Origin of the sequence: Petrimonas sulfuriphila (assembly GCA_038561985.1) — a bacterium.
GTDB classification, from domain to species: Bacteria; Bacteroidota; Bacteroidia; order Bacteroidales; family Dysgonomonadaceae; genus Petrimonas; species Petrimonas sulfuriphila.
In genome coordinates this window covers 865,072-922,742 of record CP073276.1, presented here as the reverse complement: position 1 = coordinate 922,742, position 57,671 = coordinate 865,072, and the positions used below count along the sequence as shown (strand labels likewise).

Genomic DNA, 57,671 nt, shown 5'->3' with positions numbered 1-57,671 from the left:
TAACATGCATGCAGGAAATATTTGCGGGCAATTTCCTGAAAATCAATATATACGTTTGGCTGTTAATAAATCGGGAGAGGTTCTTCTGCTGGGGGACAGAACAAGCGCCGTATACCGGGGCAACAACAAGCTGTCGGACATTAAACTACCCGAAGACCGTTTTATTGATTTGCAGGTAGAGGCAGGCAAGTTTTACCTGTTATCTCCGACATCCGTTTATCGTTTGGACAACTGCCAATGGAGCAGGATCCACCGGGGAGAAGGTATAACCGCCATGGCCCTTGCCGGAGACAGAATCGTTATAGGAACGGTTGACGGATATTACGAAACCGATGAAAAAGGTACTGTGATATCGGAAAAGAACAACCGCTTACCCGTGCCGGAGATCAGAAAGTTGCTGTCGGCTAACGGCCGTCACTGGTTTGCAACAGACTTTGGCGCATATTACAAGGACAGGGAAGGTATCCGTTACTTTACCGAGGAACGTTGGCTGGACCAGAACAACGTGATCGACATGACACTGGATCGATCGGGCAATGCCTACTTGCTTACTCCCACCGGGTTAAACAAAATCCATTTCAAAGAGGAAACATTGGCCGGAAAAGCAACCTATCTGCAGGACAACCTCCGGAAATACCATTTGAGATTCGGTTTTTCTGCTGAAGCCCGGCTGTTGGATCCGGAAGACCCCACATCGATTCGGTTGGAAGACAACGACAACGATGGTCTTTGGACCTCTTTTTATCTGGGGAGCCAGGCTTTCCGGTATGCTGTAACCAAAGAGAAAGCAGCTAAGCAGTATGTCTGGGAATCGTTCGAGCCCTACGAACGCCTGCTCGTTATTCATCCCATCACGGGATTCTCAGGCAGGACCTTTGAGCGAACAGGATATATTGCGGGGGATACTATCCCTTGGCGGCCCGCCATTGATCCAGATTGGTGGTGGAAGGGAACGACCAGCACCGACGAGTTTGTAGGATATATTTTCGTAGCATCCGTTATCGATCAGTTTATTGCGGAAACCCCGGAGGAGAAGCAAAGGGTAGCCGATTATATCGATGCGATCATGACGCATATTGTATCGAACGATTATTACTTCATTGATTATGATGGCCAGCCCACCTTGTGGGGAAGATGGAATCCAGCGTATGTAAACTCTTTTGCTGAAACGCAGTTCGATAGAAGATTAAACAGTACGCTGACGATCGCGGGGCTACAATTGGCGTACAGGCTGACCGGCAAAGAGATCTATAAAACAGAGGCGTACCGCATGATGGAGGACCACGGTTATCTGGAGAACATGAAAATTCCGATGAAAAACATCCGGTTTACGTCCGGATTTCAACACCAGGGAATAACCATGGGACAAGACTGGAACCACTCCGATGATGAGATGGCGTTTCTTACCTATTGGGTATTGTATCATTACGCATTTGACGATACCCTCAGGGATGAATATAAAAAAATGATCAACGATCATTGGGAAATAGAAAAACCGGAACGAAATGCGTTATGGAATTTATTGACTTACGGGACCTCGGGTGAAATTGACCAGAAGTCTGTAATCTGGTATTTACGTGAATTTCCTGCGGATACCCGAAGATACGCGGTGCAAAATTCCCACCGGAAAGATGTAGAGTTCTTGCCTAAAGACTCCATCGGAAATTTCAGGGAACAATCCTCCCGGGAGTTGCTTCCCAAGGGAGAACGTCCGATGAACCGACACAACGCCAACGAATTCCAGCTGGATAGCGACCGGGGAAGCAACAGGATTTTAGCCGGGGATGAGTATCTTCTACCCTACTGGATGGCCCGTTACTTACGAGTCTTGGAGTAATGAAATCGAATTTTAATTAATAAACAACGAACAAATGAAAAAAATATTTTCTGTAATCTTTATACTGTTCATGTCGTCAGTGGGTTTCGCTCAACTGAATGTAACCCCTGAAACGGCATTGATGCATTACCTGAATAACAACGATAATACAAACGCCTGGGAAGTACGTGAGACGTATCCGGTAGATAAGGCTCAGGCTTATTCGGTTTTATTTATCTCGCAAAAATGGCAGCAAATCCTGTGGAAACACGAGATAATTATTTTTGTACCACAAACCATAGCGTACGATGGCGCACTTTTGTTCATTACCGGCGGATCTGTAAAGGACGGATTTCCCAATGTGTCGGGAAAAAACGATGAAACAACGTCATTTATGGCCGATTTAGCGCATAAGAACAAGGCGATAACCGTTTTGCTCCGCCAGGTGCCTAACCAGCCCCTGTACGACGGATTAACGGAAGATGCCCTGATATCCTATACACTGAACGAGTTTAAAAAAGATGAGGATTACTCCTGGCCGCTGCTTTTCCCCATGACAAAAAGTGCCATTAAAGCAATGGATGTGGTACAGGCATTCTCGGCTGAACACCTGGGGCGGGAACTTAACCGGTTTGTCGTATCAGGAGCTTCAAAACGAGGATGGACCACGTGGCTGTCAGCTGCGACGGAAGACAAACGGATCGTTGCCATTGCCCCCATGGTCATTGACATGTTGAACATGCCGGCGACACTGGATTATCAAAAGGAGATGTATGGAGAATACAGTGAAGAAATTCAGGATTATGTGGATCTCGAGATACCGCAGTCGATAAACAGTGACTTTGGAAGTGCTGTTGTAAAGATGATAGACCCCTACTCATACAAGGATAAGCTTCTATTGCCAAAAATGATTATTCTGGGTACCAATGACCCTTACTGGACTGTTGATGCAGTAAAGCACTACATCAACGAGATCCCCGGGCATAACTTACTGCATTATGTGGCTAATGCCGGCCACAACCTGGGAGATAAGAAGCAGGCCCTGGCCGCCTTGAGTGCCTTTTTTGCCCTGAACCTGACAAATAGGCCTATACCGGCCTGTTCATGGACCCTTAACGAAAAGGGGCGAAATATTGATCTGGAGGTTAAAGCAAGTTCCGGGGAATTGATAGGTGCCAGGTTGTGGTCCTCCTCTTCAGATAGCCGCGACTTTCGCCAATCTACCTGGACAAGCCGGGAAATAAAACCGGATCCAAAAGATGGGTCCACTGTAAAGGCCCGCTTGAAATATCCAAAAGATTCCTATACTGCATTCTACATCGATTTGATTTATCCCGACCCCAATGGAGGTGAATATTCGGTAAGTTCACGTACCTTCGTTGCAGACAAAAAACAGGTATTCGTAAAATAGGACATCCACCGTTTATTATTGGAGAAATATGAAAAAAACAGCTTTTTTTTTACTGATTCTAATTTATTCTTGCATGAACTTGTACAGTCAAACCCTGGCTGAGAAATTGGGATTTACACGAAACGACAAAATCCTGATCATCAACAATGACGATGCCGGCATGTGCCATGCGGCCAACAAAGCTACGGTGGAGGGAATGGAAAACGGACTGATCAGTTCGGCGACCATAATGACGTCCTGTCCCTGGTACAATGAGATTGCCTCATACGCAGCAGCTAATCCCTGTAAAGGTTTTGGGGTACATTTGACACTGACCTCGGAATGGAAAAACTATCGATGGGGAACCGTGGCTCCCCGCAACGAAGTGCCCGGACTGTATGACGGGCAAGGGTATATGTGGAAAGAAGTTATGGAGGTATATGCCTCTTCAGGTCCGGAGGAGGCGTTGATTGAAGGACGCGCCCAACTTAAAAAAGCGTTGGATAGTGGTATACCTGTGACCCATATTGATTCGCACATGGGTACTTACCAATATTCGCCGGACTATATGAAGGTGTACATTCAGTTGGCAAAAGAGTTTAATCTCCCACTACGCATGCCTTCTCAAACGACCCTTAACAACCTGGGTGCTCCCGATTACAGGGAGATTTGCCGCAGGGAAGGCATTTTACACCCCGACTACTTCATACACGAAGAGTTTGAAGGGTATTCTACGGAAAATGTAGCCGGGTTTTGGACAAACTATATCAAAAACCTGAAGCCCGGAGTTACGGAAATTTACGTTCACGCATCTGCTGAAGGAGAAGAAATCCGCACCATCACCAATTCGGCAGCGAAACGCATTAAAGAGCTGGAGTTTTTCACCAGCAATGAGTTAAAAGAGCTGATTGAGAAGGAAGGGATTATAGTTATCAGCTACCGTCCCTTGTTGGAACTTCAGAGAAAGAAATGAAAGTAATAAAAACTATCGGGATCTCACTTCTGGTTGTAATAACCCTGATCTGTGTCTACGGTTACATCAATATGCGTGACCGCCACCCGGGATATCGCACCGACCTGATAATAGAAAACAGGAAACCCGGTGTGATGCGCGCCGGCTTTGCCGCAGTTTCCATTACGCCGGAGTATATGGAGCCTTGGAACGATACGGATAACAATGCACGTTATGAACCCGAGAAAGGAGATACGTATGAAGACCTGAACGGAAACGGGAAGTTTGATACACACTGGATTGCTGGTTTTGGGAATAAAGTCGCCGCGCGGGGTGTTCACGACGATCTGTGGGCGCGGACAATGGTGTTGGATGACGGCACTACCCGCCTTGCTCTGGTTGCAATGGATGTGATCGGCATGTTCCATCCGATGGTAATCGATATCCGGAAGATGGTACCGGAAGAAGCAGGCATTACCTATCTGGTGATCGCATCAACCCATACCCACGAGGGGCCCGACCTGTTGGGCCTTTGGGGCGAATCACCTTTCAGGAGCGGGGTCAACAAGGAGTGGAAAGAGTACGTGAAGAGACAGGTGGTCCAATCTGTATTGAAAGCTGTTGAAGCAATGCGTCCGGCCTATTTTCGTTTCTCACAAAACCTCACGGAAGGGAGGGTAACCATAAAAGATACCCGCGAACCTTATGTCTTTGACGAAGGCCTCCGGATGATGCAGGTGACCGATGCCGAGACTTCAGAAACGTTGGGGACACTGATTCAATGGGGCAATCATCCCGAAACATTGTGGAGCAGGAACCTGCTTATCTCTTCTGATTTTCCCCACTACCTGAGAGAAGTTGTCGAGAAGGGGGTCTATCATGGAGACAACATCATCAGAAAGGGCGTCGGAGGAATTGCTCTCTATGTGAACGGCGCTGTAGGCGGGTTGATGACTACCCATGCCTCCATGGAAGTGGTTGACCCGTTCCGCGATACGGTGTATGTAGAGCCGTCATTCGATAAGATCCGTGCACAGGGAGACACCCTCGGATTGATCATACTCCGCACGATGGAGGAAAAGGCTGTAGAGATAAGGGAGGCCGGCATCAATTTACGTGCAAAGACGTTCGACCTTCCTCTGAGGAATCGTCTGTTTCGGCTCGCTGCGGCAATTGGGATTATGGATGCAGATATGACCGGATGGATGAAAAAACGTACCGAAGCGGCTGTGTGGAGCATCGGCCCGGCCAGTTTCATTACCTTTCCGGGAGAGCTCTATCCCGAAATAGTGAATGGAGGTGTGGTAGCACTGCCCGGCCGGGATTTTCCGGTCGATCCGCAGGAAGCACCTCCCCTGCGCGATATGATGCAGGGGACGTTCCGTTTTGGTATCGGGCTGGCCAATGATGAGATCGGTTATATCATCCCAAAGAGCCAGTGGGATGTTAAGAAGCCGTATGTATACCGGGACAGGCCTTATTACGGTGAACAGAACTCGCTCGGCCCGGAAACAGCTCCTCTTTTGTATGAAGAGTTGCGTCAGCTGTTGAAGGAGCTACCCGGTAAGCCGTATTGAATATTTTTTCACTGCAAACTCTTTTCATGCGATGGCAAAAAAAAATATGCTGATTCCTCTTTTCATTTTTTATAGCCTGTTTGTGGCTCCAGTGTCTGGTGAAAATCATGACTTCACCAACGCATCCCTGATTGTTTCTGAAAACATTGTTCCTGACTTCAGGGAAACTATTGTCGACATTCTTCGGGAGGAAACCTACAGGCTTTCCCATATCCATTTACCCCAGGGCGGGGAATGGACAGGTACCAACATTGCTCTTTCTCTGGCCGCTGACGCATCACTTTACGGAGAGCCTTTTCCGTCGGGTATCGAACTTCCAACAGAAGATGAATCGTATACCGTAGCGTTGGACAGTGATAACGAGAGAAAAACGCTCTGGTTGATAGGAAAAGATGAACGAGGCCTGTTGTTCGCTGTAGGCCACCTGCTGCGAACGATGTTCTTCGAGTCCCAGACGATCACTTTCAATTCCGGTAATGCCATCTGTTCTGCCCCAGCATACCCGGTACGCGGTCATCAACTGGGTTACCGGAACACAGCGAATTCATACGACGGGTGGAGTCCCGCGCAATACGACCGATACATTCGTGAATTAGCCCTCTTTGGTGCAAACAGTATAGAAAATATTCCTTTCGACACTTCGGATAGTCCTCACATGAAAACATCGCCTCAGGAGATGAATATCCTCATCAGTCAAATGTGTGAAAAGTATCGCATGGATTACTGGGTGTGGATTCCAGTTGAAAAACTATCCAACGATGCTGTTTTTAAAACAGAACATCAAAAGCATGCCGATTTTTACAAAAGTTGTCCTAAACTGGACCATGTGTTTATCCCGGGAGGTGACCCCGGTGATAATCACCCGCGGGAATTACTGCCCTTCCTGGAAACCGTTTCGAAAGATTTGCAAAAATACCATCCCGGTGCCGGAATCTGGTTATCGTTACAGGGATTCAACGACGAACAAACCGATTATTTTTTCAAGTACCTGACCGAAAAATCGCCCGATTGGCTGAAAGGGGTTGTTAGCGGCCCCGGAAGCCCTTCTCTGGCGATAACCCGCTATCGCCTGCCGGACAAATACATGCACCGCCATTACCCCGATGTGACACATACCGTCAGGTGTCAATACCCCACACTTAACTGGGATCAGGCTTTTGCGCTGACTTTGGGGCGTGAGCCCGTTAATCCGCAGCCGTTTTATTACGCTAAGGTACACAATGAATATGCCCCGCATACCGACGGATTCATTACCTATTCAGACGGAATAAACGACGACGTAAATAAGTTCATCTGGACACGGAAGGGGTGGAACCCGGATGAAGACGTCACGGAAATTATGAATCAATACGTACGTTTCTTTTTCGGAATGGATAATCCTGAATCTGCTACGAACGCGATTATAGGTTTAGAGAAGAACTGGGACGGGCCCATTAACGAGAATGCCGGAATTGAACTGACGTTGAGCGAATGGAACAGGTTGGAACACGAATATCCGCATCTCAGCCGAAATTGGCGATGGCAAATGTGTCTCTACCGGGCTAATTACGATGCTTACATACGCAGGCGGAACCTTTATGAGAAAAACCTGGAGAAAGAAGCAAACCACATACTCTCCTGCGCAGGCTCAATAGGGATTGAGCAAGCTATGAAACAAGCGCTGGATAAAGTTAATGAAGCCGATACAATCAATGTTGCTCCTGGATTGAAGCAGAAGATTTACGGTTATGCCGACTCCCTGTTTTTGTCTGTTTCCCTGCAATCCAGCGTCGAACGATATAGGGCAAGCGGGCCGGAAAGGGGTTGTACGTTGGATTTTCTGGACTATCCGTTGAATAACCGCTGGTGGTTGGCGGATGAATTTCAAAAAATAAAACAAATGCCCACAGATGGAGAGAAGCTGGAACGTATAGAAGTCCTAAGTGAATGGGAAAATCCGGGTAAAGGGAGTTACTACGACAATGTTTCAAACATTGCCAAAAGCCCACATGTTTTAACAACAGTGTATGATGCTACCGATTTTGCCTGGTGGGATAACGGTATTTCCCGTAAACGCCTGTCAACACAGTTGTTTCAGAACTATCCGGAGTTGGAGTACACGGACCTGGATCCTGATGGGCGTTACCTGATTCGTGTTGCGGGATACGGAGATGCTTTGCTCAGAGTGGATGGGGAAAGGATAACCCCTGTCCTGTACAACAAAGAATTGGAAACATTCAAGGAGTTTCTGATAGACCCCCGTTATACGCGAGACGGCAGCATCACGGTAACTTTCGATGAACCGGAAGAATCGCACCTGAACTGGCGGCAACATTCTAAAATCTGTGATATCTGGCTGTTAAAACGGAATTAAAAAAGAATATACATACACGAACATTAAACGATAAAAAGGTATGAAATCATTTTCCATTGTAACTTTATTATTAGTAACGGCGCTATCCTGTAGCAGCTATCCAAGTGAGAAACACAATACGGAGCCAACGTCAGGCATCAAACACGGCATTGTCTACTACCAGGAAAACAAGTATGGCGGTTGGCCTGCGAACAACGGTATATGGATCTGGGACAATGAGATATTAGTGGGATTTGTCGAGGCAGACTATAAACCGGCAGACGGCTTACATACGTATAACCAATCATCAGCACACCATAAATACGCCCGCAGTACCGACGGAGGAGAAACCTGGACGATAGAGGACGCTTACGAACAGGGGCAAACGGCTTGGGGGAATGATCACAGCATCGCTGTAGACAAGGCGGAAACGCCGGTAGCTTTAAAAACACCGGTGGAAGACTTTACCGATCCCGGCTTTATCATTACATTTGTCCGCCATAACAATAACAACGGGCCTACCCATTTTTATTATTCCATGAACAAAGGGGGTGTGTGGTCGGGCCCCTATTCCTTTCCGGATTTAGGTACGGCAGGAATAGCAAACCGTACCGATTACATAGTGGAAAGCGATCAGGAACTCAGCGTGTTTCTTACTACGGCAAAAACAAACAAAAAAGAAGGGCGTGTTGCTTTTGCGAAAACAACCGATGGGGGTATAAACTGGGAGTTTGTCTCGTGGATTACCGATGAGCAGGGAGGATTCGATATTATGCCTTCATCGCTGCGGTTATCGGATACGGAATTGATAACTATCATTCGTACGAGAACAGCCGAAAGGCAGGATTTACTGACCGCTTACCGTTCTTCCGATAACGGTAAGTCGTGGGCCAGATTAAAGAATCCTGTAAACGATACGGGGAACGGAGGCTCTCCGCCGGCACTGGTCAAACTGCAAGACGGACGGTTGGCCTTGGCCTATATTTATCGGAGCGTATACGGTTCCCGTGTAAATGTGCGTTTCAGCTCGGATAACGGAGAAAGCTGGAGCGATGAGGTTGTGCTCAGAAGCGGCGACGGCGCCAACCGCGATGCCGGTTATCCGCGCATGGTACAAAGACCAGACGGGAAATTGGTATTGATCTACTACTGGAACAATGCGAACGATGAAGATTCAACCCCGTACCGGTACATCGCATCCACCATTTTCGATCCTGGAAAATGGAAGTAAAGGCAACAGGTTTTGCAATAGAAAACACTTTAGATTAATTATACTTTATGCAGTTAACCGTTATTGATATCGTTATTTTTCTTGTTTTTACCCTAGGAACTGTACTGTTCGGGAGTTCATTTTTGCGGAAAAATAAAACCGCTGGTGATTTTATGACCGCAGGAAAGGGGATGTCTGGATTTGTGGTTGGGATGTCTATCTTTGCCACGTACGTAAGTAGCATCAGTTTTCTGGCACTGCCCGGCAATGCATATACAGGAAACTGGAATTCATTTGTATTCAGTCTGTCCATTCCGGTTGCTATCTTTTTTGCTGCAAGGTATTTTGTCCCTTTCTACCGGAGTATCAACAGCCCGTCAGCTTACAGTTTTTTAGAAGAGCGTTTTGGAAAATGGGCCCGATTGTATGCTTCGAGTTGTTACTTGTTAACACAAATTGCCCGTATCGGCTCTGTCCTGTTTCTACTGGCGCTTCCGCTCAATGCCATGCTGGGCTGGAGCATCCCGTTGATTATTATCCTGACAGGAGTCTGCGTAGTGTTATATGCGGCTTTAGGAGGAATCAAGGCGATTGTTTATACCGATGCCATACAAGGATTGATTCTGATTGCCGGGGCATTGGCCTGTCTGGTAATCCTTATGGTATCCATGCCTGGAGGAGGTAACGAACTGTTGCGTATCGGAATGGAGTACGATAAATTCTCCCTGGGGAGTTTGGGATTGACTTTGAATGAGCCCACGTTTTGGGTAACACTCATATACGGGCTGTTCATTAATCTTCAGAACTACGGCATTGATCAGAATTATGTGCAACGGTATAAGACGGCCAGAAATGAGAAGAGCGCACGCTTTTCGGCCCTTTTTGGCGGCCTTTTGTATGTACCCGTCAGTTTATTGTTCTTTTTTATTGGCACGGCGTTGTTCGTTTATTATAAAACCCAGCCCGGTTTGCTTCCGGAAACGGTTACCGGAGACCAGGTATTTCCCTATTTTATCGTGAATGGCTTGCCGGCAGGATTTACCGGCCTGTTGATCGCTGCCATATTTGCTGCAGGAATGAGTACGGTCTCTACCAGCATAAATAGCTCTGCAACGGTTGTATTAACCGATTTTTTTAATGTGACTTCTCACAGTGAAGCCGACGAAAAGAGGAAAATGAATATCCTGCACGCCACATCAGTCATCCTGGGAGCATTGGGAGTAGGTGTGGGATTAGCCATGATGTCTGTGAAGAGCGCGTTGGATGCTTGGTGGAGCATGGCGGCAATTTTCAGCGGAGGCATGCTGGGGTTATTCTTCCTGGGATATATAGCTCGTGGGATAAAAGGGTCATATGCTTTTGTAGGAGTGATTTGCGGCGTATTGCTCATTGCTTGGATGTCGTTAAGCAAACAAACCGTTTTTCACAATTATTTAACCATTGTTCTGGGAACACTCGTTATTTTTACTGTCGGCATGTTGCTGGCAATTGCAGGTAGCAGGCTGAAGAAGGGTAATTAGGAAAAGCTATCGCAGACTAGATCCGTTTTAACCGATTTGTTTAGTGAAAACAGGAAAAACATGAGTATCTTTACTGAGGATTATCTGAAAAACAAGATGTCAAGTTCATTCGTTTTTAGTCTTGACCAATAATAAATTTAATTCCGGTATGGATAAAAAAATTAGAATATTGGCTTTTGGAGCCACGGCCTTTTCTGCTTTATATGCTCAGCAGAAACCCAATATTGTCCTCATTTACGCCGACGATATCGGTTACGGCGATCTTTCGTGCTACGGGGCCACACGCGTGCAAACCCCTTATGTGGACGCGCTCGCCAACAACGGCGTGCGGTTCAGAAACGCCCATTCGGCCGCAGCCACCAGCACGCCGTCCCGGTACGGCCTGTTTACGGGAGAATACCCGTGGCGCCGGAAAGGAACGGGTATTGCAGCCGGAGATGCCGCACTTATCATTAAACCAGACAGATACACGTTACCCAAGATGATGAAGGAAGCTGGATACGCCACCGGTGCCGTGGGCAAATGGCATTTGGGAATGGGCGCCGAAACCGGGAAACAAAACTGGAACGAAAGGGTATCTCCCGGGCCGGCAGAAATCGGATTTGACTATTCCTACATCATGGCGGCAACGGGCGACCGCGTACCGTGCGTGTACATGGAAAACCAGCGAGCCGTGGGGTTAGACCCCAAAGACCCGATAGAAGTGAGTTACACCAAAAACTTCCCCGGCGAACCCACCGGAAAAGACAATCCCGAATTGCTGACGAAACTGAAACCGAGCCACGGACACGACATGGCAGTAGTAAACGGAATTTCTCGTATCGGGTTTATGAAAGGCGGGAAGTCGGCACTTTGGGAGGATGAAAACATAGCCGACAGCATCACGGTACATGCCATTCGATTTATTGAGCGTAATAAGGATAACCCTTTCTTTCTTTATTTTGGGACTAACGATATTCACGTGCCTCGTTATCCGCACGGGCGTTTTCGCGGGAAGACCGATATGGGATATCGGGGCGATGCTATTTTACAATTCGACTGGTCGGTGGGTGAGGTGGTTCGTGCTCTCAAAGAAGCCGGAGTTTACGATAATACGCTTATTATCATCACCAGCGATAATGGTCCTGTGGTGGATGACGGATATCAGGATGAAGCTGTCGAAAAACTTAAAAATCATAAACCGTGGGGTCCTTTCCGGGGTGGAAAATACAGCACATTTGAAGCGGGGACACGCGTGCCGTTTATTGTTCACTGGACAGGAAACGTCTGTCCGGGAGTTTCCAATGCGTTGGTATCCCAGATAGATATGCTGGGCACCCTTGCCGAACTTGCGGGAATAGATCTTGCCGAAGCCGGGCAGTTCGATACACAGAAACACCTTCCCGCCTGGTTGGGCAATGACCCTAAAGGAAGGGATTATATTATTGGGTCTGCCGGTTCTTTGACATTGCTGACCCGTGATTGGAAATATATAGAGCCGAACAAGGGAAATGCATATTCTGCACATACCAATACCGAGTTGGGAAATAATCCTGAAGACCAATTGTACAATATCACCATTGACAGAGGAGAATACGATAATGTGGCCGTAGAAAATCCGTTGATGGTGAAATTTATGAAGCAGATTTTGGAAGAGGAAAAGGCCAAAGGTACAGGTCTGGAACTTTAAACTCTTACGTATCTATAGTCTTTATCTATGATGGGCGGTGAAAAATCTATCAAGAAAATATGTTTTATAACATATTTTTCTCTATCTTTGTACTGATTTTAATGGCAAGCGAGTTATTAGAAATCAATTTTAGGTTATCAACATTATTCTGAAAAAAGTTTCTTGTAAACGGTTGCCGATAAATCATAACTTTTAAAGAAAGGATAAAATTATGAACATCAAAAACCTTACAAAAGAAGACATTTTGTCTCAAATCAAGTATTTGGAACAAAATATCAACAAAGGATCTGCTGTATATCAGACTAATCGAATCAGCAGGATCAGAACATTGAAATCAAGCTTGCGTAACCGCAGGCCAGTATCTCTGTGATAGCATCGCGATCGGTAACTGATCCGAATGCTTTACTTCAACTACAATTTACACCAGATATTTAACAAAAAGCTGCTCATCCGAACAGCTTTTTTTCGTTTTATCCGGCGATCATCTCTTCCGGTGAAAGATTCTCCAGCTTTTCCTCCTTTTTTTTCTTTAGGGCTATTCTCAGCCAGGTATACCCAATTATCATCGATAAAGTAGATGCTACCAGTACTGCCAGTTTAGCGGTGTCTTGCAGGGATTTGTCGTCGAATGCCAGCATCGATACAAAAATTGACATCGTAAAACCTATTCCGGCGAGGATACCCACACCTATGTATAACATCCAGTTTGGTTTGGTTTTCAGCTTGATGATTCGCGTTTTTGTCATTAAATACACAGCCAATGAAATACCTGCCGGCTTTCCGATTAATAAACCAAGAATAATCCCGATGGATAATTCGCCCAACAAATTAGCTATAGCCGAGCCGTTGATAAATATGCTGGTATTGGCCAACGCGAAAATGGGAATGATAAGGAAGTTGACAGGAAACAAAAGTACTTTTTCATAGACCGGAATCTTTTTTACAGGAAGCAATGCGGATAGAATCACCCCTGCAAAAGTAGCGTGAATACCCGATTGATACATACAATACCACATCACTACTCCGAGTGAAAGATATAAGATTCTGGATAGGGGATTTCGTAAATATTTTATTACCAGTACGATCAGTATAATACACGCTGCAACTCCCAATAGCCACATAAACTCAGGTTGACTTCCGTAAAAGAAAGCAATGATCAGGATAGCACAGAGGTCATCAATGATGGCGAGTGCGGTAAGAAAGATTTTCATCGAGTGCGGGACAGATTTTCCCAATAAACTTAAAATTCCCAGGGAAAAAGCAATGTCTGTTGCTGCGGGAATGGCCCACCCCGACTGATAAATCGTTCCTTTGGTGGCTGTTAAGAAAATGATTGCCGGGAAAATAACGCCAAACAATGCGGCAACCATCGGTAGCATCATTCTACTTGGTGTAGAGAGCTCGCCTATAACTGTTTCACGCTTGATTTCCATGCCCACCTGAAAGAAAAATAACGCCATTAAGGCATCGTTTATTATGTGCAGGATGCTGTGTGGTAAATGTATGGAGTGTAAGAATGGAATTTCCGTTTCCCAAAAATGGTTGTAGCTTTCGCCGATGCCGGGTAAATTGGTTAAAATGAGTGATGCTGTTGTGCAAAGCAGGAGCAGTACGCCAACTGCACGACTGTCGTGTAGGAAATCTGTTATGGTAAATTTACGGCTTTTTGTTCCTGTAGGGTGTAGATGCTGAGTCATAAATGGACTGTTTATGAAAGTAAGAAATTGAAATCATCTTCGTGGGACAGCTCCCTGGGCTCTTGCCCAAATTTAAAAATACGTGCGTTACGTTCTCCGACAAGAACCAGTTCCTTGTCTTCCAGCAATAACATTGTTCCTTCGCGCAGTCCAACGACAAAAAGATCTCTATTGACTTCGATAAATTCGTTGATGCGCACCTCGCGGGTTTCTCCACCGTGGTTGGCCGGATGATCATCCAGGTAATGCGGGTTTATCTGAAACGGAACCAGCTTGAGCGTTTTAAATTTATCCGGCTCCACAATAGGCATGTCATTAGTGGTTTTCAGCGTGGGACAGGCAATGTTTGAGCCAGCACTCCACCCGATATACGGTGTTCCTTTCTTTACGCGCTTCCGAATGACCTTCATCAATCCTTTTTCCTGAAGAATTTTCACCAATTGCCAGGTGTTCCCACCCCCGACCACTATTGCGTCAGCATTTTCAATAGCCTCTACGGGATTGATAAACCGGTGAATACCGGTTACGTGATGTCCGATTTCGGCAAACCTGTTGTTCACCTTTTCTTCGTATTCATCGTAAGAGAACGTGACGGCCGCATAAGGTATAAAAATAGCGTTTTTGGCTCTGTCGCCCAGGAAATTCTTAATGTGCTCTTTGGGATAATCCAAATAAGCTTCTCCTGGATTCGTGGAGTTGCTGATTAACAATAATCTCATCTTTTTGTGGTTTTGAAGTTTTGTGGATGCAAAGATAACAAAATTGTTGAAAATATCCGGTTTTAAGGCTATATTTGCACTCAAAATTCTTATCAGACAAGCAGATATGGATGAGATATTGCAACAGATCAGAACGGATTTACGCCGTTCCATGAATGGTATCGCTTCTAAGAGTATGCGGGAGAAGGGACTGCATTACAAGCTGAATTTTGGAGTGGATGTTCCCCGGCTGCGTGAACTTTCCAAAAGATATCCCATTGATGCTCAATTGGCTGAACTCTTGTGGAGACAGGAAACCCGTGAGTTAAAGATATTGGCAACGATGTTGTATCCTGTTCATGAATTCGATATGGATAAAGCCGATGAATGGGTGAAAGAAATTCCCAATCACGAAATTCGGGAACAGGTATCTATGAATTTATTCCAGAAACTAGACTTTGCGGACAAGCTGGTGCAAAAATGGACAGATTCGAAAGATGAAGAAGTCCGGACCAGCGGTTACTGGTTGTTTGCCCGGTTGTTGATTGTGAAGTCGGGTTTGGTCAATAAGACAAACCAAAACGAGATTATGGAAAAAATGATTTCAGACTTGAGTGCCGGGTCCTACTTCCTTCGTCTCTCCGCACAACGTGCATTGACCTTTCTAGGCAGGACTGCGGAGTCGTTTTCAAAAAAGATTTTGGACGGGATTCAGGATCTTCAAACTTCGGGTGATGCTGCCAAAAAAGAAATCTTTGACAGCCTGAGCTTCGAATTTACGGATTTTCCCGATTGACTAAAGGCAGTTTGGATATTAAACTATCAATCTCCTCCTCCTTGCAATGGATAAAAATGTTTTTGTGGAAATCACAAAGTTTATCGGATGCCTGCAAAAACGACTCTTTTTCCGGTGGCGCAAGTACGTCGGATAACATCGTGGCAGACTTCCACAACCCGGGAAAAACCTTCGTCAGTTCCGCCCTCCCTTTATCGGTTATAAAAACACGCATCCTGCGCTTGTCTTCCTCGTCGCGGCGCTCACCGATAAGCTTCGCTTTCAGAAGTCGCCGCATAACTTCATTGCCTGAAGTTTTTTCAATCACATTCCTGTTGTTGATCTCTGTCTTGGACAAACTCTCTTCATTAAACAATGCTACCAGGTAGGTGTATTCATCGACTGTTTGGAGCAGTGATCCCTTCAGGGCTTTCTTGATGTAGAACTTGGAATACCGGTGCAGGAAACTTATGTTTTGCGCAATACGTACCGTGTCGTTTCTGTTCTCTTTGATTGTCCGTCTCTGTTGCAGAAAAAGAATAAAGTCATTCAGCGAAAGTTCTACTTCGGTTGATTGAGTTGTTTTCTCAAACTGATCCAGTAATTCAATTATCTCGAGCAACAATTTTTTTGATTTCATAAACGAATAAATTTGTACGTAAAAGTACTAAATCTTGTGTTAATATACAAAATATCCTGATTTAAAATAGCATATAGTACGAAAATGTATTATATTTGTGCTCTAATAATTCAGTAGAGATGGAAGTTGCAGCAAGAATTGAAGAGGCGGGTAAGGAATACAAAACGGGAGACACCACGATAGTGGCTTTGGCTCCTTCCACTACTGTATTCAATAAAGGCGAAGTAACCCTGATTGTTGGTCCTTCGGGTTCTGGAAAAACAACCTTGCTCTCGTTGCTCGGATGCGTCATTTATCCCACAACCGGTAACGTCTGGCTGGGAGATACGTGTGTGAATCATTTATCAGAGGCAGAACTGGCGAAAATCCGGCTAAACGAAATCGGGTTCGTATTTCAAGGCTTTAATCTTCTGGCTCCGCTCAATGCTCTTGAGAATGTGATGCAACCGCTTCTCCTCAAAGGCGAATCACGAAAGGTAGCCAAGCAAAAATCGCTGTCAATCATCCGGAAATTTGATATGCAGTCGCGGGTAAAGAACCTGCCCCGAAACCTCAGCGGTGGACAACAACAGCGAATTGCCGTTGCGCGCGCCTTGGTTTCCGATCCGAAACTTATTCTTTGTGACGAGCCCACGGCCTCACTCGATCACAAAAGTGCCGTCTTGGTGATGGATATGTTAAAAGCGCTTTCACGCGAAGACCGTGCCGTGATTATTGTTACCCACGATACACGCTTAAAGAAATATGCAGACCGGACCATTTACGTTTCGGAAGGGAAAATAAGCGATACGCCGTTTGAAGAAGAATTTGATCATTAATTAAAAACAAGATACAAATGAAAAAACTATTCATTGGCTGTTTTCTCATTTTGTTGCTCGTGGGCTGCGGTAACAAAACCGAAAACAGGGTTTCCGTAGAAGTGAGTCCCGTGACAGTGGCCGTTGGTATTGGGAAAATAGTACCACAAGGCGGCGTCAGTAAACTGGCTTCGCCTGTTGCAGGTATTGTTGTTGAAATAGCTGTGGCGACAGGTGACAAGGTGAAATACGGCGATTTACTGCTTACCCTTGACAATACCGATGCATCGCTGGCGTTGAGCGAAATAAACAGCCGGTTAGTCACGCAGCAAAAATCCATACAATCGGCAGAGCTGATGAAAGAGCAAGGCCTGACCCGGTTACGGGAAAAAGAGCGAAAACTGAACGATGCCCGTGAACTGTTTGATGCGGGGGCGGTAACCGGCGAAAATGTGCGTAACCTTCAAAACGATTACGATTTGGAAAAACAAGGTCAGGAGAAACTTCAAAACGATATTTTGTTGCAGGAGTCTCAGCTTCGCGAAATTGTTTCGCAGAAAAATATGAGGTCAGAAGAGTTAAGCCGGACATCCTTGCGTGCACCCATGGACGGAATTGTACTAGACGTTCTTCCGAAAAAAGGCGAAGCCGTGAACAGGTATGAAACGTATATGATGCTGGCTCCTGACGCCCCGCTTATCGTACAGGCTGAGATAGACGAGATGTTCTCAAACCGCCTGGCTTTGGGGCAATCGTGTGAGATAAGGGTTGCGGGAAATCCTCAACCGGTGGCACAAGGGAAAATCCTCAGTATCTCGCCCGATTTAAAGAAGAAATCGCTCTTTTCCGACAGCGGACAAGATTTGCAGGACCGCCGTGTACGCGAGATTGAAATTTCGATCGACAAAGACACCAATTTGCTTATCGATACTAAGGTTGAATGTATGATTCATTTAAATTGAGTTGACGTGTTTGCAACAGCCTATAAATTCATTCGATTCGAGAAATCCAAAAGTACGGGGATTCTGCTGGGGATTATTATCAGTATCTACCTGATTGGGCTGGAGCTGGGCATTTTCTTTTACCTCACAACACTTATCGGTGGTGTGATAAACAACGCCAAACCCGAATATTCTCAGGTCTTTGTCGTGAACAGACTTACCAACAATGCTAATATTCTTTCGCCGTTTGACAAGCGTTGGGTGAACCAGCTGAGGAGTATAGAAGGGATTGACGATGCGCACGGGATGGTGATGGCTAATGTCAGTGTCCGATTCGATAACGGAGAAAGTTCGCCGGCAATAATTATTGGAAGCGAGTATCCCGAACTGGCTGCAGGCCCGTCGGAATCACTGTTGAACTCCGGTTCCACGAACAATCTGTTCCTTCAGGGAACGGTTTCCACCGATTTTTACGACAACAAGACATTCGGTTATGACGTAAAACAGGGCACAAGTTTCGAGATCAGCGGAAAAAATGTTACTGTAGGGGCTACGACAAAAAATGCCAAAGGCTTTTCGAGCCCGATGCTTTATACAACCGATGCCACGGCACGTTACTATTCCGGCTTTTCGGAAGATGCAGTCAACGCAGTTATTGTGACGGTAAAGGATGAGTCGAAAATCGATGAGGTCATCGAACGGATAAATACCGTTGCTCCAGACCTGCGTGCATGGCGGTCGGAAGAACTCAAAAATGCTACCGTAATAAATGTAATGACGGCGAACAATATGGGTATGAGTTTCGGAACGTTGGTCATTTTTGCTATCGTGAGTGGATTTTTTATCATCGGGCTGACGATGTATTCCGCCACTTACGACCGGATCAAGGATTACGGAACGTTGAAAGCCATTGGTGCTACCGGTAGACACATTACTCTTTTGGTTATAACCCAGTCGTTTATTTATGCAGTTGTGGGGTTTGCGGTTTCGTTGCTTCTTTTGGTCGGGACAAAATTTGGAATGGCTAAAGCCGGACTCATCATCAATCTCTCCCCTCAGTTTTTAGCATTTTTATTTTTCGTTACCCTGATCATTGCGGTAGCCAGCTCCATGTTTTCCATCCAAAAACTAAAAAAAGTAGAGCCGTCATCGGTATTCAGATAAAGATTTCAAGTTCACAAAAACATTACAATGAAAAAAACATATATACTTTCTCTTGCATGGATTGTATCCGTTTTATCCGTTTTGGGCCAGGAGAAAAAGATAAATCTAAATGCACTGACGCTGGAAGAGGCCGTAAAGTACTCGCTCGATCATTCGCCGACGTTCATCGCGCAACAGTTGAAAGAACAACAGGCCGGATACAAGCTTTCGCAAGTAAAACTGGATTACCTGCCTGACATTTATGTTACATCCGATCTGCGGCGGAACATTATTATTCCGTCAACACCCATCCCTGCATCAATGATCAATCCTTCGGCACCGGAAGACGAGTTGATGTATATGCGTTTCAACACGCCGTGGAGTTCGGGAGCGGGGCTAAATGTTACGTTCGATATTTTCAATCCCGAAACAGCGGGATTAAAATCAGAGCAGGAGAAGCAGTTGAAAATCAGTCAGCTTGATTCCAGAATTGCTGAAAACGAGTTGCGAGCCACTGTTTCACAGGCCTATATCGACTGTGCGATTGCGCAGACCCAGCTGGACGCAATAACTGCCGATACGGTTTATTACGCCGCGTTATCACGGGAGATAGAAGATCTTTACCGGCGTGAAAAGGTTTCGCTGGTAGACAAGAACAATGCGGAAATGAATTATAACGCTTCGCTCGCCCGCTTCCATCAGGCCAAAAATATCCAGCACAACTCCAGAATAAACCTGTTGATGTATTTGGGAGTAGAACCGGACAAAGACAAGTTGGATCAGCTACGGTTGTCGGATGATATTCAGTCGCTTTATTCCAAAATGATGTCAGGCAAAGTGTTAAGCGGCGAAAACCCTCTTTCACAACGCCGCCAGGCTGAGTTGGTTTCGCTGTCTGAGATCAAGACAAAAAATGCACTATGGAAATATGCGCCGTCGTTGTCGTTATCGGGATATTATGGAGCCAATTATTTCGGGAAAGAGTTGAAGTTGGGAAACACCAACAGGTGGTTCGGGAACAGTTTTGTGGCTCTTTCGCTTCGGATTCCCATTTCGCGATCGCTGAGCACGGCAAAAGAGGTTTCCCGGTTACGCATACAGGAGCAGCTTGAGCGTGAAAATTTGCGGGATGTAAAGAATAACCGGTTGGGAGAATTATCGAGAGAGCTGGCCCGGTTGGAAACCTGTAAAAATACTTACCGGTTGAAACAATCGAACATGAAATTGATAACCCAAAATATAGTGGCAAAACAGGCACAGTTGCAAAAAGGCTACACGCTCGAAAGTGAATTTTTATCGGAAAAATTGCGTGAACAAAATGCCTTGCAGGAATACTTGCAAGCCGCCTACGATCTGTTGTCGGCTTATATAAACCTGGAAAAACTGACGAAAAACTGATCCCCGCTATTTTTTATCACGATAATTGTTCTGGATAAAAAACATGGATATAAAAATATTCACGATCAGGAAGCCGCCCCCGCTTGCCAGGAAAATGCCTTTCCATTTCGGAAGCACAATCAGGCAGACAATGGAGGCAATCGCTATGACAACGATAATCGCCCACATTGCCGTGAAAATTTGTTTTTTTGTAGCCATTCGGTTAGTTATTTAGTTGTTTTCTTATCCAAAACGTGATATCCGACAAAACATCCAGCGAAAGAGTCTGTTCGATTTTTCCATACTCATCGGCACGACCGGTTTCGCATTCTTGAAAAAGATGATTCAGCCCGGGATACGTTTTTGTTTCGTATCTGTAATTTCGCCCCTTGTCCAAAGCCGATTTTATAGCTCCTAAATTTTTTTCAGCCAGCACCTGTGTGTCTTTTTCGCCATTAATTGCCAGCACCGGACATTTTACCTTTTTCAGGTATTCCGCCGGATCCAATGCAAGGAACTGGCGGTACCAGGGGGTGGCGATCGTGTTGAACTGGTCGCGGATAAAAGCATCCTTTTTGAGTTTCATTTTAACGAGAATAGGGTACTGTTCCCAAAGTTGCGAAAGCTGGTCACGCAATGCTACCCGGTCTGCTTCTGTCCCTTTCCATTCCGAAAGGCTTTCAAGCATCTGGCGTATCGCCTTTAATGACTGATCGCTGTTTTCGGGTTCTATATTGAGCAGTTCCAGTGCCATACGGTTTTGCTCCATTATGGTTTCAATCCCTCGTTCTCCCATTCCTGCCATAAGGACGATAAATTTGATGTCCCGGTTTTTCGATGCCACCATGGGCGCGATCACACCGCCTTCGCTGTGTCCAATAAGGCCAATGGCCGATTTATCTACCTCTTCTCGTGCCTTCAAATATTCCACGGCAGCAGCAACATCCGTCGCAAGATCTTGCGTGGTGGCTATTGGGTAGTAACCTGTTGACCGTCCTGTGCCGCGTTTGTCGTACCTGAGTACGACGAATCCTTTTCGCGTCAGATGATCGGCAATCACCAAGAACGGTTTGTGCCCGAAAATGGTTTCGTCCCTGTCGTGTGGTCCGCTGCCTGCAATCAGTATCACTGCCGGGAATGTTCCTGCAGAATCGGGGACAGAGAGTGTCCCGGCAAGTTCAATGCTGTCTTTTTTATGGATGAATTTCACCTCTTCCGTTTTGTACGGAAATGGGGGTTGGGGTTCCTGTGGGCGGTTTAGGACCGGTTTACCAGTCGACTTGAGAACCAAAGGGAAGGGTATCCCGCCCTGATTGAACGTTCCCAATATGGAATCTCCCTCTAATGTTCCCTGATAAAAAATGCCCAATCCTGTTGCTACAATCTCGAGTTTATTTTCAACAAAAGAAGTCTTTGAAGTGGGCAACCCTAATGCGTTCTGTGCGGGGCTATCCATGGTTGTGGAGTAAGAACTGTCGGTTTTAGAGACGTGGAAAACGACGGGCAGCTTGTTTCCCATAACGTTTAGCGTTCCGCTCCAGCTTCCGGTAATTTCCTGCGCGGAAACGGAAACAGACACTAAAAACAAGAAAAGGATTATTGCCTTCTTTTTCATGAAACATTCTCCATTATTCGTGATGATACGGTTCACCATTCAAGATAGTCATTGCCCTGTAGAGTTGTTCCACAAACACCAGTCGAACCATTTGGTGCGTAAAAGTCATTCTCGATAACGACAACTTTTCGTTGGCACGCCTGTACACTTCGTCCGGAAATCCATAAGGCCCCCCAACAACAAAAACAAGCCGTTTAGGGACGGAATGCGACTTCTTCTCAATATAGCGGGAAAATTCCACAGAAGAGTATTGTTTCCCTTTGTCATCCAGCAGAACGACATAATCGCCCTGTTGAATCCGGCTCAGCATGGCTTCCCCTTCGAGGTTCTTTTGCTCTTTTTCCGATAAGTTTTTTGTGTTTTTCACATCCGGGACAAATTCCAGATCGAAAGGAAGGTAATGACTTAATCTTTTCCTGAATATATCCATCGCCTGAACGTAAAAATCCTCATCGGTTTTTCCAAGGGACAGCAAAACAACCTTCATCTTTTATTAATACATTTTTTTTACGTAAAATTAGCAACCAGAGTGCAAATATAACCTTTTATTTTTATATTTTTGCATTCACAATTTACAAGTTTTCTTAACAATACGGGATGAATTTTGTTATTGTTAGTGAGCAACCCAATTTAGCTTGAATGGAATTAAAAAAATTGACGGACAAACTCGTTGATCTGGCTTTTGCCGAGGATATTGGCGACGGCGATCATACCACACTCTGCAGCATTCCCGAAACAGCTTTCGGGAAAGCCCGGCTCTTGATTAAGGAAGAAGGTATCTTGGCAGGAGTGGAAGTTGCCAGGACGATTTTTCATCGTTTCGACGAAGGATTAGTCGTGGAGGTTCTTATTAATGACGGAACATACGTTAAGCCCGGAGATGTTGCATTCATTGTATCGGGAAAAGTCCAATCGTTGCTGCAAACCGAACGGTTGGTACTCAACATTATGCAGCGCATGAGCGGGATAGCCACTACTACTGGAAAATATGTGAAATTACTCGAAGGAACAAAAACAAAAGTCCTCGACACACGCAAAACCACACCTGGGATGCGAATGCTGGAGAAGCAGGCCGTAAAAATTGGCGGAGGGGAGAACCACCGTATCGGTCTGTTCGATATGATTTTGCTGAAGGACAATCATGTGGATTTTGCAGGCGGTATAGAAAACGCCATTCGTGGAGCACAAAAATATCTGAAGGAAAAAAACAAACAACTCAACATAGAAATTGAAGTACGTAACTTCGATGAGCTTAACCAAGCCCTTGCGGTGGGAGGGGTAGATAGGATCATGTTGGATAATTTCACGCCCGAACAAACGTGTGAAGCGGTGAAGATTGTGGACGGGCGCGTTGAACTGGAATCGTCGGGCGGAATTACCTTTGAAACTATCCGTCAATATGCGGAGTGTGGTGTGGATTATATCTCTGTAGGCGCGCTTACCCATTCGGTAAAAAGCTTGGATATGAGTTTAAAAGCGATAGAATAGCAGTTAGCAAAGTATAATGACAGATACAAAACAGCTCGAACTGGACAAGCGATACATGCGGATGGCATTTATCTGGTCAGAAAATTCATACTGTAAACGCCGTAAGGTAGGTGCCATTTTGGTAAAAGACAAGATGATAATATCCGATGGATACAACGGAACACCATCGGGATTTGAAAATGTTTGTGAAGATGAGGATAACGTAACAAAGCCTTATGTGCTTCATGCCGAGGCAAATGCCATAACCAAAGTGGCCCGGTCCAACAACAGTAGTGAAGGAGCAACGTTGTACGTGACGTCTTCTCCCTGTATCGAATGTGCAAAGCTGATTATTCAGGCAGGTATCCGGAAAGTCGTTTATGCCGATTCTTACAGACTGAGCGATGGTGTAGAATTACTTAGAAGGGCTGATATAGAGTTGATTTCGGTTGATTTGTGAAAAATTAAGTTGCAAGAATAAGATAATGAGTCCTGAAAAAAAAATAAAAACGTGGCTTCCTTTATGGGTTGGATTGGGTATTGCTTTGGGAATTCTTATAGGAAGCATCTATTCGCAATTTGGGAATACGGGAAAAGTGGATGGAACCGGTAAGATTGATGCCATATTTAACTATATCAACAAATCGTATGTAGACACCGTGAATATTCGTCAGCTTGTGGAGGAGGCGCTACCCAAAATTGTTCAGGAACTCGATCCACATTCGGCTTATATCTCTGCCAGCGAAATGAAGCGTTTAAACGAAGATCTGGAGGGCCATTTTTCGGGGATTGGTGTTAGTTTTTATGTATTAAGCGATACGATCGTAGTGACAAGTATTGTGCCTGGCGGTCCCTCGGAGGCGGCAGGTATACAGCAATGGGACAGGATAGTCAATGTCAATGACACGCTGATTGCAGGGCGGAAAATTACAAACGCCGATGTACTGCAAAAGCTTCGTGGTGAAAAAGGATCCGAAGTAAAACTGGGAATTAAAAGAAACGATGATACAAAACTGATTGACATAACCGTAACTCGTGGAGACATTCCCATGAATAGTGTTCAGGCTGCTTATATGCAAACCAACACCATCGGATATATCAAGGTGGGCACATTCGGATTCAACACTTTCAATGAGTTTATATCGGCACTGTCTAAACTCAAAAGCCAGGGGGCACATTCTTTCGTGATCGATCTGAGAGGTAACAGCGGTGGTTCGTTGGAAATTGTTGTTGCCATGGTGAATGAATTTCTTCATAAAGGGGATTTGATTGTTTATGCTGACGGACGGAACTTTCCCAGGCAGGACAGTTATGCTAATGGTTCGGGAACGAGTAAAGAAGACGATGTCGTCATTTTGATTGATGAATTAAGTGCATCCGCAAGTGAAATTTTTGCCGGTGCTATTCAGGATAATGATCGAGGATTGGTGATGGGACGGAGGTCTTTTGGAAAAGGATTGGTACAAAGCCAGCGAAATTTTCCCGATGGATCCGCTGTGCGTCTTACCGTTGCCCGTTATTATACACCGTCTGGACGTTCTATTCAACGCAAATATGAAAAAGGAAAGTACGATGAATACGAGCTGGAAGCATTGAACAGATATATGCAAGGCGATTACGTAAATTCCGATACAGCGTCTACCCTCATTCCCTTTAAAACTGAAGGAGGGCGAACAGTTTTCGGAGGTGACGGTATAATGCCGGATGTCTTTATTGCCCGTGACACAATCGGCATGAATTCTTATTTTAATACGATCGCAAACAAGGATTTCATTCAAGAGTATGCTGTGACCTATTCAGATATGCATAAGCATAAATTGAGTGAATTTCAATCAGCAGAAGACCTTGCTCGTCACCTGTACAAGCAGCCTCTGCTGATGAATCTAGTAAGTTACGCTGACAACAAAGGAGTCCGGCCAAGACCCTATTATATAGAAGAATCCAGGAAGCTGTTCGAGCGACATTTAGTTGCCTATATTGTTAGGAACTTCTTCGGTGAGGAAAGCTATTTCTCCGTATACATGCAGGACGATGTGTTGATGAAAAATGCAGTGGATTTTATTGAGAGAGGGTTGGCGAAGCCCGAATCTGTGGTACAGGAAAAGTATAAGTCCATTTCGCTGGGCCTGAGGGTCAGCTTTCCTGTTCCCAAGGAATTTGGCTCGTTATTTTATGTATAGAAGAAATGAATATAACAGAGCAGAAAAAAAGACTCCGTGAAAGGATTGCCCAGAAAAAGCAATCGTATTCTCAAAGAGAACTGTTAAACTTCTCGGAAGAGGTTATATCAACACTTGAACTCACTGAGGTATTTCAGAACGCTAAAGTTGTACTAGCCTATTACAGCATGTCGGATGAAGTTAATACGCATGAATGGATAAAAAAATACTGTTTACAAAAACATTTTCTTCTGCCGGTGGTTAATAATGGTGAATTAATTTTGAAAAAATATGTCTCCGAAGAAAGTATGTCGACTTCCGCTTATGGAATTAAAGAACCGGTGGGCGATACTTTCCCGGAATCTGAATACGGTAAAATAGATTTGGTAATTGTCCCGGGTGTGGCTTTTGATCGCACACTAAACCGGTTGGGTAGGGGAAAAGGCTTTTACGACAGATTATTGCCAAAGATAAAGGCTCCTAAGACAGCTATATGCTTTGATTTCCAGGTTTTTGATAATATTCCTGTAAGTCAGGGAGATATTAAAATGAATATGATTGTTTGTCAGAATGAGATTATTGTGGAATAACTACTCAGCAATTTGAAATTCAGATAAACATTTTCTTTAACATCACAATTCTTCATAAACTTGCAGTATATTTAATGATTTTAAATGTGCTGTCGTTGATCTTTGAGTGCAGTTATGAATAAATTCTTAGAGAATTACTTATCCAACAGGGTCTTGTCCCGCATGTCTATCCTGATAATAGACATTCTTATTATACTGTTTTCAACCCTGACCATGTATTTTTTGCGTTTCGGTTTTGAAGGACTTACGACGCAGGTCAAGGCAGATGGTATAACTACAACATTCGTTCTGGTATTTTTCAATGTCATTTCGTTCCTAATCTTCAAAACTTTTAGCGGGGTTTTGCGCTTTTCGGCTTTTTCCGATCTTGTTCGGATCATATATGCATTGACTCTGGGCTATTTTATATCGTTTATCTGCCTGATGGTGATAAAAAAAGTCGATCCCACTTTCACTGTTTCCAATACCATTCATTTTGCCACTTATGTGTTGAATGTTTTGTTGATGATTTTCTCACGTATTGTTGTCAAAGAGGTGTATGAGTCCATAACCGGAAAGCCACAGAAAGCCACCAATATTTTTATTTACGGTACCAAACAGGCCGGTATTAGTCTCGCAAAAGCGATCAGGGGAAACCGGGAATTCAAGTACAAAGTATTGGGATTTATTACCGATGAAGACAATATGGTCGGTAAAAATCTATTGGGGCTTACTATTTATGCCAACAACGAAAACTTATTCAGGGTACTGGAAGCAAAAGACGTAAAAACAGTGATTGTCTCCCCTCATAAAATGGATCAGATAAGAAATTCGCCTTTACTGGAAAATTTCGTGGACCATAATATTTCGTTGCTGACTACTTCTCCCGTTAACGAATGGAACGGGACATTGACAGGAAAAGAGCAGCTAAAAGATATTCAGATTGAGGATCTGCTCCCCCGCAATCCCATTAACATCAACTTAATGGAAATTGCTGCTCACATCGAAGGAAAGCGGGTGATGGTAACAGGGGCAGCGGGTTCCATCGGGAGCGAGATTGTTCGACAGGTAGCCTCATTCAATCCTTTCAACATCATTTTGATCGATCAGGCAGAAACCCCACTACATGACATGAGGCTTGAACTGCAAAAAAAATGGATCGATATAAATACCAACATAATTGTTGCTGATGTAGGCAATGCTACAAGAATGGAGCGTATTTTTGCAAAGACGCGTCCGCAGTACATTTTCCATGCGGCAGCCTACAAACATGTCCCTATGATGGAAGACAATGTTTCCGAATCCATTCAGACAAACGTCCTGGGAACAAAAATCCTAGCCGACCTGGCTGTAAAATATGGGGCTCAGAAATTTGTCATGATCTCTACTGATAAAGCGGTGAACCCTTCAAATGTAATGGGTTGCTCAAAAAGAATTAGTGAGATCTATGTTCAATCCTTATCGAGGCATTTGGAGAAGAACGGCCAGAAGACCACGCAATTCATCACTACCCGATTCGGTAATGTATTGGGGTCAAACGGTTCGGTAATCCCGTTGTTCCGGGAACAAATTAAAAATGGAGGCCCTTTAACGGTTACACATCCCGAAATTATTCGTTATTTCATGACCATCCCCGAAGCTTGCCAGTTGGTTCTTGAAGCTGGTTCCATGGGTAAAGGAGGTGAGATTTACCTTTTCGATATGGGAAAACCGGTTAAGATTCTGGATCTGGCAAAACGGATGATCCGGTTGTCGGGCTCTCAAAACATAAAGATAGAATTTACAGGCCTTCGTCACGGTGAAAAGTTATACGAGGAATTGCTCAATGCCTCTGAAAACACCATTAAAACTCATCACGAAAAGATTATGATTGCTCGGGTGCGTGAGTATGAGTACGAAAAAGTAAAGGATCAGATCGAGGAATTAATCGAAATTTCGTATCAATACGACGATATGCGTACTGTGAAAAAAATGAAAGAAATTGTCCCGGAGTTTCAAAGCATAAATTCCCCTTACGAGGCTGTTGACCGCTTACTGGAGAAACTGGAAGACAAGGAAAGCGTTAAGATCCAGGATGCTTTTTCAATTTAGATCTCCCTGCATATTGCAAAGTTTTGTATAATAGCCGTTTAACTCATACAACGAATTGTGTCTGCCTGATTCGATGATTTGTCCCTCCTTTAGAACGTAAATTTCGTCTGCATTTTTTATGGTTGACAACCGGTGCGCAATAACAATTGTTGTCCGGTTTCTCATCAGTTTCTCCAGGGCATCCTGTACCAATCGCTCCGAATCGGTATCCAGTGCCGAGGTAGCCTCATCCAGTATCAGGATTTCCGGGTTCTTCAACACCGCTCGCGCAATGCTTATTCGTTGGCGTTGTCCTCCCGATAGCTTTCCTCCCCGATCACCGATGTTTGTCTGATATCCGTGTTGAGTGGCCATGATGAACTCGTGCGCATTGGCCACTTTTGCCGCTTCAATAACCTCTTCCGAAGTTACTTCTTTTAAGCCAAAGGCAATGTTGTTGAAGAACGTATCGTTAAAAAGAATGGCTTCCTGGGTTACATAGCCTATTTTTGAGCGAAGGTCGTGTAAAGTAACATCCTTTATGTTGATATTATCAATAAAAACTCCTCCTTCCTGAATATCGTAGAACCGGGATAAAAGATCGGTCATGGTAGACTTCCCGGAACCCGATTGACCCACAAGCGCAACCGTTTTCCCTTTTTCAATCTTTAAATCGATCCCTTTCAATACCCACTCTTTGTTGTACTTGAACCAGACATTGCGGTAATGTATGTTATTTTTAAAACTCAACTTTTGCGGGTGCTGTATTTCTGTTATGTCGTTCTGGGCCTCCAGTATCTTGTCGATACGCTCCATGGAAGCAAGGCCTCGTTGTACGGCATATGCCGATCTGGAGAACTCTTTGATGGGATTGATAATACTGTAGAAAATGGTGAGGTAATAAATAAAAGTGGCCGCATCAATAATCCCGTTCCCGCTTAAAATAAGTGAGCCGCCAAACCAAAGGACAATGGCGATGGTAAGGGTTCCCAGGAATTCACTCATCGGATGTGCAAGATACTGCCGTCGTGCAATTCTGTTGGACATCTTTCTAAACATATCACTCCCCGTATAGAATCGTTTGGAGATTTTACTTTCCGCATTAAACGCTTTTATTATTCTTAGCCCGCTCAAGGTTTCTTCAATTTGCGACATAAGTTCTCCCCATTTGTTTTGGGCCTCAAACGAACTTCTTTTCAGTGATTTGCCAACGGTTCCCATCACATACCCCATTATCGGCAATACCACAAAGACAAAAAGGGTAAGTTGCCAGCTGAGAACGATCATGGTAATCAAATAGATCAGAATAAGGATGGGGTTCTTAAAGAGCATATCAAGCGAGCTCATCACCGAGTTTTCCACTTCGTTGACGTCCCCTGAAATGCGGGCCAATATATCGCCTTTGCGTTCTTCTGAAAAAAAACCGATGGGAAGAACCAGAATCTTATCGTTGATTTTGTTCCGGATGTCTTTAACTACTCCTGTCCGGATGGGGATGGTAAAATAAGATCCGAAATAGGCTGTACCGGTTTTAAAAAGAGTCATAACGACAAGCGCAATCGCCAAAAAAAGGAGCGTTGTGCTGCCTCCATGGGTTTCAATGAGCCGGGCCATGTACCAATTCCCGTTATTCAGGACAATATCGATCAATGAAACACCTTTTGTTTCCCAGGGAATAAATTCAAAAACCTTATCGTTGACTTTAAATAAAACCTGAAGTATAGGAATAATCGTTGCCAGTGAGAAAACATTCAATAATGCGGTGAGTAGATTAAAAAGAAAGGAGAGCACCACATATTTCTTGTAGGGAGGCAAGAAGCGCTTCAATATAGTTATAATACCGTTCATTAAAAAATATCCTTATTGCAGTAGTTTTAGTGTAACACGAAAAACGGTGCAAGATACACATAATTTGTGATTCCCGGTGTCAGATTTCGCGTTTTTGCAAAACGGTCTGCCATGAAAACAGAAAAGTGGGAAAAAATTCAAAAAAAAAATGAATTAAATAATTCTTTAATTGTCAGGCCATTGTTTTGGGTTTTGTAAAATAGTTGATTTTTTTATCAAATTTGTTGTGAAAATGTTTTGATGGAATGAAATCTTTCCCTACCTTTGCATCCGCTTTCCGAAAACAAGTAGATGTAGAAAGCAATTGATCGTTCTTTGAAAGATTTTCATATACGTTTTTTTAATGACAAGCAGTATATAAAATATATATATTGGTACCCGTTCAATAGAACATAAAAGGAAAAGAAATAGATTCGTGAATCGAGGGTTTGAGGATCACCGGCTATTCGGTTTTTTTGTTTGTCGATGCCTTTCCTGTAGTTGACACAACAGGGGCAGGAAAAGTTCAAGACATATAACAAATATACAACGAAGAGTTTGATCCTGGCTCAGGATGAACGCTAGCGATAGGCCTAACACATGCAAGTCGAGGGGCAGCACATGAGTAGCAATACGATGGTGGCGACCGGCGCACGGGTGAGTAACACGTATGCAACCTACCTTTAACAGGGGAATAACCCGTTGAAAAACGGACTAATACTCCATAACACAGGGGTCCCGCATGGGAATATTTGTTAAAGATTTATCGGTTGAAGATGGGCATGCGTTCCATTAGCTTGTTGGTGAGGTAACGGCTCACCAAGGCTACGATGGATAGGGGAACTGAGAGGTTTATCCCCCACACTGGAACTGAGACACGGTCCAGACTCCTACGGGAGGCAGCAGTGAGGAATATTGGTCAATGGAGGCAACTCTGAACCAGCCAAGTCGCGTGAAGGATGAAGGTCTTATGGATTGTAAACTTCTTTTGCAAGGGAATAAAGTGGGGGACGTGTCCTCCTTTGCATGTACCTTGCGAATAAGGATCGGCTAACTCCGTGCCAGCAGCCGCGGTAATACGGAGGATCCGAGCGTTATCCGGATTTATTGGGTTTAAAGGGTGCGCAGGCGGGATGTTAAGTCGGCGGTGAAATTTTGCAGCTCAACTGTAAAAGTGCCTTCGATACTGGCTTTCTTGAGTGTGGATGAAGTAGGCGGAATTTGTGGTGTAGCGGTGAAATGCTTAGATATCACGAGGAACTCCGATTGCGCAGGCAGCTTACTAAACCACTACTGACGCTCATGCACGAAGGCGTGGGGATCAAACAGGATTAGATACCCTGGTAGTCCACGCAGTAAACGATGATTACTAGTTGTTTGCGATACAATGTAAGCGACTGAGCGAAAGCGTTAAGTAATCCACCTGGGGAGTACGTTCGCAAGAATGAAACTCAAAGGAATTGACGGGGGCCCGCACAAGCGGAGGAACATGTGGTTTAATTCGATGATACGCGAGGAACCTTACCCGGGCTTGAAATGCGGCGGACCGGCAGAGAGATCTGCCTTCCCTTCGGGGCCGCCGTGTAGGTGCTGCATGGTTGTCGTCAGCTCGTGCCGTGAGGTGTCGGCTTAAGTGCCATAACGAGCGCAACCCTCATCATTAGTTACTAACAGGTCATGCTGAGGACTCTAGTGAGACTGCCATCGTAAGATGCGAGGAAGGTGGGGATGACGTCAAATCAGCACGGCCCTTACGTCCGGGGGCGACACACGTGTTACAATGGGTGGTACAAAGGGCAGCTACCTGGCGACAGGATGCTAATCTCCAAAACCACTCTCAGTTCGGATCGGAGTCTGCAACTCGACTCCGTGAAGCTGGATTCGCTAGTAATCGCGCATCAGCCACGGCGCGGTGAATACGTTCCCGGGCCTTGTACACACCGCCCGTCAAGCCATGGAAGCCGGGGGTACCTGAAGTCCGTAACCGTCAAGGAGCGGCCTAGGGTAAAACTGGTAACTGGGGCTAAGTCGTAACAAGGTAGCCGTACCGGAAGGTGCGGCTGGAACACCTCCTTTCTGGAGAACGTTCCCGTCCTGTTAACGGCAGGGTTTTGGGCATGGAAGGCAGAAAAGGGGCCCGTTAATCGGAGTCCCGGTCTTCAGACGCTCTTTTTCACGTTTTTTTTTCAACCGAGAGGTACCGATTCAAAACTGCATCCGTCATTGGAACGTATATAAAACAACATAACACTCACCGGGCAGAACCGTGAGCACGGGAGGCGGGCGTGTCCTGTTTTCCTACGGCGATCGGCCGACACTGCGACCAGCACAGTCCTATAGCTCAGTTGGTTAGAGCGCTACACTGATAATGTAGAGGTCGGCAGTTCAACTCTGCCTGGGACTACAAGGAAGATAACGGGGGATTAGCTCAGCTGGCTAGAGCATCTGCCTTGCACGCAGAGGGTCAACGGTTCGAATCCGTTATTCTCCACTTTGAAACAGGCCTTCTGGCTGCCGAAGAGGAGACCGGGGACCGGTAGGAAGAGTGATGTGAGCCTTGCCGGCAGGAGAGCCGCGGGCGTGAGATTTGAGGAAACATATTGAGGTTTGATGTCCGTCGGGGACAGTGTTCAACGGTTCGACTCCGTATCAGACGGCTATCGAAGGGTGTTCGCGTTAAGCGTTTCCCCTTGGAAGCGATCTTTGACATGATGAAGTAAAAGTAAAAAGAGCAAGAAAATAGTAAGTAACAAAAAGCTAAGTATTTATCAAGCCCTGCTACCGCTGGTTCGTTTTTCCTTTTGGGAAATTCGGGCGGTGTGGTACAGACGGCACAAATAAAGAGAAAATAAAGTACATAAGGGCACATGGGGGATGCCTAGGCTCTGGAAGGCGACGAAGGACGTGATAAGCTGCGATAAGCCGCGGGGATTGGCAAATACGAATCGATCCGCGGATTTCCGAATGGGGCAACCTGATACGAGAAGATTGTATCATTCCATCCAGTATGGAAGGCAAACGCGGGGAACTGAAACATCTAAGTACCCGCAGGAGAAGAAAACAAAAGTGATTCCCGGAGTAGTGGCGAGCGAAACGGGAATAGCCCAAACCGGTGTTGTTTCGGCAATACCGGGGTTGTAGGACCGGGAAGTGGCAAGAGACCAAGGAAGCGGAAGCGCCTGGAAAGGCGCATCGTAGAGGGTGATAATCCCGTACGCGACTCCCTGGCGAAGCCTACCGGTATCCTGAGTAGCGCGGGACACGAGAAATCCTGTGTGAATCCGGCGGGACCATCCGCCAAGGCTAAATACTCACCAGAGACCGATAGTGAACCAGTACCGTGAGGGAAAGGTGAAAAGAACCTCGAACAGAGGAGTGAAATAGACCCTGAAACCATGTGCTTGCAAGCGGTCGGAGCCCCGTTTACGGGGTGACGGCGTGCCTTTTGCATAATGAACCTACGAGTTACTCTTGTTGGCAAGGTTAAGCGCAATGATGCGCGTCAGCCGCAGCGAAAGCGAGTCCGAACAGGGCGCATAGTCAGCAGGAGTAGACGCGAAACCAAGTGATCTACCCTTGAGCAGGCTGAAGTTTTGGTAACACAACATGGAGGGCCGAACCGGTAAACGTTGAAAAGTTTTCGGATGACTTGAGGGTAGGGGTGAAAGGCTAATCAAACTTGGAGATAGCTCGTACTCCCCGAAATGCATTTAGGTGCAGCCTCGGATAATGAGCTTACATGAGGTAGAGCTACTGATTGGATGCGAGGGCTTCGCCGCCTATCAAGTCCAGACAAACTCCGAATGCGTGTAAGTGATCTCCGGGAGTGAGGGCGCGGGTGCTAAGGTCCGTGTCCGAGAGAGGAACAACTCAGACCATCGGCTAAGGTCCCCAAATATATGCTAAGTTGCATTAAACGAAGTTCTGCCGCTTTGACAGCTAGGATGTTGGCTTGGAAGCAGCCATTCATTTAAAGAGTGCGTAACAGCTCACTAGTCGAGTGGCGGAGCGTGGATAATAATCGGGCATAAGCATATTACCGAAGCCATGGAATTCTAATGAATTGGTAGGGGAGCATTCCGGTCCTGCGTTGAAGGCGTACTGCGAGGTACTCTGGAGCGTCCGGAAAAGCAAATGTAGGTATAAGTAACGATAATGCGGATGAGAAATCCGCACGCCGAAAGACTAAGGTTTCCTGATCAACGCTAATCGGATCAGGGTTAGTCGGGGCCTAAGGATAAGCCTAGAGGCGATTCCGATGGAAGAAACGGTTAATATTCCGTTACTGCTTTGATAAGTTATGTGGGGACGCAGAAGTGACACCACTGCCATCTGACGGAATAGATGGTTGAAGGGGGTAGGCTGTGACCGGTGCAGGCAAATCCGCACCGGGAGCTGAACCTGAAAGTATGGCAAGTCTTCGGATGAGCCAATAATGTGGGTAAGCAGACTGCCGAGAAAATCCGCTAAACGCCAATTATCAACGCACCCGTACCGTAAACCGACACAGGTAGTTGGGTTGAAAATACTAAGGCGCTCGAGTGATTCACGGTTAAGGAACTAGGCAAAATAGTCCTGTAACTTCGGGAGAAAGGACGCCACTGGCGACAGTGGCCGCAGAGAATAGATTCTGGCGACTGTTTAACAAAACACATGGCTATGCGAATTCGAAAGAAGCTGTATATAGCCTGACACCTGCCCGGTGCTGGAAGGTTAAGAGGAGATGTCATCGCAAGAGAAGCATTGAATTGAAGCCCCAGTAAACGGCGGCCGTAACTATAACGGTCCTAAGGTAGCGAAATTCCTTGTCGGGTAAGTTCCGACCTGCACGAATGGTGTAACGATCAGAATACTGTCTCAACCGTGAGCTCGGTGAAATTGTAGTATCGGTGAAGATGCCGATTACCCGCGATGGGACGAAAAGACCCCGTGAACCTTTACTATAGCTTTACATTGAATTTGGGCATCCGATGTGTAGGATAGGCCGGAGGCTTTGAAGCAGGTACGCCAGTACTTGTGGAGCCGACGTTGAAATACGGCCCTTCGGGTGTTTGACTTCTAACTCCGCTCAAGCGGAGGACACTGTATGGTGGGTAGTTTGACTGGGGTGGTCGCCTCCAAAAAAGTAACGGAGGCTTCTAAAGGTGCGCTCAGGACGATTGGTAACCGTTCTAGGTGAGTATAATGGCATAAGCGCGCTTGACTGGGAGACTCACAAGTCGATCAGGTAGGAAACTAGAGCATAGTGATCCGGTGGTTTCAGTATGGAATGGCCATCGCTCAAAGGATAAAAGGTACTCCGGGGATAACAGGCTGATCATTCCCAAGAGCTCATATCGACGGAATGGTTTGGCACCTCGATGTCGGCTCGTCACATCCTGGGGCTGGAGAAGGTCCCAAGGGTTGGGCTGTTCGCCCATTAAAGTGGCACGCGAGCTGGGTTCAGAACGTCGTGAGACAGTTCGGTCTCTATCTATCGTGGGCGTTAGAGATTTGAGAGGCCCCGACACTAGTACGAGAGGACCGTGTTGGACAGACCTCTGGTTTACCGGTTGTGGCGCCAGCTGCATTGCCGGGTAGCTAAGTCTGGGCAGGGATAAGTGCTGAAAGCATCTAAGCACGAAGCCTACCTCGAGATTAGATCTCTTTATAAGGGTGGTTGTAGACGACGACCTTGATAGGCTGCAGGTGGAAGTGCGGTAACGTACGTAGCCGAGCAGTACTAATTGCCCGTACGCTTTATTTTCGTGCAAGCTCTTTGAATCGCAGGATTTGATAAATATGGCTTTTGGGTTGTTTGCCCGTGAGTATTGATCTTTTTACTTTTCATCATGTTTTATCAGCACAGGGAGAAGAAGAGCGGTCAGGAAAGACCTTTTCACTCCCGGACTTACTTAAGGTGGTTGTAGCGTTGGGGATCCACCTCTTCCCATTCCGAACAGAGAAGTTAAGCCCAATGGCGCCGATGGTACTGCACACAAAGTGGGAGAGTAGGTAGCCGCCGTCCTTTATCAGAAAAGCCTTCAGGAGAAATCCGGAAGGCTTTTTTTATTTATAACCAGTTGACCAGTCAATCACCGGAAGAATGATCAACCGGAATTCATGATAACTCCACTAATTCTTCCTCGCAACCGGTAATTTTCTCCAACCTGTCATTGCGAACGATATAGGTATTTTCTATTCCCACAGCGCCGATTCCCGGAAGTACAAATTTGGGTTCTACGGCAATTGTCATACCTGCTTCCAGGATTTCCTTCGAGCGGGGTGCAAGAACGGGCGGTTCATTAATCTCCAACCCTACTCCGTGCCCTACAAATTTGGCCTGTTGTGCTGTTCCCATGAAATAACCGGAAAGGCCGCTTTCCCTTACCATCATTTCTGCCAGAGAATAAATATTGGCACAAGGTGTTCCCGATTGGCTTGTTGCGGAAATGGCATTGCAAATATTGATGGAAACCTGATGAGCTTTGTGGGCAATATCGGGTACAGTACCAATAGCGAATGTCCGGGTCATATCACTCATCCACGGGCGGTAATTGCCCGCCATATCTACCATCAACGTAGTTCCGGGAATAAGTTTCGTACCGTTGGCTCCAATTGGCAACAAGGGGGATAATCCTTGGCCGCCAAGTGCGAAATCAAACGGGGAAGCGGATTGAGCATTGTCACCGGTAAGAATGCTGCCCATAAAGATATCCATGTTCTCTCCGAAAGTTCTAAAAATACCTGACGAACCGGCTAAACGCATTTCTCTTTCCAGCTCGATCTGAAATTCGATATCCGTCATCCCTTTGCTATAAATATGCGGGATTTGTTTGTAAACCAAAGCATGAATATCGGCGCACTCGCGCATCTGTTTGATCTCAAACTCCGATTTAACACTTCGGATACGGCGCATTTCTCCCGAAACATTTATCAGTTTGGGCATTTCAAGGGCTGTCTGAATCCGTGAAACGGTGGAAAACGACAATACATCGTTTTCCATCATCAGCCTCCTGGGCAACGGAATTTTTCTCTGGTGCAGAAGATCGGGAAGCTGTTCGGGCTTTCGGATGTAGGTAATATTGTCACCTTTGATGCCGCTGGGGCGTTTTACGAACAAAACCGGATCCCCTTCGGGTTGGACAAAAACGAAACCGTCAAAAATAAAACCAAGCAGGTAAAATTGGTTTACTGTCGTGGAAATCAGGCATGCCTCAGCTTGTAATTCCCGGATAGTTTGTTGGAGCCGGGATAGTCTTTGACTGGATTCTTTCTTATTTATAGGATTCATGAAACAACTCTTTTTTTGATTTTCAAATATAGTCAATTCTCGTGTGAACGGAAACCCTCTTTCCCAAAAAAACTTAATCTTATTCTGTCAAATGTTAGGTTTCATAAATGCATTTGCTGACGTAGAACAAATGAAAAATAAAAAACCTATCTTTACGGTGTCAATTATTGCTCAAGTGAACGGAAAAATATTAATAGTCGAAGACGACATCTCTTTTGGAACGATGCTTCAAAAGTGGTTTGAGAAGAATGGATTCTCCGCAAAGTGGTGTGCGGGAATGGTATCGGCTCAGGAATCGCTTGCCGATTCAACATACGACATTGTCTTATCGGATTTGCGCTTGCCTGACGGTGACGGGATAATGCTTCTTTCCTGGATGCACGAAAGGTATCCGTCGGTGCCGGTTATAATAATGACCGGATATGGTGAAATACAGACGGCCGTTTCAGCCATAAAACTGGGGGCTTTTGACTTCCTGGAAAAACCCATCAATCCGTCTGTTCTCGCAGAGAAAATAGAGGCTGCTTTCAAGGACAGGAAGGAAACGGAGAACATTCTAAGGAAGCATTCGCAGGAAAAAAAGAAGAAAGAGAAGCGAGGAGGTACGGTAGAAGGATGCAGTCCGCTGTCCTCCCGTATGTACTCTTTTATAAACACCGTTGCTCCCACTTCAATGGCCGTGATGATTATTGGCGAAAGCGGTACGGGAAAGGAACATGCGGCAAGAATGATTCACGAACGGAGCCAGCGTGCCCATGGCCCGTTTATCGCAGTAGATTGTGGAAGCTTATCCATTGAACTGGCGCCAAGTGAGCTGTTCGGACACAAAAAAGGTTCTTTTACCTCCGCCATTGAAGATAAAGTAGGCTTTTTTGCAGAAGCAAATGGCGGTACGTTATTTCTGGATGAAGTGGGAAACTTGCCGTACGGCGTCCAGATGCAGCTCCTCAGGACCTTGCAGGAAAAAAAGATCCGGCCGGTGGGAGCGACTACCGATTTGGAGGTAGATGTGCGAATTGTTACGGCTACCAATGAAAATCTCGAGAAAGCGATTGCCCATGGCCGTTTTAGAGAGGATCTGTTTCATCGACTCAATGAGTTCATGATTGAGGTTCCGCCACTGAGGAGTTGCAAAGACGATATTCCGTTGTATGCCGAACATTTTGTTGACGAAGCAAATGCCGAACTGGATAAAAAAGTGAGGTTCATCTCGGCTAAGGTCTTTTCCCGGTTGGAAACCTATTCTTGGCCAGGCAACCTAAGGGAACTGCGAAATGTAATTCGCCGTGCGGTACTTTTTTCACCCGGTGATACGATTACGTTGGAGAGTCTACCGTTTTTATCGGAAAAGAGTGTTGAAGAGAATAAAGAGGCAGATGTATCCTTGAACGTCTCGCCCGAAGAAGAAAAAGAAAAGATAGTACGTGCTCTGGAAAAAACCAAAGGAAACAAATCCCGGGCAGCAATTCTATTGCGTATAGACCGAAAAACTCTGTACAACAAGATTCGCAAGTACGGCTTATAGCGGAAAATGACGATTGTCAGAATAAATATTCCTTTTTAATAGCATCGGCAAACGCTCTTATTTGACGAATGCTTAACGACAAATCTTCTTTCCAGGAAGAATAGGTAGTTTCTTCCTCTCCCCTGAGTGAGTCCATTTTTATCAAAACCTCACACAAATGAGGGGCATCAATCTGACTGATAAAAGGATGGATCTTGTGGCACAATTGTTGAGCTCCCTGAAAGTCGGATGCTTCAATCAACCCGGTCAGATGTTCGGTATCCTTATAGACGGTTGTAACGAAGGTTGATAGGATTTTTTTGATGGTTTCGGTGTCATCTCCGAATAAAGAAGCCAGTTGCGGAAATTTTTCACCAAGCGAGGGAGGATGGTTCGTAATGACCTGTGTTTCTCCGGAGAGAACATCAATAAACTTGCCCATCCGGATGGGCTTTGTTATAAATCCGCTGAATCCTTCCGAAACGGCCTTTTCGGTGTTGTAATCATCGTAGGCACTCATCAGCCAGACGGGAATGCAGGAATTAATTCTACGGATTTTGAGCAAAATCTCATTTCCGGTGATGTCAGGCATCTGCATGTCTGTGAATACAATGTCAAACAGGGATATGTGATTTATAAAGCCGTCCACGTCACGGGTGTTGTTGCAGATTTTTACCTTAAATCCCTGTTTCGAGAGAAATTCATTTATCAGTTTCCCCAAGGTTATATCGTCTTCAAAAACGAGTACTTTCCTGTAAACGTTGTTGCTGTCCTGATGGCTGTTTTTACTTTCGTCCGGTATTTTTTCTGCGGGGTGCAGGGGCAGTGTTATAGTAACGCAGGTGCCTTCGTCCTTTTTCGACTGGACGTTTATTTCACCTTTCAGCGAATGGATAAGCCCGTGCGTTACGTACATTCCAAAGCCGTTTCCCTCAGCTTTTAGCGGATTTTTCACACGGGAAAATGGTTTGAATATCTCCCGGATATCGCTTTCATGCATGCCGATTCCGGTGTCACTGATGGAAAAAATCAGGCTGTTTTCGTAACTTAACCGGACATCGATTCTTCCCTTAACGGTGTATTTTACCGCATTGGAGATAACGTTTATCAATATCTGCCTGAGAACCGTGTGGTCTGTTTCAACATAGAAAGGCGATTCAACCCGGTTTTCAAACTCGATATCCAGTTCTTTCCCTTCGGTCAGCGGCCTGAACATCTGTATAATTTCGTCCACCAGCTCTGTTAAATTGAACCGGCTGTTGTGTAGTTCTCCCGCATTTCGTTCCAACCGGGAGAATTCGAGTAAATTGATGAGCATGCTCAGGATGTGTTTTCCGGAGTTTTGGGCCGATAGCAATTGTTTTTTCATGCTTTCCGGAATTTTTTCTCCCTGCCACATTTCCATATATCCCATCATGGAGCTGAGTGGAGTCTTAATGTCGTGTGAAACGGAGAGAAGTAACTTGTGGCGGCTTTCCATCAACGATTCGGTAAGCTGTTTCTCCTCGGCCAGATCGAGGCGGGCCTTCTGCCCTTTTTTCAGGTCGTCAACGATGAGAAAAATGATAATAAGGATCAATACCAACGACAGGGCACCTACAACAACCGCAAACGTGAAGATTTTGCGTGTGAGCAGTTCACTGCTCTGGATCCCTTCCCGTGTGACGCGTGTTATCTCGTTGTAGAATTTAGTCAACAGCTGGGATATTTGCAAGGAAATATTTTTTTCGGCTAGAATAAGTTCCCGTACCTGTTTTTCGATGCCCGACAGTTGAGATGAATAGGTTTTTGTGGCAGCTTGAGACATGTTTTTCAAATCGGTGTATACTCCGGTATCGATCCTGGACGTGAGCCGGGTCTCCTGTTCCACCCGAGCAATGCTTACGATGGTATCGGGAGCACGGTTCGGGTTGACTAAATTTTTAAAACGGGTCCAAAATCCTTTTTTATCCTTTACAACGATGGTGGTGTCCTGGTTTGTCGTAACCACCACAGAATCCTGAATGAACTGATCGTACGTCTCAATTTTTTTATCGAGTTCACTTATAGGACTTCGGGAACGGAACTGAACGATAAGCTGATTAACGATTTTGTTTTTTTCGTGTAACAGCGAATCGATGCTTTCCAGGTAGACATCTTGATTTCTTTGTGATGCCAGTTTTTTTAATTCGGTTATCTGGAGAGAAATTGTTGTCGAGATAGAATCGTATTTTAACTGAATCTTTCGGTGCGGATTTATTAAATAGGCGTTCAATGACTCCTGGGCTTCCTGAACAGAAAGTACCAGCTGGTTGCTTTGCGCTAAAACATTGTAAGCACCGGAAATTTCTTCTTTTTGAGTGTCTACATACTTTTTCAGGTTGAAGGAGTAGACAAAAATCCCTGTGACATAAAGAATGATAATGAGAAACAGTAAACTTATTTTCACTCCTATCCGATGCTCTAAAGAATTATCCGATCCCATTTGCATTATCTGTTTTTCGCTCAAAAATACACAATATTTTTTGTTTCGTTGTGCCGTTGCCTGAATCTTGTGTTCATTTCTTCCCCTTATTGTCATGCACCTCTGGATTTTATGTGGAATTTCATCCGAAAAATGTGGAGATTTTCTACACTTCTACACCCGGTCCACAGTTTTTAAGGTACGGTGCTTTGTCCTATTTTCAATATAATTCGCTGTTTCTTAAATGGATATGCTTCCGCTGCATACTTGTGAAGTTTTTTTGTACGGTATTTGATTATCTTTTTTTGTACGTTTAATTAAACAGAAAAAACTTAATTGAGAATTTCTAAAATTAATCATTATGAAAAAAGTTATTTTATCCATCGCTCTTGCTGCATCAGGTATTTTTACATCAACCTCAGTTCAGGCAGCAAACACAGTAAATACAACAAACGAAAAACCCATCATAGAAGTTACCCTTGACGATGACGGTTTTGTAGATGTTAAATTCGAAGAATTGAACGAAAAGGTGCAGGCGGCCATCAATGCATTAAAAGAGACTTACGATATTGACGTGATCAAGTACAATGCGGAAAAACAAATCACGAAAGTGAAAGTAACCAACAAGGAAGATCAGTCCCAAAAGAAAATTTATTTCGATAATGAAGGAGTAGAAACCCCCTGGGAAGAGCCCGTTAAAGACATTGAACAAGAAACAAAGACCGAAGAAGTTTTATAAAGAGCAGTCTGTCAGACACTACACTATCACTCAATCCTCGCCGCTTTGGAATCAAATCGGTGAGGATTTTTATTGTTTACTCCAGATTTCCCAGGCTGCCAGCGCTTGTAATTCCAGCATTTCTGCCCCGTTTTTAATCGTAGCGCCTTGTGTCTTTCCTTTTTTCAAAAATAACGTTTCCGACGGGTTGTAAATCAAATCGTAGAGCAGATGCTCGTGTGTGAGAAACCGGTAAGGGATATCGGGACATTCCTCATCCTTGGGAAAAGTGCCAATGGGAGAGCAATTTACAACAATCTTGTGTTCGAGTAAGACTGCTTCGTCTATTTCGTTGTAGGTAAACCGTTCGTCTGAGCCTGTCCGGGAGACATACTTCCAGGGGATGTTCATCTCTTCGAATACCTGGCGAACGGCTTTCGAGGCCCCCCCCGTTCCCAGTATCAATGCTTTTTTATGAAGCCCGGGACGAATGAGCGGCTCGATTGATTTTTTAAATCCCACATAATCGGTATTGTATCCGGTGAGGTGATAAAAATACATGTTCCCGGGTTCACGTTCGATTTTTATCGTGTTTACGGCGCCGATACGTTGAGCCTCGGGGGTTATCTCGTTTAGAAACGGGATAACCTGTTCTTTGTAGGGAATGGTTACGTTCAGCCCGCGCAAGTGTTGATTGAAAAGAATGACTTCGCGCAGTTGAAGAATATCTTCAATTTCGAAATTCAGGTATTCAGCCTCCACACCTTCCCGGGCAAACTTTTCGGTAAAAAATTTGGATGAGAAGGAGTGTTTTAGCGGAAAGCCGATTAATCCGTAAGTGTGCATCCTTTATTTTTCTGCCATATATAACGTTGCAATCCCCATTGTAAACCGTCTCAGCCGGATGTTCCGGAACCCATTTTTTTTCAGGATCAGCATCATTTCCCTGCCTTGCGGGAAGGCGGCGATGGATTCGGGTAAATATTCGTAGGCCCGTTGCTCGGTGGCCATTGTGTTCGACAAGACGGGCATCACGTACTTCGTATATAGCGAATAGAGTTCTTTCATGGGTGTTGCTTCGGGGGTGGTCAGTTCTATAAAAAGGAACACTCCTCCGGGTTTGAGCACACGCAGCACTTCTCCGAAACTCTTATCGATGTTTTCAAAATTCCGGATACCGAAAGCAGCAGTGACAGCGTCAAATGATTGATCGGGAAAAAAAAGTGCGGAGGAGTCCTGCCGTTCAAACGTGATGACGCGTTCCAGGCCTTTTCGTTTTACTTTGTCTCTGCCTACAGCCATCATCCCTTCGGAAATGTCAATGCCTATAATGCGTCTGGGTTGAAGGATTTTTTTTGCCAGGATGGCAAAATCACCCGTCCCGGTGGCGATGTCGAGAATATATTCAGGCCGGTACGGTTTTAACGCCTTTATGGATTCCTTGCGCCAGTAATCGTCTATTCCCAGGGAAAGGAGGCCATTAAGCTTATCGTAGTTTGGCGCAATTTCGTTGAACATCGCCTCCACTTGTTCCTTTTTGGAAGTACCCGTTTCGTAAGGATGAACTTTTTCTACGTCGTAGGTCATTTTGTTTTATTTTTATTTTTCGAAAAAAGCCAGGACATTCCGTTCAATTCGTGCCTCCAGATCTCTGGCATCGGCTTTAACGAATTCTTCACCGGTTATTTTTTCGAACAATTCGATGTACCTGTCCGATACGCTGTTGCAGTATGCAGCAGTCATTTCGGGAACTTCTTGTCCTTCCTGGCCTTGAAATCCATTATCCATCAGCCATTTTCTGACGAACTCCTTCGAGAGTTGCTTTTGTTCTTCCCCTTTTTCGAACCGTTCCTTGTAGCCTTCGCTGTAGAAGTAGCGGGAGGAGTCGGGCGTGTGGATCTCGTCGATCAGGTAGATTTTGCCGTTCTTTTTACCGAATTCGTATTTGGTATCTACAAGAATCAGTCCTTTCTCGGCAGCCATCTCGGTCCCGCGCTGAAAAAGGGCGTATGTGTATTTTTCCAGTTGTTCGTAATCTTCCTGGCTGACCAGCCCCTGGGCAATGATTTCTTCACGCGAAATATTTTCGTCATGACCTTCATCAGCTTTGGTTGTAGGCGTGATAAGCGGGGTTTCGAACTTTTGATTTTCTCGCATCCCTTCGGGCAGGGTCAATCCGCACAGCGTACGCACCCCTCTTTTGTATTCGCGCCACGCGCTTCCGGTGATGTATCCGCGGATAACCATTTCTACCTTGAACGGTTCGCATCGTACCCCAACGGTAACCATCGGATCGGGCGATGCCAGCTTCCAGTTGGGGACGATATCGGCGGTGGCATCGAGAAATTTTGATGCAATCTGATTGAGAACCTGTCCCTTATATGGAATTCCTTCAGGCAATATAACGTCGAATGCTGAGATCCGGTCAGTGGCAATCATTACCAGTGTATCTTCGCCGATGCTGTACACATCGCGTACTTTTCCGTGGTAGACGTGAGTCTGCCCGGGAAAATTGTAATTGGTTTTTGTAAGGGCGTTGAACATAATCAGTTGATTTTCGATTTCGGATTTATTATTTATTTTTTTCTTTATCAGGTAAATTGTCCGGCGTTTCTTTCTCGTAGGCCTCTACAATCCGCTGTACGAGTTTGTGGCGGACGATATCTTTTTTATTGAACTCCACGGTGGATATTCCTTTGATACCTTTCAGCAGACTCATTGAATGAATTAGTCCCGATTGTTGAGACGCGGGCAAATCGATTTGCGTAATATCTCCCGTAACAATCATTTTTCCATTCAGCCCCAGCCGGGTAAGGAACATCTTTATCTGCGGTTTGGTCGTATTCTGAGCTTCGTCGAGAATAATGACCGCATCATTCAGCGTGCGTCCACGCATAAAGGCAAGTGGTGCAATCTGAATAATCTTGTTTTCGATGTATTCTTTGAGTTTCAATGGAGGAAGCATATCTTCCAGTGCGTCATAAAGGGGTTGAAGATAGGGATCGATCTTTTCTTTCATATCACCCGGAAGGAAACCCAGCTTTTCACCGGCTTCAACGGCCGGGCGGCTGAGTATTATTTTTCTGACTTGTTTGGTTTTTAACGCTCTTACAGCCAGTGCAATAGCGGTATATGTTTTCCCTGACCCGGCAGGGCCGATGGCGAAGACCAGGTCGTTATCGTCGAACACCTCCACCAGTTTTTTTTGGTTTGCCGTACGCGCCAAGATCGGTTTTCCGTTGAGCCCGTGAATGATCAGGTTATCCAGGTTCACAACCGTTGGTGCTTTCCCTTTCACTATATCCAGGATGTCTTCCTCTTTCAGCACGTTCATCTCGATGCTGAATTTCTCCAACTCGTGAACCTTTTCTTCGAAGGTAACCAGTTCCTCCTCATCGCCAATAACTTTGATTACATTGCCGCGGGCCACAATACGAAGTTTTGGAAACAACGTTTTCAGTAACTGGACGTTACTGTTGTTTATCCCAAAAAATACAACCGGGTCTACATTTTCGAGAATGAGGATACGTTCGATCATTTAACGCTGTTTGTAAAGTTCAACGAATATTGATACACTTTGTTCTCCTGTCCTTCTATATAATTGATAAACGCATTATTGACCAATCTGTTTCCGCCCGGAGTAGGATAATTGCCCGAAAAATACCAGTCGCCAGCGTTGTTGGGACACGCTTTGTGCAAGTCGTCGATGGTTTGAAACACAATTTTTACTTCAGCCTTTATGTCCTTGTCGGTAAGCATTTCGGCAATCTTATCCGAAATTTCTTCATCCGAAAAAGGGGCATAAATCTCTTTTACATAATTCACGATTTCTTCTTTTTTCTTCCGGCTCTGAACAACACATTTTTCATATACACTTTCTATAATATACTGCATACCCCGTTCTTCCAATAGTTTGATTGCCGCTTTGAAAGCAATGAATTCGCTCATGCGCGACATGTCGATACCGTAGCAATCGGGATAACGGATTTGCGGAGATGAAGAAACAATAACGATCTTCTTCGGGTCCAGCCTGTCCAGAATCTTGATAATACTTTGTTTCAGTGTCGTTCCGCGCACGATACTATCATCAATAATAACCAACGTGTCCTTTCCGCGCTTCAGTGAACCATACGTGACGTCGTAAACATGGGCTGCCAGGTCATTTCTGGATTTTCCTTGTGCAATGAATGTACGCAACTTTATGTCTTTTATCGCGACTTTTTCCGAGCGTACCCTTTTGGCCAGGATCATTTCGACTTCGCCGGGAGTCAATTGGTCACGTTTCTCGAGTAACTCAACCGCCTTGTTGTGGTTGAAATGTTTTTCCAATCCTTCGAGCATCCCGAAGTATGCTACTTCGGCGGTGTTGGGGATGAACGAGAAAACCGTGTTTTCAAAATCATTGTTTATTGTCTCAACAATTTCGGGAACAAGAAGTTCGCCCAGTTTCTTCCTTTCGCGGTAAATATCATAATCCGAGCCACGTGAAAAATAGATCCGTTCAAACGAACAGGGGGTTATTTTTTCTTTTGGTTCCAGAATCTGTTGGGTTGTGATCGTTCCGTTTCGTTTCACGATAAAGGCTTCACCGGGTTGTAATTCGTGAACATCATCTTTCTTGAGGTTAAACGCCGTTTGGATGACCGGGCGTTCCGATGCTACCACCGCTACTTCATCGTCAAAATAGTAAAAAGCCGAACGAATTCCCCACGGATCACGGAGGGTGAACGTGTCGCCGCAGCCGATAAGGCCACAAAGCGCATATCCGCCGTCCCATAATTTGCTGGCACGCTTCAGAAGAAACGGAATGTCCAGTTTTTCTTCGATACGGTGGCTTACCTGCTGGCCGTTCAGGTCCGATTTTTCTATTTTATCGTATTGGTATTGCACCTCCCTGTCGAGGTAATGCCCGAGCGATTCCAGCATCACAAATGTATCGGCATAATCGCGCGGATGTTGTCCTTCCGAAATCAACTGTTCGAACATTTCGTCCACGTTCGTCATGTTGAAGTTTCCGGCGAGCGCCAGACTGCGCGAAGCCCAGTTGTTCCGGCGCAGCAGCGGGTGAACATACGTCAAGCCGCTTTTTCCGGTGGTGCTGTAACGAAGATGCCCGATAAATAATTCGGAAGCAAACGGAACCGAACGTTTTACGAATTCGATATCCTGGAGTTGCTGTGGAGTAAAATCCTTGAATGCATCGTGTACTTTCCCAAAAATCTCTGAGATAGCACCCGATCCCAGTGCTCTTTCCCTGAAAATAAATTCATTACCGGGAGCGGCCTCCAGTTTTACGGCACCCAGGCCGGCACCTTCCTGCCCACGGTTGTGCTGTTTTTCCATCAGCAAGTAAAGCTTGTCCAGACCGTACTGCCACGTTCCGTATTTTTTGTAATAATAATCGAGGGGTTTTAGTAGGCGGATCATTGCAATACCGCATTCGTGCTTGATGATGTCAGTCATTGATAAACCTTTCTGAAATTAAGGCACAAATTTAAGGGTATTTGGGGAGAAAATGATGATGTTTGGGGTTAATTTTTGTTTTGAGTGGCGTGCAGCTAACGATGTTACTAAAAAACTTTATCTTATCTTTGTAGTAAAAGTATGATTTTAGAATGAATTGGGAACGATTATTGTCTTCGAGGCGATTCGGGATGGAGGAATATCACACCGAAAACAGGCACGACAGGACGGAATATCAACGCGATTATGACCGGTTGATTTTCTCATCACCTTTCAGACGTTTGCAAAACAAAACGCAGGTCTTCCCCCTTCCCGGAAGCGTGTTTGTTCACAACCGGTTAACCCACAGCCTTGAAGTGTCGAGTGTCGGGCGTTCACTGGGAGAGAATATCGGCCGTGGAATTCGCCAGAAATATCCCTCTTCGCCGGCTCACTTTGAAGAGACGGGAGCTATCGTTTCCGCTGCTTGTCTGGCGCATGATCTGGGAAACCCTCCGTTTGGGCACTCGGGTGAAAAAGCCATTTCTACTTTTTTCTCCGAAGGTAAAGGACAGGCGTTACAGCAGCAAGTGGAAGCCGAAGGGGGACGGTGGACCGATTTTACCTGTTTTGAAGGAAACGCCAATGCCGTTCGTTTATTGATGCATCAGTTTAAAGGACGCCGTAAAGGTGGTTTTGCTCTGACTTATTCCACCCTGGCATCCATTGTTAAGTATCCCTATTCATCGGAGCTGAGCGGCGGAAAAAACAAGTTTGGTTTTTTTGCTTCGGAGGAAGACGATTACAGGATTATTGCCGATGAACTCGGTATTCCCTGCCTAGGAGAGGATCCGGTTTGTTATACGCGTCATCCGTTGGTCTATCTGGTGGAAGCCGCAGATGATATTTGCTACCAGATCATGGATATTGAAGATGCCCATAAACTGCATTTGATTTCTACCGAAAAAGCCAAAGAGCTTTTTCTCAATTTTTTTGAAGGCGAAAGACGACAACGCAGAATCAATAATTTGAATTTTGTTAGTGATATTAACGAACAGATCGCTTATCTGCGCGCAAGTGTCATCGGATTGTTGGTGAATGAATGTTCGGAAGCATTTTTAAAACACGAAGAAGCTATCTTGTCGGGAGAATTTAAGGGTTCGTTAATAAAAAATATATCCGAAAAAACACAAAGAGCATACAGGAACTGTTCCGATTTTGCCGTAAATAATATTTATTTGTCAAAAGATGTACTGGATATTGAGTTGGCAGGATACAGAATTATCGGATTTTTGCTCGAAAAATTGTCGGAGGCCATACAGAATCCTTCTCATACGTATTCAAAGCTGTTGCTGGGAAGAGTCCCTGAACAATATGAGCCGGATTCGGATGATCTCTATTCTAAAGTACAGTCAATCATTGATTACGTATCCGGAATGACCGACATCTACGCACTCGACTTATACCGGAAAATTACGGGAATGGGGTTGCCGGCAATATAATTAATTAGTGTCAAATTGTAAGCGAAAAATATTTTTTAATTTTTTATTGAAAAAATTTGGAGGCTTTTAATTTATTTTTTATATTTGCAACGTGGTTTTTTCATAATAGTATTAGATTTAAGGTTAACATGTTTGGCAGGATGTCGCGAGATATCCTGCCAAAATCTTTTTTAGGGGGATATTCATAAACTTCCACAAAATAATTACAAAATATTTTCTACCCTACGCAAACTTTTTTAATTTTGTATCAAGATTTTACGTTATGCGGAATAAATTTCACCTCATTTTTATAATTGGGTTTTCCCTGCTACTTTTACAATGTTCAGGCGACAGAAGATTGTATCGGGAACTGGTGGAAATGGCTGATAACCTCAACAAGTCCGTACCGGCTCAACTCGATGACCATACCATTTTTCTGGGGGCAGATGTAACGGAAGGCAATGTTTTTCAGTATCGGTATCAACTGGTGAATACAGCTGAACCTCAGTCGATGCTCCGGGCTGTGGAAGAGCAAACGAAAAACAATATCCGGGAGGCGTTCAGGTTGAATCCTGACTTGAAAATTTTCACGGAAAACGAAGTTAAAATTGATTATATTTATACCGATTCCGCGGGAAACATACTAAAAATAATACACATTACACCTGAAGATTACAAATAAAACATTACGATTATGAACCGTTACTTTTACATTGACAGCGAAGGAAAACAAAAAGGCACATTTTCACCCGAAGAGTTGAAAAGCGAAAACATCAAAAAAGATACGCTGGTGTGGGCGCCAGGGATGAGCGAATGGGTACGTGCTTCGAACGTTGCCGAATTGGATACCCTTTTTGTTGATAATGCAGGTTATTATCCGCCTCAACCGGCTGCGCAACCCGTGACCCCGCCTGCCCAACCGTTGAGTTACGGAGGCTCTCTGCAACAACAGCCGATGCCTAAATCGTGGCTAATCGAATCTATCTTAGCCACTGTACTTCCGTTTTTACTCTGCAGCAGTATATTCAGTCTTCTCGGAATTATAGGGATTGTGCATGCCTCAAAAGTAGAATCTCTTTATGCCCGCGGTGACTATACTGGCTCGCTGGAAGCTTCCGGTCAGGCCGGAAAATGGACAAAAATTGCCATGTGGATAGGTATTGCCTGGGTAGTTCTGTGGATTGTTGCCATAATTCTCATTATCGCTTTTGGCGTGTCGATGGCCGGCATAAGTGAGGTGTTTAGCGGATCTGGATACGAGATTTAATTTGGATTGACCAAGACGGGTAAAATAGTTATAGGTGCTGCCATTAGCCTTTTGCTTGTGGCAGTTGCTTTTATGTTTTATCTCTTCGACCCCGAGGAAATGGCTGTGTTTCCCCGTTGTCCGTTTCTTCTGGCTACCGGATATGAATGTCCCGGATGCGGTTCTCAACGCGCTATTCATGATATGTTGCACCTGGACTTAAAAAGCGCTTTTTCACAGAATGCACTTATCCTGTTCTTGTCTCCGTATTTATTGTTTGGATTTTACCTGGCTTTTTTTAATGGGAAACACCGTTTCCCGAAATGGGAGAAACTGCTTTTTGGTAAATGGGCGGCTATATTTGTGATATCGGGAATAATGGTATATTGGGTAGTTAGGAATTTGTAAATCTGCTACGTTAGCTTCTCCCGTAAGAACCTGCCCGTATGCGATTCCTTACATGCAGAAATTGTTTCAGGCGTGCCTTCACAGACAATATAGCCACCGGATATTCCGCCTTCCGGGCCTATGTCGATGATGTGGTCGGCGCACTTAATTACTTCCATGTTGTGCTCGATAATAATGACCGTATGCCCTCTTTCTATAAGTGCATTAAATGCTTTCAGCAGTGTTTTGATATCGTGAAAATGTAGTCCAGTAGTTGGCTCATCAAAAATAAAAATAGTGGGTTCCGATTTCTCTTCACCCAGGTAAAACGCTAATTTTACACGCTGATTTTCTCCACCCGACAATGTTGAAGAGGATTGTCCGAGCTTGAGATAGCCCAACCCTACATCTTGTAGCGGTTGCATCCTTTTGGTGATTTTCTTTTCCGTTGCGCCTTTCTGTGCCCCGAAAAACTCGATTGCCTGATTGATGGTCATTTCCAGCACTTCGTGGATGTTTAATCCCTTGTATTCAACATCCAGAATTTCCCGAGAAAAGCGCTTGCCATGACACGATTCACATTCCAGCCGGATATCGGCCATAAACTGCATCTCCACTGTAATTGTACCCTCACCCTTGCACTCGTCACACCTTCCGCCTTCTACATTGAACGAGAAATGTGCCGGGGTATATCCCATCTGTTTGGCAAGCGGTTGAGCGGCAAATAGCTTACGGATTTCGTCGTATGCCTTTATGTAGGTGACCGGATTGGAACGCGTGGATCTGCCGATGGGGTTCTGGTCGACAAATTCCACCGATTGGGCAAGTTTTAAATCGCCGGAAATGGCGTTAAATTCAGTTTGTTCCAATGCACTTCCTTTGTAGTAATTGTGTAAAGCGTTGCTTAGCACATCGTTTACCAGCGAAGATTTTCCCGATCCGCTGACACCTGTTACCACGGTCATGACATTCAACGGAAATCTCACATCTATGTTTTTAAGGTTGTTTTGTCGTGCACCCTTCACTTCGATAAAGTTGTTCCATTTGCGGCGGTGTTTCGGAACATCAATCTTTTCTTCCCCCGTCAGGTACCTCACCGTATGGCTGCCGGTGTTTTTCACCAACTCCGATACATTGCCCTGATACATGATTCTTCCACCTAGTCGCCCCGCTTCGGGGCCGATATCAATAATATAGTCTGCTGCCCGGATAATCTCTTCGTCATGTTCCACCACTACCACGGTATTGCCCAGTTGCTGCAGCTGGCGTAACACTTTAATGAGCAGGTGGGTATCCCGGGAGTGCAGCCCAATACTCGGTTCGTCCAAAATATAGAGTGATCCAACCAGGCTACTTCCCAGGGATGAGGCCAGGTTTATTCGCTGGCTTTCTCCTCCCGAAAGGGTGTTTGATAACCGGTTCAGTGTCAGGTAACCAAGTCCTACCTCAATCAGGAACAGGATACGGTTGTTGATCTCCGTAAGCAACCGTTCAGCAATGGCGGCATCGGTTTCATTGAGTATAAGTGTGTCAAAAAACAACTTTAACTCCGTAACGGGCAAGAGAACCAGTTCGCTTATATTTTTCCCGCCTACCTTCACGAATCCGGCCTCTTTTTTCAGCCGGGCACCTTTGCAAACCGGACAGGTGGTTTTTCCGCGATACCGCGCCAGCATCACCCGGTACTGAATTTTATAAAGATTCTCTTCCAGCATCCGGAAAAAATCGTTGATCCCGTAAATGCCGAGATCATGACGCCCGTTCCATAAGATGTCTTTCTCTTCATCGTTCAACCCGTAATATGCCCTGTGAATGGGAAAATCGACTTTATAAGCGTTGAAAACGAATTCTTTGCGCCATTCACTCATTTTTTCGCCTTTCCAGCATTGTACGCACTCCTCCTGAACCGAGAGGCTCTTGTCGGGGATAACCAGGTTTTCGTCAATTCCAATTACTTTTCCGAAACCCTCGCATTTGGGACAGGCACCTACCGGGCTGTTGAAGTTGAACATCAGGTCCGACGGTTCTTCGAACGTGATCCCATCCGCTTCGAAACGGTTCGAAAAAGTAAAAGTTTCTGCACCGTCTTGTGTCCAGAAACGGACGATACACTCGCCCTTCCCTTCTATAAAAGCGGTTTCTACCGAATCCGACAGCCGGTTGACGACCGATTTGTCGCCCGAACAGGACAACCGGTCAATAACCAACAGGACATCCTGAATATCCGGTATTGTCTTTTGTGCCAAGAGTTCGTCGATCCGATAAAAGGTATCGCCCACATCCACACGCGAAAAGCCCTCTTTCATTAAAACGTCCAGTTGCTCCGGTAACGTTCTTCCGTTTCGCAGTTGTATGGGCGAAAGCACCGCCATACGTGTTCCTTCCCGGTATTGAAGCATTTTGGCAATGACATCGCTGACGGTGTGCTTTTTTACCTCATCACCGGAAACGGGCGAAATTGTTTTACCGATCCGGGCGAAGAGTAGCCGCAGGTATTCATAAATTTCGGTAGAGGTACCTACGGTTGAGCGGGGATTTCGGGTGTTTACTTTTTGTTCAATGGCTATGGCCGGTGGAATTCCTTTAATAAAATCACACTCGGGTTTGTTCATCCTGCCAAGAAACTGGCGGGCGTAAGCCGAGAGGCTTTCTACATAGCGGCGCTGGCCCTCGGCATAAAGCGTATCGAATGCCAGGGATGATTTCCCTGAACCGGAGAGACCCGTGATAACGGTAAATGCATTCCGGGGAATAATTACGTCGATGTTTTTGAGATTATTGACGCGTACTCCTTTTAGTTCTATTTGCTTCTCGCTGCTCATAAATTGGAATTCAACCTGCAAAGATAACGACTTTATTGAAATATTTTCCGTATTTTTGCAAATCACGAAATTTGGAAGAATCAGAATAACACCACCGATGAACGATTTTTTTTCGGATATAACGCACGAATTTACACTGCCGTTTACCAATCCCGTTCTTATCTTTGCGGTGTTGCTGGCTATTGTTTTGCTGGCTCCGATTTTGCTGAAACGCTTCAATGTGCCGAGTATTATCGGACTTATTGTTGCGGGAGTGATCATTGGCCCGTTCGGACTGAATCTTATCGATAATAATCACCCGGGTGTGTCGATGTTCTCGACGATCGGATTGCTTTACATTATGTTTATCGTAGGGTTGGAACTTGATTTGAACGAGTTTGTCGCCAATAAAAACAAAAGCCTTGTCTTTGGTTTCTTCACCTTTATCCTTCCGCTTTCCATTGGATTCCCGGTATGCCACTACCTGCTGGGGTACGACATAAACGCTAGTTTCCTTACGGCCAGTATGTTTGCTACGCACACATTGGTCACCTATCCTATCGTGAGCAGAATGGGGGTCGCTAAAAATCAGGCGGTTGCCATTACGGTCGGAGGTACCATCCTGACTGATACGGCCGTTTTGATTATTCTTGCACTTATCTTATCCAGCAGTGATGGCGGGCTAAATCTGATCTTCCTGCTGAAATTGCTGGTGTCGCTGATCGTTTTTTCCGCTATTGTTTTCCTGCTCATTCCACGAATTACCAAATGGTTTTTCCAGAAAGCCGAAGGGGAGAAATACCTGCATTACATTTTTGTACTGTTTGTGGTGTTCTTCTGCGGCTTTTTGGCGGAACTCGGGGGGATTGAGCCGATTATTGGTGCTTTTGCTGCGGGACTGGCTCTGAACAGGTTGATCCCGCATTCATCGGCCTTAATGAACCGGATAGAGTTTTTTGGAAACTCATTGTTTATTCCTATCTTTTTGATCTCCGTAGGGATGTTGGTGAATATATCGGTAGTATTCAATGGATTAACAACCGTGTTAATTGCTTTGGCACTTACCGTTACTGCTGTTTTCGGAAAATGGGTAGCCGCTTTTTTTACGCAGGTTATCTTTAAGTACTCGGTAACACAGCGGAACATTATCTTCGGATTAAGCAGTTCTCATGCTGCAGCTACCATCGCGGTTATTATTGTAGGATATAATGCGGGTATCCTGGATGAATATATTTTGAACGGAACGATTATTCTGATCTTACTGACTTGTATTGTTGCTTCGCTTGTTACGCAGAAATCGGCCAAAGAACTTGCTATCAGCCAGGAGAATGCTCCGTTTGCCGAATCCGACTTAGGCGCTTTTGCGCAGGAGAAAATTCTGGTACCCATTGCTAATCCGTCAAATATTGGACACCACGTGGAGCTTGCTTTGCTGATGAAAGACAAGAAATCGGTGAATGCGGTTTCGTTGCTAGGCGTGGTGCCCAATAATGAGGAAGCCGAAAAAAATATTGTGAGTTTTCGCAAACAGTTGAAGGAATTCGTACAAAACGCCGTGGCTGCTGAAATTGATGTGGACATTGTTACTACCATTGACCATAATGCGGCAAGCGGAATTGTTCGTACTGCCCGTGAGTTGATGACGGATATAGTGATTTTGGGTTGGCCTGGAAAAACAGGAGTGCTGGAAAAACTGTTGGGAGATAAAGTAGATTTGATCATCAAGAATGTGGATAAGAACATGTTTATATGCCACATCGAACAGGAGTTGATTACTCACAAGCGCATTGTAGTGATTTCTCCGCCGCTTGTGGAAAGAGAACTCGGATTCGACTTATGGCTTCAAAAAGTGGTGAAGCTGTCTCAGGAGTTGTCTGTCCCCGTTCTGCACCTTGGACATCCCGATACACAAGCCGTGATATCAAGCAAGAAAAACGGTGGAGCCCCCTTCATCTTCAAACAGTTTGTCGATTGGCACGATCCGCTTTCCTGTGGCGACAATATCAGGGAAGACGATATGATTATTTTCGTATCGGCACACCAGGGATACCTTTCACACATGTCCATACTTGATCATTTACCTACCCGTCTCGAAGAGCGTTTTCCCCACCACAGCCGTATTGTTATTTATCCTAAACAACGGGTAGTTGAAGGGTTGCTGGAAAGTGACGACTCTTTGTTTGTTCCCTCTAATTTTTAAGTAATGAACTATTTTCGAATCACGTTAATCGCTTTTACAGCGCTCCTGGTATTAAGTTGTGGAGCATCAAGACAATCGTTGATCCGCACTGTGGATACTTCTCTCAAGCACGAGTTTCGAGGGGTCTGGGTGCAAACCGTCGGGCAATCCCGTTATCAGCAGATGAACAGTGCAGCCATGAAACACTATTTGTCCGAAATGGTACGTAAGTTTGACGAAGCGGGTATCAACGCACTTATTTTCCAGGTTCGTCCGGAAGCGGATACTTTCTATCCGTCGGATCTCGAACCCTGGAGCCGTTTCTTGACGGGTGTACAAGGTAAATCTCCCGATGATCCCAGTTTCGACCCCCTGGCTTTCCTCATAGAAGAGTGTCATAAACGGGGAATGGAGCTGCATGCTTGGCTAAACCCTTACCGGGTAAAAACAAATATCAATAACCCGCTTGCTCCCAGCCATATCTACTGGAAGTATCCTGAACGATTTGTCCAATACGGAAATCAACTTTTTTTTGATCCCGGGTTGCCGGAGAACCGGAGCTTTATTTGCCAGGTTGTTCGCGATATCGTTTCCCGGTATGATGTGGATGCTGTTCATATGGACGACTATTTTTATCCCTATCCCATTGCCGGAACTCCTTTTCCTGATGATAACAGTTTCAATGCGTATGCCGGTTCTCAGGGATTTTCTGCGGGACAGCGTGCCGATTGGAGGAGAAACAACGTGAATCTACTTATCCAACAACTCAAATACACCATTGCGGGAACAAAACCGTGGGTACGTTTCGGTGTTAGCCCGTTCGGTATTTACCGCAACAAGCGAAACACACCCGACGGCTCCGGAAGCGATACCAATGGATTGGAAAACTACGGAGACCTCTATGCCGATATCAAGCTGTGGGTGGAAAAAGGATGGATCGATTATAATCTCCCGCAACTTTATTGGGAAATCGGACACGAACGTGCCGACTACACCACGTTGCTTCAATGGTGGAATGCCAACAACTTCGGTCAACCACTCTATATCGGCCAAGATTTGCAGCGCAGCATGGATAAAAATGAACTGGATGAAAAGATTCGTCAATCGCGTGAAATGTCATTTGTACACGGTAGCTGCTTCTGGTACGGTTACCTTATTCTGGAAAATTCCGGAGGAATTGCCGATGCGCTCAAAGCAGGGGCTCATCGTGCCAAAGCGCTTATTCCGGCCTATACTCACCTACACAAAGGACGTCCTGTCAAAGTGAAAAAACTTACGCAGATTTTTACCGAAGATATGCACTTTCTTGCCTGGGAGCACCGAAGACAGCCCCAAAATCCCGAAACCGCCAGGCAGTTTGTTATTTATCGGTTCAGTGCCAACGAAAAAGTAGACCTCGATCGGGCCGAAAATATTGTAGCGGTAACTCCCGACAATTTCTACGTGTTGCCCTACGAAGGAGGAGGAAACAAATATACTTATGCGGTGACGGCATTAGATGCGTTTAAGAACGAAGGAAAAGCGGCAAAGATCAAGGTTAAGCTTTGATGTGAAATTGGTTATGTTAATTTATTGAAAACAAAAGAATGATTCAATCGGAAAATTATCCCATGATTGCCAAGACCATGGCAGAGCTCGAAGACGTACTGGCTGAAGAGCTGATCACTTTGGGTGCCAACGATGTGGAAATTGGCACAAGAATGGTCTCCTTTACCGGCGACAAGGCATTGATGTACAAGGCGAACGTGCATTGCCGTACGGCCTTGCGCATATTGAAACCAATCTATAATTTTAAAGCTGAAAATGCCGGCGAGGTGTACGATGCCCTGAAACAACTCAACTGGGAAGATTATTTGTCGCTCGACAAGACATTTTCTATTGATGCGGTAGTGTTTTCCCACATTTTTAACCATTCAAAGTTTGTGGCGTATAAAGTGAAGGATGCTATTGCCGACT

The 57,671-nt window shown here is 45.2% G+C and carries 42 protein-coding genes, 2 tRNA genes and 3 rRNA genes (2 of these 47 only partly in view); 32 read left to right on the top strand and 15 right to left on the bottom strand.

Annotated features, from left to right (window positions below; all coding sequences use genetic code 11):
• The 8 genes from KCV26_03695 to KCV26_03660 form a co-directional block, all read left to right on the top strand.
• Positions 1-1,837 carry the 3' portion of a hypothetical protein gene (locus tag KCV26_03695; protein ID WZX37498.1) on the top strand. The gene continues 353 nt to the left of window position 1, outside the view, so the window shows 1,837 of its 2,190 coding nt (coding positions 354-2,190); the start codon falls outside the window, past its left edge; it ends in the stop codon at positions 1,835-1,837.
• Positions 1,838-1,871: 34 nt separating this feature from the next.
• Positions 1,872-3,227, top strand: coding sequence for a PhoPQ-activated pathogenicity-like protein PqaA type (locus KCV26_03690; GenBank protein ID WZX37497.1), 1,356 nt, complete (start codon positions 1,872-1,874; stop codon positions 3,225-3,227).
• Positions 3,228-3,300: 73 nt separating this feature from the next.
• The gene (locus KCV26_03685; protein ID WZX37496.1) at positions 3,301-4,179 is read left to right on the top strand and encodes a polysaccharide deacetylase family protein; all 879 of its coding nucleotides are present in this window, start codon (positions 3,301-3,303) and stop codon (positions 4,177-4,179) included.
• Entirely contained in the window at positions 4,176-5,735 is a 1,560-nt protein-coding gene (locus KCV26_03680; protein ID WZX37495.1) for a neutral/alkaline non-lysosomal ceramidase N-terminal domain-containing protein, read from the top strand. Before KCV26_03685 ends, KCV26_03680 begins: the two co-directional genes overlap by 4 nt.
• Positions 5,736-5,766: 31 nt before the next feature.
• Complete coding sequence (locus tag KCV26_03675; protein ID WZX37494.1) at positions 5,767-8,088, top strand: hypothetical protein; 2,322 nt, start codon at positions 5,767-5,769, stop codon at positions 8,086-8,088.
• Positions 8,089-8,128: 40 nt separating this feature from the next.
• Positions 8,129-9,298: an exo-alpha-sialidase gene (locus KCV26_03670; GenBank protein WZX37493.1), complete on the top strand. Its 1,170-nt coding sequence runs from the start codon at positions 8,129-8,131 to the stop codon at positions 9,296-9,298.
• Between the two features lie 47 nt (positions 9,299-9,345).
• A complete protein-coding gene (locus KCV26_03665; protein ID WZX37492.1) occupies positions 9,346-10,797 on the top strand; it encodes a sodium:solute symporter in 1,452 nt (483 codons plus the stop codon).
• Between the two features lie 148 nt (positions 10,798-10,945).
• Positions 10,946-12,466, top strand: a complete 1,521-nt coding sequence (locus tag KCV26_03660) for an arylsulfatase (protein WZX37491.1) — start codon at positions 10,946-10,948, stop codon at positions 12,464-12,466.
• A 470-nt stretch (positions 12,467-12,936) separates the two neighbouring features.
• Here KCV26_03660 and nhaA read toward each other — a convergent pair whose 3' ends face one another.
• Positions 12,937-14,163, bottom strand: a complete 1,227-nt coding sequence (gene nhaA / locus KCV26_03655) for a Na+/H+ antiporter NhaA (protein ID WZX37490.1) — start codon at positions 14,161-14,163, stop codon at positions 12,937-12,939.
• A gap of 11 nt (positions 14,164-14,174) precedes the next feature.
• Positions 14,175-14,882, bottom strand: a complete 708-nt coding sequence (gene pepE / locus KCV26_03650) for a dipeptidase PepE (GenBank protein WZX37489.1) — start codon at positions 14,880-14,882, stop codon at positions 14,175-14,177.
• A gap of 106 nt (positions 14,883-14,988) precedes the next feature.
• On the opposite strand from pepE, the gene KCV26_03645 reads away from it, so the two are divergent.
• Positions 14,989-15,657: a DNA alkylation repair protein gene (locus KCV26_03645; GenBank protein ID WZX37488.1), complete on the top strand. Its 669-nt coding sequence runs from the start codon at positions 14,989-14,991 to the stop codon at positions 15,655-15,657.
• On the opposite strand, the gene KCV26_03640 is transcribed toward KCV26_03645, so the two are convergent.
• Positions 15,638-16,276, bottom strand: a complete 639-nt coding sequence (locus tag KCV26_03640; protein ID WZX37487.1) for a winged helix-turn-helix transcriptional regulator — start codon at positions 16,274-16,276, stop codon at positions 15,638-15,640. The genes KCV26_03645 and KCV26_03640 overlap by 20 nt on opposite strands.
• A gap of 119 nt (positions 16,277-16,395) precedes the next feature.
• On the opposite strand from KCV26_03640, the gene KCV26_03635 reads away from it, so the two are divergent.
• From KCV26_03635 to KCV26_03620, 4 genes are read left to right on the top strand one after another with little or no spacing between them, the layout of a single operon-like run.
• Positions 16,396-17,094: an ABC transporter ATP-binding protein gene (locus KCV26_03635; GenBank protein WZX37486.1), complete on the top strand. Its 699-nt coding sequence runs from the start codon at positions 16,396-16,398 to the stop codon at positions 17,092-17,094.
• Between the two features lie 17 nt (positions 17,095-17,111).
• Positions 17,112-18,035 carry an efflux RND transporter periplasmic adaptor subunit gene (locus tag KCV26_03630; GenBank protein ID WZX37485.1) on the top strand — a complete coding sequence of 308 codons (924 nt, stop codon included), beginning with the start codon at positions 17,112-17,114 and terminating at the stop codon, positions 18,033-18,035.
• A gap of 6 nt (positions 18,036-18,041) precedes the next feature.
• Positions 18,042-19,178 (top strand): FtsX-like permease family protein, encoded by a 1,137-nt coding sequence (locus tag KCV26_03625; GenBank protein ID WZX37484.1) that lies wholly within the window; start codon positions 18,042-18,044, stop codon positions 19,176-19,178.
• Between the two features lie 27 nt (positions 19,179-19,205).
• Positions 19,206-20,555 carry a TolC family protein gene (locus KCV26_03620; protein WZX37483.1) on the top strand — a complete coding sequence of 450 codons (1,350 nt, stop codon included), beginning with the start codon at positions 19,206-19,208 and terminating at the stop codon, positions 20,553-20,555.
• Between the two features lie 6 nt (positions 20,556-20,561).
• On the opposite strand, the gene KCV26_03615 is transcribed toward KCV26_03620, so the two are convergent.
• Genes KCV26_03615 through rlmH form a run of 3 tightly spaced genes read right to left on the bottom strand, consistent with a single transcriptional unit; the run spans position 20,562 to position 22,636 of the window.
• Positions 20,562-20,753: a hypothetical protein gene (locus tag KCV26_03615; GenBank protein WZX37482.1), complete on the bottom strand. Its 192-nt coding sequence runs from the start codon at positions 20,751-20,753 to the stop codon at positions 20,562-20,564.
• A 4-nt stretch (positions 20,754-20,757) separates the two neighbouring features.
• Entirely contained in the window at positions 20,758-22,149 is a 1,392-nt protein-coding gene (locus KCV26_03610) for an alpha/beta hydrolase (GenBank protein WZX37481.1), read from the bottom strand.
• Between the two features lie 13 nt (positions 22,150-22,162).
• Complete coding sequence (gene rlmH / locus KCV26_03605) at positions 22,163-22,636, bottom strand: 23S rRNA (pseudouridine(1915)-N(3))-methyltransferase RlmH (protein ID WZX37480.1); 474 nt, start codon at positions 22,634-22,636, stop codon at positions 22,163-22,165.
• A gap of 152 nt (positions 22,637-22,788) precedes the next feature.
• On the opposite strand from rlmH, the gene nadC reads away from it, so the two are divergent.
• From nadC to KCV26_03580, 5 genes are all read left to right on the top strand, one after another.
• Complete coding sequence (gene nadC / locus KCV26_03600) at positions 22,789-23,637, top strand: carboxylating nicotinate-nucleotide diphosphorylase (GenBank protein WZX37479.1); 849 nt, start codon at positions 22,789-22,791, stop codon at positions 23,635-23,637.
• Positions 23,638-23,650: 13 nt separating this feature from the next.
• Positions 23,651-24,076 (top strand): dCMP deaminase family protein, encoded by a 426-nt coding sequence (locus KCV26_03595; protein ID WZX38313.1) that lies wholly within the window; start codon positions 23,651-23,653, stop codon positions 24,074-24,076.
• A gap of 25 nt (positions 24,077-24,101) precedes the next feature.
• Positions 24,102-25,796: a S41 family peptidase gene (locus tag KCV26_03590; GenBank protein ID WZX37478.1), complete on the top strand. Its 1,695-nt coding sequence runs from the start codon at positions 24,102-24,104 to the stop codon at positions 25,794-25,796.
• A gap of 5 nt (positions 25,797-25,801) precedes the next feature.
• Positions 25,802-26,365: a 5-formyltetrahydrofolate cyclo-ligase gene (locus tag KCV26_03585; GenBank protein WZX37477.1), complete on the top strand. Its 564-nt coding sequence runs from the start codon at positions 25,802-25,804 to the stop codon at positions 26,363-26,365.
• 114 nt (positions 26,366-26,479) lie between these two features.
• Complete coding sequence (locus KCV26_03580) at positions 26,480-28,435, top strand: polysaccharide biosynthesis protein (GenBank protein ID WZX37476.1); 1,956 nt, start codon at positions 26,480-26,482, stop codon at positions 28,433-28,435.
• Here the strand turns inward: KCV26_03580 and KCV26_03575 are convergent.
• The gene (locus KCV26_03575; GenBank protein ID WZX37475.1) at positions 28,427-30,262 is read right to left on the bottom strand and encodes an ABC transporter ATP-binding protein; all 1,836 of its coding nucleotides are present in this window, start codon (positions 30,260-30,262) and stop codon (positions 28,427-28,429) included. The genes KCV26_03580 and KCV26_03575 overlap by 9 nt on opposite strands.
• A 525-nt stretch (positions 30,263-30,787) precedes the next feature.
• On the opposite strand from KCV26_03575, the gene KCV26_03570 reads away from it, so the two are divergent.
• The 5 genes from KCV26_03570 to rrf all read left to right on the top strand — a co-directional run bounded on the left by KCV26_03570 (position 30,788) and on the right by rrf (position 36,248).
• Positions 30,788-32,317: ribosomal RNA gene (locus KCV26_03570) — 16S ribosomal RNA — on the top strand.
• Between the two features lie 254 nt (positions 32,318-32,571).
• Positions 32,572-32,645, top strand: a tRNA-Ile gene (locus KCV26_03565).
• A gap of 13 nt (positions 32,646-32,658) precedes the next feature.
• Positions 32,659-32,732: transfer RNA gene (locus KCV26_03560), tRNA-Ala, on the top strand.
• Positions 32,733-33,087: 355 nt separating this feature from the next.
• A 23S ribosomal RNA gene (locus KCV26_03555) occupies positions 33,088-35,988 on the top strand.
• A 148-nt stretch (positions 35,989-36,136) separates the two neighbouring features.
• Positions 36,137-36,248, top strand: a 5S ribosomal RNA gene (gene rrf / locus KCV26_03550).
• The 16S, 23S and 5S rRNA genes sit together here with 2 tRNA genes alongside, the layout of an rRNA operon.
• 93 nt (positions 36,249-36,341) lie before the next feature.
• Here the strand turns inward: rrf and KCV26_03545 are convergent.
• Complete coding sequence (locus tag KCV26_03545) at positions 36,342-37,514, bottom strand: aminopeptidase P family protein (GenBank protein ID WZX37474.1); 1,173 nt, start codon at positions 37,512-37,514, stop codon at positions 36,342-36,344.
• Between the two features lie 175 nt (positions 37,515-37,689).
• Between KCV26_03545 and KCV26_03540 the strand changes: the two genes are divergently transcribed.
• Complete coding sequence (locus KCV26_03540) at positions 37,690-39,039, top strand: sigma-54-dependent Fis family transcriptional regulator (protein ID WZX38312.1); 1,350 nt, start codon at positions 37,690-37,692, stop codon at positions 39,037-39,039.
• A gap of 16 nt (positions 39,040-39,055) precedes the next feature.
• Here KCV26_03540 and KCV26_03535 read toward each other — a convergent pair whose 3' ends face one another.
• Positions 39,056-41,578 carry a response regulator gene (locus tag KCV26_03535; protein WZX37473.1) on the bottom strand — a complete coding sequence of 841 codons (2,523 nt, stop codon included), beginning with the start codon at positions 41,576-41,578 and terminating at the stop codon, positions 39,056-39,058.
• 244 nt (positions 41,579-41,822) lie between these two features.
• On the opposite strand from KCV26_03535, the gene KCV26_03530 reads away from it, so the two are divergent.
• The gene (locus KCV26_03530) at positions 41,823-42,200 is read left to right on the top strand and encodes a hypothetical protein (protein WZX37472.1); all 378 of its coding nucleotides are present in this window, start codon (positions 41,823-41,825) and stop codon (positions 42,198-42,200) included.
• A 69-nt stretch (positions 42,201-42,269) separates the two neighbouring features.
• Here the strand turns inward: KCV26_03530 and KCV26_03525 are convergent, their stop codons facing one another.
• From KCV26_03525 to KCV26_03505, 5 genes are read right to left on the bottom strand one after another with little or no spacing between them, the layout of a single operon-like run.
• Positions 42,270-43,025, bottom strand: a complete 756-nt coding sequence (locus KCV26_03525) for a shikimate dehydrogenase (GenBank protein WZX37471.1) — start codon at positions 43,023-43,025, stop codon at positions 42,270-42,272.
• 3 nt (positions 43,026-43,028) lie between these two features.
• Entirely contained in the window at positions 43,029-43,766 is a 738-nt protein-coding gene (gene ubiE, locus KCV26_03520) for a bifunctional demethylmenaquinone methyltransferase/2-methoxy-6-polyprenyl-1,4-benzoquinol methylase UbiE (protein WZX37470.1), read from the bottom strand.
• A gap of 12 nt (positions 43,767-43,778) precedes the next feature.
• Entirely contained in the window at positions 43,779-44,723 is a 945-nt protein-coding gene (locus KCV26_03515; GenBank protein WZX37469.1) for a phosphoribosylaminoimidazolesuccinocarboxamide synthase, read from the bottom strand.
• Between the two features lie 28 nt (positions 44,724-44,751).
• Positions 44,752-45,717, bottom strand: a complete 966-nt coding sequence (locus KCV26_03510) for a PhoH family protein (protein ID WZX37468.1) — start codon at positions 45,715-45,717, stop codon at positions 44,752-44,754.
• Positions 45,714-47,642 carry an amidophosphoribosyltransferase gene (locus tag KCV26_03505; GenBank protein WZX37467.1) on the bottom strand — a complete coding sequence of 643 codons (1,929 nt, stop codon included), beginning with the start codon at positions 47,640-47,642 and terminating at the stop codon, positions 45,714-45,716. The genes KCV26_03510 and KCV26_03505 overlap by 4 nt, the downstream gene beginning before the upstream one ends.
• A gap of 152 nt (positions 47,643-47,794) precedes the next feature.
• Between KCV26_03505 and dgt the strand changes: the two genes are divergently transcribed.
• The 4 genes from dgt (at position 47,795) to KCV26_03485 (ending at position 50,756) form a co-directional block, all read left to right on the top strand.
• On the top strand, positions 47,795-49,123 hold the full coding sequence (gene dgt / locus KCV26_03500) for a dNTP triphosphohydrolase (protein ID WZX37466.1): 1,329 nt from the start codon (positions 47,795-47,797) through the stop codon (positions 49,121-49,123).
• Positions 49,124-49,385: 262 nt separating this feature from the next.
• On the top strand, positions 49,386-49,784 hold the full coding sequence (locus tag KCV26_03495; protein ID WZX37465.1) for a hypothetical protein: 399 nt from the start codon (positions 49,386-49,388) through the stop codon (positions 49,782-49,784).
• 12 nt (positions 49,785-49,796) lie between these two features.
• Positions 49,797-50,369, top strand: a complete 573-nt coding sequence (locus KCV26_03490; protein WZX37464.1) for a DUF4339 domain-containing protein — start codon at positions 49,797-49,799, stop codon at positions 50,367-50,369.
• A 6-nt stretch (positions 50,370-50,375) separates the two neighbouring features.
• Positions 50,376-50,756 (top strand): DUF2752 domain-containing protein, encoded by a 381-nt coding sequence (locus tag KCV26_03485; GenBank protein WZX37463.1) that lies wholly within the window; start codon positions 50,376-50,378, stop codon positions 50,754-50,756.
• A 5-nt stretch (positions 50,757-50,761) separates the two neighbouring features.
• On the opposite strand, the gene uvrA is transcribed toward KCV26_03485, so the two are convergent.
• A complete protein-coding gene (gene uvrA / locus KCV26_03480) occupies positions 50,762-53,557 on the bottom strand; it encodes an excinuclease ABC subunit UvrA (GenBank protein WZX37462.1) in 2,796 nt (931 codons plus the stop codon).
• Between the two features lie 97 nt (positions 53,558-53,654).
• On the opposite strand from uvrA, the gene KCV26_03475 reads away from it, so the two are divergent.
• From KCV26_03475 to KCV26_03465, 3 genes are all read left to right on the top strand, one after another.
• A complete protein-coding gene (locus KCV26_03475; GenBank protein ID WZX37461.1) occupies positions 53,655-55,736 on the top strand; it encodes a cation:proton antiporter in 2,082 nt (693 codons plus the stop codon).
• 3 nt (positions 55,737-55,739) lie between these two features.
• Positions 55,740-57,263, top strand: a complete 1,524-nt coding sequence (locus tag KCV26_03470; GenBank protein WZX37460.1) for a family 10 glycosylhydrolase — start codon at positions 55,740-55,742, stop codon at positions 57,261-57,263.
• Between the two features lie 62 nt (positions 57,264-57,325).
• Positions 57,326-57,671, top strand: the beginning of a protein-coding gene (locus KCV26_03465) for an RNA methyltransferase (protein ID WZX38311.1). 1,091 nt of this gene lie beyond the right edge of the window; 346 of the gene's 1,437 nt are visible here — the first part of the coding sequence; it begins with the start codon at positions 57,326-57,328; its stop codon lies beyond the right edge, outside the window.

Bases quoted from the DNA above. Each gene is read 5' to 3' on its own strand.
- KCV26_03490 (WZX37464.1), top strand. From the start codon at position 49,797: ATGAACCGTTACTTTTACATTGACAGCGAAGGAAAACAAAAAGGCACA.
- KCV26_03640 (WZX37487.1), bottom strand. From the start codon at position 16,276: ATGAAATCAAAAAAATTGTTGCTCGAGATAATTGAATTACTGGATCAG.
- KCV26_03630 (WZX37485.1), top strand. From the start codon at position 17,112: ATGAAAAAACTATTCATTGGCTGTTTTCTCATTTTGTTGCTCGTGGGC.
- KCV26_03665 (WZX37492.1), top strand. From the start codon at position 9,346: ATGCAGTTAACCGTTATTGATATCGTTATTTTTCTTGTTTTTACCCTA.
- KCV26_03690 (WZX37497.1), top strand. From the start codon at position 1,872: ATGAAAAAAATATTTTCTGTAATCTTTATACTGTTCATGTCGTCAGTG.
- KCV26_03675 (WZX37494.1), top strand. From the start codon at position 5,767: ATGGCAAAAAAAAATATGCTGATTCCTCTTTTCATTTTTTATAGCCTG.
- KCV26_03530 (WZX37472.1), top strand. From the start codon at position 41,823: ATGAAAAAAGTTATTTTATCCATCGCTCTTGCTGCATCAGGTATTTTT.
- KCV26_03635 (WZX37486.1), top strand. From the start codon at position 16,396: ATGGAAGTTGCAGCAAGAATTGAAGAGGCGGGTAAGGAATACAAAACG.
- KCV26_03575 (WZX37475.1), bottom strand. From the start codon at position 30,262: ATGAACGGTATTATAACTATATTGAAGCGCTTCTTGCCTCCCTACAAG.
- uvrA (WZX37462.1), bottom strand. From the start codon at position 53,557: ATGAGCAGCGAGAAGCAAATAGAACTAAAAGGAGTACGCGTCAATAAT.
- KCV26_03660 (WZX37491.1), top strand. From the start codon at position 10,946: ATGGATAAAAAAATTAGAATATTGGCTTTTGGAGCCACGGCCTTTTCT.
- KCV26_03615 (WZX37482.1), bottom strand. From the start codon at position 20,753: ATGGCTACAAAAAAACAAATTTTCACGGCAATGTGGGCGATTATCGTT.
- KCV26_03620 (WZX37483.1), top strand. From the start codon at position 19,206: ATGAAAAAAACATATATACTTTCTCTTGCATGGATTGTATCCGTTTTA.
- KCV26_03495 (WZX37465.1), top strand. From the start codon at position 49,386: ATGCGGAATAAATTTCACCTCATTTTTATAATTGGGTTTTCCCTGCTA.
- KCV26_03545 (WZX37474.1), bottom strand. From the start codon at position 37,514: ATGAATCCTATAAATAAGAAAGAATCCAGTCAAAGACTATCCCGGCTC.
- KCV26_03580 (WZX37476.1), top strand. From the start codon at position 26,480: ATGAATAAATTCTTAGAGAATTACTTATCCAACAGGGTCTTGTCCCGC.
- rlmH (WZX37480.1), bottom strand. From the start codon at position 22,636: ATGAAGGTTGTTTTGCTGTCCCTTGGAAAAACCGATGAGGATTTTTAC.
- KCV26_03535 (WZX37473.1), bottom strand. From the start codon at position 41,578: ATGACAATAAGGGGAAGAAATGAACACAAGATTCAGGCAACGGCACAA.
- KCV26_03470 (WZX37460.1), top strand. From the start codon at position 55,740: ATGAACTATTTTCGAATCACGTTAATCGCTTTTACAGCGCTCCTGGTA.
- KCV26_03590 (WZX37478.1), top strand. From the start codon at position 24,102: ATGAGTCCTGAAAAAAAAATAAAAACGTGGCTTCCTTTATGGGTTGGA.
- KCV26_03585 (WZX37477.1), top strand. From the start codon at position 25,802: ATGAATATAACAGAGCAGAAAAAAAGACTCCGTGAAAGGATTGCCCAG.
- KCV26_03610 (WZX37481.1), bottom strand. From the start codon at position 22,149: ATGAAAAAGAAGGCAATAATCCTTTTCTTGTTTTTAGTGTCTGTTTCC.
- KCV26_03525 (WZX37471.1), bottom strand. From the start codon at position 43,025: ATGCACACTTACGGATTAATCGGCTTTCCGCTAAAACACTCCTTCTCA.
- nadC (WZX37479.1), top strand. From the start codon at position 22,789: ATGGAATTAAAAAAATTGACGGACAAACTCGTTGATCTGGCTTTTGCC.
- KCV26_03505 (WZX37467.1), bottom strand. From the start codon at position 47,642: ATGACTGACATCATCAAGCACGAATGCGGTATTGCAATGATCCGCCTA.
- KCV26_03510 (WZX37468.1), bottom strand. From the start codon at position 45,717: ATGATCGAACGTATCCTCATTCTCGAAAATGTAGACCCGGTTGTATTT.
- ubiE (WZX37470.1), bottom strand. From the start codon at position 43,766: ATGACCTACGACGTAGAAAAAGTTCATCCTTACGAAACGGGTACTTCC.
- KCV26_03670 (WZX37493.1), top strand. From the start codon at position 8,129: ATGAAATCATTTTCCATTGTAACTTTATTATTAGTAACGGCGCTATCC.
- dgt (WZX37466.1), top strand. From the start codon at position 47,795: ATGAATTGGGAACGATTATTGTCTTCGAGGCGATTCGGGATGGAGGAA.
- KCV26_03475 (WZX37461.1), top strand. From the start codon at position 53,655: ATGAACGATTTTTTTTCGGATATAACGCACGAATTTACACTGCCGTTT.
- KCV26_03680 (WZX37495.1), top strand. From the start codon at position 4,176: ATGAAAGTAATAAAAACTATCGGGATCTCACTTCTGGTTGTAATAACC.
- nhaA (WZX37490.1), bottom strand. From the start codon at position 14,163: ATGACTCAGCATCTACACCCTACAGGAACAAAAAGCCGTAAATTTACC.
- pepE (WZX37489.1), bottom strand. From the start codon at position 14,882: ATGAGATTATTGTTAATCAGCAACTCCACGAATCCAGGAGAAGCTTAT.
- KCV26_03645 (WZX37488.1), top strand. From the start codon at position 14,989: ATGGATGAGATATTGCAACAGATCAGAACGGATTTACGCCGTTCCATG.
- KCV26_03685 (WZX37496.1), top strand. From the start codon at position 3,301: ATGAACTTGTACAGTCAAACCCTGGCTGAGAAATTGGGATTTACACGA.
- KCV26_03515 (WZX37469.1), bottom strand. From the start codon at position 44,723: ATGTTCAACGCCCTTACAAAAACCAATTACAATTTTCCCGGGCAGACT.